51 protein-coding genes and 1 pseudogene (2 of these 52 cut by a window edge) are annotated in these 56872 nt (G+C 71.1%); 22 read left to right on the top strand and 30 right to left on the bottom strand.

Going from position 1 to position 56872, the window contains the following annotated elements; genetic code table 11:
- The 5 genes from Pme01_RS15280 to Pme01_RS15260 form a co-directional block, all read left to right on the top strand.
- Positions 1–303, top strand: partial view of a serine hydrolase gene (locus Pme01_RS15280; RefSeq protein WP_239088245.1) — the final stretch only. It extends 546 nt beyond the left edge of the window; only the last 303 of its 849 coding nucleotides appear in the window; its start codon lies off the left edge, out of view; it ends in the stop codon at positions 301–303.
- Between the two features lie 200 nt (positions 304–503).
- Entirely contained in the window at positions 504–1808 is a 1305-nt protein-coding gene (locus tag Pme01_RS15275; RefSeq protein ID WP_203935644.1) for an ABC transporter substrate-binding protein, read from the top strand.
- A 16-nt stretch (positions 1809–1824) separates the two neighbouring features.
- On the top strand, positions 1825–2826 hold the full coding sequence (locus Pme01_RS15270) for a carbohydrate ABC transporter permease (RefSeq protein WP_168115841.1): 1002 nt from the start codon (positions 1825–1827) through the stop codon (positions 2824–2826).
- Complete coding sequence (locus Pme01_RS15265; RefSeq protein WP_168115842.1) at positions 2819–3658, top strand: carbohydrate ABC transporter permease; 840 nt, start codon at positions 2819–2821, stop codon at positions 3656–3658. The genes Pme01_RS15270 and Pme01_RS15265 overlap by 8 nt, the downstream gene beginning before the upstream one ends.
- A 26-nt stretch (positions 3659–3684) precedes the next feature.
- A complete protein-coding gene (locus Pme01_RS15260; protein ID WP_168115843.1) occupies positions 3685–5025 on the top strand; it encodes a GH1 family beta-glucosidase in 1341 nt (446 codons plus the stop codon).
- Here the strand turns inward: Pme01_RS15260 and Pme01_RS15255 are convergent.
- From Pme01_RS15255 to Pme01_RS15210, 10 genes are all read right to left on the bottom strand, one after another.
- Entirely contained in the window at positions 5018–6514 is a 1497-nt protein-coding gene (locus Pme01_RS15255; RefSeq protein ID WP_168115844.1) for a carboxyl transferase domain-containing protein, read from the bottom strand. The two genes, Pme01_RS15260 and Pme01_RS15255, sit on opposite strands and share 8 nt — an antisense overlap.
- Before the next feature lie 133 nt (positions 6515–6647).
- A complete protein-coding gene (locus Pme01_RS15250) occupies positions 6648–6950 on the bottom strand; it encodes a hypothetical protein (protein WP_168115845.1) in 303 nt (100 codons plus the stop codon).
- A gap of 66 nt (positions 6951–7016) precedes the next feature.
- Positions 7017–13229 (bottom strand): DUF4011 domain-containing protein, encoded by a 6213-nt coding sequence (locus tag Pme01_RS15245; protein ID WP_168115846.1) that lies wholly within the window; start codon positions 13227–13229, stop codon positions 7017–7019.
- Between the two features lie 312 nt (positions 13230–13541).
- On the bottom strand, positions 13542–14282 hold the full coding sequence (locus tag Pme01_RS15240; RefSeq protein ID WP_168115847.1) for a SchA/CurD-like domain-containing protein: 741 nt from the start codon (positions 14280–14282) through the stop codon (positions 13542–13544).
- Positions 14283–14307: 25 nt separating this feature from the next.
- Entirely contained in the window at positions 14308–14940 is a 633-nt protein-coding gene (locus Pme01_RS31670) for a TcmI family type II polyketide cyclase (protein WP_168115848.1), read from the bottom strand.
- Positions 14941–14967: 27 nt separating this feature from the next.
- The gene (locus Pme01_RS15230) at positions 14968–15474 is read right to left on the bottom strand and encodes an SRPBCC family protein (protein ID WP_168115849.1); all 507 of its coding nucleotides are present in this window, start codon (positions 15472–15474) and stop codon (positions 14968–14970) included.
- A 1-nt stretch (position 15475) separates the two neighbouring features.
- Entirely contained in the window at positions 15476–15727 is a 252-nt protein-coding gene (locus Pme01_RS15225) for an acyl carrier protein (protein WP_168115850.1), read from the bottom strand.
- 11 nt (positions 15728–15738) lie between these two features.
- The gene (locus Pme01_RS15220) at positions 15739–17007 is read right to left on the bottom strand and encodes a beta-ketoacyl synthase N-terminal-like domain-containing protein (protein WP_168115851.1); all 1269 of its coding nucleotides are present in this window, start codon (positions 17005–17007) and stop codon (positions 15739–15741) included.
- A complete protein-coding gene (locus Pme01_RS15215; protein ID WP_168115852.1) occupies positions 17004–18272 on the bottom strand; it encodes a beta-ketoacyl-[acyl-carrier-protein] synthase family protein in 1269 nt (422 codons plus the stop codon). The genes Pme01_RS15220 and Pme01_RS15215 overlap by 4 nt, the downstream gene beginning before the upstream one ends.
- Positions 18269–18727, bottom strand: a complete 459-nt coding sequence (locus Pme01_RS15210; RefSeq protein WP_168115853.1) for a cupin domain-containing protein — start codon at positions 18725–18727, stop codon at positions 18269–18271. The genes Pme01_RS15215 and Pme01_RS15210 overlap by 4 nt, the downstream gene beginning before the upstream one ends.
- A gap of 467 nt (positions 18728–19194) precedes the next feature.
- On the opposite strand from Pme01_RS15210, the gene leuE reads away from it, so the two are divergent.
- From leuE to Pme01_RS15195, 3 genes are all read left to right on the top strand, one after another.
- Complete coding sequence (gene leuE / locus Pme01_RS15205; RefSeq protein WP_168115986.1) at positions 19195–19866, top strand: leucine efflux protein LeuE; 672 nt, start codon at positions 19195–19197, stop codon at positions 19864–19866.
- A 362-nt stretch (positions 19867–20228) separates the two neighbouring features.
- Positions 20229–20396, top strand: coding sequence for a hypothetical protein (locus Pme01_RS15200; RefSeq protein WP_168115854.1), 168 nt, complete (start codon positions 20229–20231; stop codon positions 20394–20396).
- Positions 20397–20502: 106 nt separating this feature from the next.
- A complete protein-coding gene (locus tag Pme01_RS15195) occupies positions 20503–20937 on the top strand; it encodes a low affinity iron permease family protein (RefSeq protein WP_239088244.1) in 435 nt (144 codons plus the stop codon).
- Between the two features lie 96 nt (positions 20938–21033).
- Here Pme01_RS15195 and Pme01_RS15190 read toward each other — a convergent pair whose 3' ends face one another.
- On the bottom strand, positions 21034–22215 hold the full coding sequence (locus tag Pme01_RS15190) for an ROK family transcriptional regulator (protein ID WP_168115855.1): 1182 nt from the start codon (positions 22213–22215) through the stop codon (positions 21034–21036).
- A gap of 394 nt (positions 22216–22609) precedes the next feature.
- On the opposite strand from Pme01_RS15190, the gene Pme01_RS15185 reads away from it, so the two are divergent.
- The 6 genes from Pme01_RS15185 to Pme01_RS15160 are packed head-to-tail and all read left to right on the top strand — an operon-like array spanning position 22610 to position 28576.
- Entirely contained in the window at positions 22610–24082 is a 1473-nt protein-coding gene (locus Pme01_RS15185; protein ID WP_168115856.1) for an ABC transporter substrate-binding protein, read from the top strand.
- A gap of 28 nt (positions 24083–24110) precedes the next feature.
- The gene (locus tag Pme01_RS15180) at positions 24111–25061 is read left to right on the top strand and encodes an ABC transporter permease (RefSeq protein WP_168115857.1); all 951 of its coding nucleotides are present in this window, start codon (positions 24111–24113) and stop codon (positions 25059–25061) included.
- Positions 25061–25936 carry an ABC transporter permease gene (locus Pme01_RS15175; RefSeq protein WP_168115858.1) on the top strand — a complete coding sequence of 292 codons (876 nt, stop codon included), beginning with the start codon at positions 25061–25063 and terminating at the stop codon, positions 25934–25936. Before Pme01_RS15180 ends, Pme01_RS15175 begins: the two co-directional genes overlap by 1 nt.
- On the top strand, positions 25933–26727 hold the full coding sequence (locus tag Pme01_RS15170; RefSeq protein ID WP_168115859.1) for an ABC transporter ATP-binding protein: 795 nt from the start codon (positions 25933–25935) through the stop codon (positions 26725–26727). The genes Pme01_RS15175 and Pme01_RS15170 overlap by 4 nt, the downstream gene beginning before the upstream one ends.
- A gap of 14 nt (positions 26728–26741) precedes the next feature.
- Positions 26742–27560: an ABC transporter ATP-binding protein gene (locus Pme01_RS15165; protein WP_203935643.1), complete on the top strand. Its 819-nt coding sequence runs from the start codon at positions 26742–26744 to the stop codon at positions 27558–27560.
- Between the two features lie 11 nt (positions 27561–27571).
- Positions 27572–28576: a phosphotriesterase family protein gene (locus Pme01_RS15160; protein ID WP_168115860.1), complete on the top strand. Its 1005-nt coding sequence runs from the start codon at positions 27572–27574 to the stop codon at positions 28574–28576.
- A gap of 60 nt (positions 28577–28636) precedes the next feature.
- On the opposite strand, the gene Pme01_RS15155 is transcribed toward Pme01_RS15160, so the two are convergent.
- From Pme01_RS15155 to Pme01_RS15130, 6 genes are all read right to left on the bottom strand, one after another.
- Positions 28637–29470, bottom strand: a complete 834-nt coding sequence (locus Pme01_RS15155) for a sugar phosphate isomerase/epimerase family protein (protein ID WP_168115861.1) — start codon at positions 29468–29470, stop codon at positions 28637–28639.
- Positions 29467–30630: a dihydrodipicolinate synthase family protein gene (locus Pme01_RS15150; protein ID WP_168115862.1), complete on the bottom strand. Its 1164-nt coding sequence runs from the start codon at positions 30628–30630 to the stop codon at positions 29467–29469. The genes Pme01_RS15155 and Pme01_RS15150 overlap by 4 nt, the downstream gene beginning before the upstream one ends.
- Entirely contained in the window at positions 30627–31778 is a 1152-nt protein-coding gene (locus Pme01_RS15145; RefSeq protein WP_168115863.1) for a Gfo/Idh/MocA family protein, read from the bottom strand. The genes Pme01_RS15150 and Pme01_RS15145 overlap by 4 nt, the downstream gene beginning before the upstream one ends.
- A gap of 61 nt (positions 31779–31839) precedes the next feature.
- The gene (locus Pme01_RS15140) at positions 31840–32658 is read right to left on the bottom strand and encodes an ABC transporter ATP-binding protein (RefSeq protein ID WP_168115989.1); all 819 of its coding nucleotides are present in this window, start codon (positions 32656–32658) and stop codon (positions 31840–31842) included.
- 8 nt (positions 32659–32666) lie between these two features.
- On the bottom strand, positions 32667–33695 hold the full coding sequence (locus Pme01_RS15135) for an ABC transporter substrate-binding protein (RefSeq protein ID WP_168115864.1): 1029 nt from the start codon (positions 33693–33695) through the stop codon (positions 32667–32669).
- Positions 33696–33708: 13 nt separating this feature from the next.
- Complete coding sequence (locus Pme01_RS15130; protein ID WP_168115865.1) at positions 33709–34581, bottom strand: ABC transporter permease; 873 nt, start codon at positions 34579–34581, stop codon at positions 33709–33711.
- A gap of 200 nt (positions 34582–34781) precedes the next feature.
- Here Pme01_RS15130 and Pme01_RS15125 point away from each other — a divergent pair, with 200 nt between their 5' ends.
- Both Pme01_RS15125 and Pme01_RS15120 read left to right on the top strand, forming a co-directional pair.
- On the top strand, positions 34782–35816 hold the full coding sequence (locus Pme01_RS15125) for a LacI family DNA-binding transcriptional regulator (protein ID WP_168115866.1): 1035 nt from the start codon (positions 34782–34784) through the stop codon (positions 35814–35816).
- Positions 35813–36988, top strand: a complete 1176-nt coding sequence (locus tag Pme01_RS15120) for a mandelate racemase/muconate lactonizing enzyme family protein (protein WP_168115867.1) — start codon at positions 35813–35815, stop codon at positions 36986–36988. Before Pme01_RS15125 ends, Pme01_RS15120 begins: the two co-directional genes overlap by 4 nt.
- A gap of 18 nt (positions 36989–37006) precedes the next feature.
- On the opposite strand, the gene Pme01_RS15115 is transcribed toward Pme01_RS15120, so the two are convergent.
- Positions 37007–38038: a LacI family DNA-binding transcriptional regulator gene (locus Pme01_RS15115; RefSeq protein WP_168115868.1), complete on the bottom strand. Its 1032-nt coding sequence runs from the start codon at positions 38036–38038 to the stop codon at positions 37007–37009.
- 173 nt (positions 38039–38211) lie between these two features.
- Positions 38212–39060 carry a L,D-transpeptidase family protein gene (locus tag Pme01_RS15110; protein ID WP_168115869.1) on the bottom strand — a complete coding sequence of 283 codons (849 nt, stop codon included), beginning with the start codon at positions 39058–39060 and terminating at the stop codon, positions 38212–38214.
- Between the two features lie 200 nt (positions 39061–39260).
- On the opposite strand from Pme01_RS15110, the gene Pme01_RS15105 reads away from it, so the two are divergent.
- On the top strand, positions 39261–39836 hold the full coding sequence (locus Pme01_RS15105; protein ID WP_239088241.1) for an NUDIX domain-containing protein: 576 nt from the start codon (positions 39261–39263) through the stop codon (positions 39834–39836).
- A gap of 63 nt (positions 39837–39899) precedes the next feature.
- Here Pme01_RS15105 and Pme01_RS15100 read toward each other — a convergent pair whose 3' ends face one another.
- From Pme01_RS15100 to Pme01_RS15090, 3 genes are all read right to left on the bottom strand, one after another.
- Complete coding sequence (locus Pme01_RS15100) at positions 39900–40949, bottom strand: S1 family peptidase (RefSeq protein WP_168115871.1); 1050 nt, start codon at positions 40947–40949, stop codon at positions 39900–39902.
- A gap of 187 nt (positions 40950–41136) precedes the next feature.
- Positions 41137–42507: a pyridoxal phosphate-dependent decarboxylase family protein gene (locus tag Pme01_RS15095; protein WP_168115872.1), complete on the bottom strand. Its 1371-nt coding sequence runs from the start codon at positions 42505–42507 to the stop codon at positions 41137–41139.
- Between the two features lie 9 nt (positions 42508–42516).
- On the bottom strand, positions 42517–43095 hold the full coding sequence (locus Pme01_RS15090; RefSeq protein WP_168115873.1) for a TetR/AcrR family transcriptional regulator: 579 nt from the start codon (positions 43093–43095) through the stop codon (positions 42517–42519).
- A 113-nt stretch (positions 43096–43208) separates the two neighbouring features.
- On the opposite strand from Pme01_RS15090, the gene Pme01_RS15085 reads away from it, so the two are divergent.
- The 3 genes and pseudogenes from Pme01_RS15085 to Pme01_RS31015 all read left to right on the top strand — a co-directional run bounded on the left by Pme01_RS15085 (position 43209) and on the right by Pme01_RS31015 (position 46237).
- Positions 43209–43748: a MarR family winged helix-turn-helix transcriptional regulator gene (locus tag Pme01_RS15085; RefSeq protein ID WP_203935640.1), complete on the top strand. Its 540-nt coding sequence runs from the start codon at positions 43209–43211 to the stop codon at positions 43746–43748.
- Positions 43749–43804: 56 nt separating this feature from the next.
- Positions 43805–45364: pseudogene (locus tag Pme01_RS31020) on the top strand (MDR family MFS transporter); the annotation flags it as partial.
- Between the two features lie 81 nt (positions 45365–45445).
- Complete coding sequence (locus Pme01_RS31015; RefSeq protein WP_239088251.1) at positions 45446–46237, top strand: MSCRAMM family protein; 792 nt, start codon at positions 45446–45448, stop codon at positions 46235–46237.
- A 210-nt stretch (positions 46238–46447) separates the two neighbouring features.
- On the opposite strand, the gene Pme01_RS15075 is transcribed toward Pme01_RS31015, so the two are convergent.
- From Pme01_RS15075 to Pme01_RS15050, 6 genes are all read right to left on the bottom strand, one after another.
- Entirely contained in the window at positions 46448–47335 is an 888-nt protein-coding gene (locus Pme01_RS15075) for a MurR/RpiR family transcriptional regulator (protein WP_168115874.1), read from the bottom strand.
- A gap of 11 nt (positions 47336–47346) precedes the next feature.
- Positions 47347–48483: an amidohydrolase family protein gene (locus Pme01_RS15070; protein WP_239088240.1), complete on the bottom strand. Its 1137-nt coding sequence runs from the start codon at positions 48481–48483 to the stop codon at positions 47347–47349.
- A 2-nt stretch (positions 48484–48485) separates the two neighbouring features.
- Positions 48486–49802, bottom strand: a complete 1317-nt coding sequence (locus tag Pme01_RS15065) for an aspartate aminotransferase family protein (RefSeq protein WP_168115876.1) — start codon at positions 49800–49802, stop codon at positions 48486–48488.
- Entirely contained in the window at positions 49802–51274 is a 1473-nt protein-coding gene (locus tag Pme01_RS15060) for an APC family permease (protein WP_168115877.1), read from the bottom strand. The genes Pme01_RS15065 and Pme01_RS15060 overlap by 1 nt, the downstream gene beginning before the upstream one ends.
- Positions 51275–51316: 42 nt before the next feature.
- Complete coding sequence (locus Pme01_RS15055) at positions 51317–52690, bottom strand: type I glutamate--ammonia ligase (protein WP_203935638.1); 1374 nt, start codon at positions 52688–52690, stop codon at positions 51317–51319.
- Positions 52691–52820: 130 nt separating this feature from the next.
- Positions 52821–54059 carry a M20 metallopeptidase family protein gene (locus Pme01_RS15050; RefSeq protein WP_239088239.1) on the bottom strand — a complete coding sequence of 413 codons (1239 nt, stop codon included), beginning with the start codon at positions 54057–54059 and terminating at the stop codon, positions 52821–52823.
- Between the two features lie 530 nt (positions 54060–54589).
- Here Pme01_RS15050 and Pme01_RS15045 point away from each other — a divergent pair.
- Positions 54590–54934 carry a DUF1232 domain-containing protein gene (locus tag Pme01_RS15045; RefSeq protein WP_168115879.1) on the top strand — a complete coding sequence of 115 codons (345 nt, stop codon included), beginning with the start codon at positions 54590–54592 and terminating at the stop codon, positions 54932–54934.
- A gap of 70 nt (positions 54935–55004) precedes the next feature.
- The gene (locus Pme01_RS15040) at positions 55005–55778 is read left to right on the top strand and encodes a hypothetical protein (protein ID WP_168115880.1); all 774 of its coding nucleotides are present in this window, start codon (positions 55005–55007) and stop codon (positions 55776–55778) included.
- Between the two features lie 78 nt (positions 55779–55856).
- Here Pme01_RS15040 and Pme01_RS15035 read toward each other — a convergent pair whose 3' ends face one another.
- Both Pme01_RS15035 and Pme01_RS15030 read right to left on the bottom strand, forming a co-directional pair.
- On the bottom strand, positions 55857–55997 hold the full coding sequence (locus Pme01_RS15035; RefSeq protein WP_203935637.1) for a hypothetical protein: 141 nt from the start codon (positions 55995–55997) through the stop codon (positions 55857–55859).
- Between the two features lie 138 nt (positions 55998–56135).
- Positions 56136–56872, bottom strand: partial view of a 6-phospho-beta-glucosidase gene (locus Pme01_RS15030; protein ID WP_168115881.1) — the 3' portion only. Its footprint extends 634 nt past the window's final position; only the last 737 of its 1371 coding nucleotides appear in the window; its start codon lies off the right edge, out of view; its stop codon occupies positions 56136–56138.

The following is a 56872-nucleotide window of genomic DNA, read 5'->3' as shown; positions in this document are numbered from 1 at the left end:
GTCGCGGACGGGCGGGCGGCCGGCCACGCCTGGACCCCCTGGATCCTGACCCAGATGCGCAAGGTCCGTGGCGAGGGCCGGTTCGGCATCATCGACGCTCTCCCGTCCCGCGTCGCCGACACCACCGCGATCAAGAACGGTTGGACGGTAGTCGACGCCGACGGCGAGTGGCACGTCGCCTGCCTAGGCGTGCAGGACCGGTGGATCCTCGCCGTGCTGACCCGGTACGACGCATCACGCAGCCTGGGCTACGGCGCCGGGGTCTGCGCCGACGTGACGCGGCAACTTCTGGGTGAGTCCTGAGCACCGTCGACTGAACGCCGCCGACCGAACCCGGCGTTCGCCCCATCCATCGATTGCGGTCTTGACGTTGCCCGTTCGCGAGGGGTTGAATGCCCTCAATACTTCAGTGCTTAAAAAAAGTATCGCGGGCGCCACGTTCCTCACCGATCGCCCATCGCCCAGCCTGCCCATCACCCCCACCCCGCCAGAGAGGGGAGACCGTGACCCTTCGCAGACTCGGCCTCGTCGCCGTGGTCGCCGCGCTGCTCGCCCCGACGCTCGTGGCCTGCGGTGGCGGTAGCGGCTCATCGTCCGACAACACGCTCACGTACTGGGCCAGCAACCAGGGCACCAGCCTCGACCACGACAGGCAGGTGCTCCAGCCGCAGCTGGACAAGTTCACCAAGCAGACCGGCATCAAGGTCAAGCTCGAGGTCATCGGCTGGCCGGACCTGCTCAACCGGATCCTCGCCGCGGCCGCCTCGGGCAAGGGCCCGGACGTCCTGAACATCGGCAACACCTGGTCGCCGTCGCTGCAGGCGACCGGGGCGCTGCTGCCCTTCGACGACGCCACCCTGGCCACGGTCGGCGGCAAGAGCCGGTTCCTGCCGGGCAGCATGGCGGCCACCGGCGCGCCGGGCAAGCCGCCGACGGCCGTCCCGCTGTACTCGCTGGCCTACGGCCTGTACTACAACAAGAAGCTCTTCGCCGCCGCCGGCATCACCGAGCCGCCCAAGACCTGGGCCGAGCTGGTCGACGTCGGCAAGAAGCTCACCAGGAGCGGGCAGTGGGGCCTCGTCGTCGAGGGCGGCAACCCGACGGAGAACGCGCACCACGCGTTCACCTTCGGACAGCAGTACGGGGCGGACGCGTTCGACGCCTCCGGCAAGCCGCGCTTCGACTCGCCAGGGATGGTCGCCGGCGTCAAGCGGTACGTCGGCTTCATGGCCAACGACAAGATCGTCAACCCGAGCGCAGCGGAGTACGCCAAGAACGAGTCGCTCGCCGACTTCGCCTCCGGCAAGGCGGCCATGCTGCTCTGGCAGGCGGCCGACACCTCGCTCCAGTCGCACGGCATGAGCCCGGACGACTACGCGGTGGCGCCGGTGCCGTTCGAGCAGCCGACCCCACCCGGCGGCAAGAAGGTCAACAGCATGGTGGCCGGGATCAACCTCGCCGTCTTCGCCAACACCAAGCACAAGGACGCGGCGCTGTCGTTCGTGAAGTTCATGACCAGCGACGAGGAGCAGCTGGCCCTCAACAAGACGTACCGGTCGATGCCGACGGTCGAGAGCGCGTACAGCGACCCGGCGTTCCAGACCCCCCAGGTGAAGGTGTTCCGGGAGACGCTCGCGACCAGCGCCGCCCCGCTGCCGGCCGTGCCGGAGGAGGCCCAGTTCGAGACGCTCGTCGGCGCCGTGGTCAAGGACCTGTTCGCCGACGCGGCGAGCGGCAAGCCGATCACCGACGACGCGATCAAGAGCAAGCTCACCGCCGCCAACCAGCAGGTCCACGCGGGCGGCTGAGGGACGCGGCTAGAAGATGGCACAGTTGACCACGACCGCGACGAGCGGGGTACGAGGGCCGCGCCGGCCGGATACGCCGGCGCGTGCCGGGCGGCCCCGCTCGCGCCGGCGCACCCTCACCCCGTACCTGATGCTCCTGCCGGCGCTGCTGCTGGAGCTGCTCGTCCACCTGGTTCCGATGCTCGGTGGCGTCTGGATGAGCCTGCTCGGACTGACCCAGTTCTTCATCCGGAACTGGACGGCGGCGCCCTTCGTCGGCCTGCGCAACTACCGCCTGGTGGTGAACGTCAACAACGCGGCCGGCGCCGACCTGCTGCACTCGTTCGCCGTCACACTGGCGTTCACCGTCGCGTCGGTGGGGCTGGCCTGGCTGCTCGGGGTCACGGCGGCGGTGCTCACCCAGAACCGGTTCCGCGGTCGGGGCCTGCTGCGTACCCTGTTCCTGACGCCGTACGCCCTGCCCACCTACGCCGCGGTGATCACCTGGAGCTTCCTGCTCCAGCGCGACGCCGGCATGGTCAACCACGTCCTGGTCGACCAGCTCGGCCTCGCGCAGGACCGACCGTTCTGGTTGATCGGCAACAACAGCTTCGTCGCCCTGCTGGTCGTGTCGGTCTGGCGGACGTGGCCGTTCGCGTTCCTCTGCCTCACCGCCGGGCTGCAGAACGTGCCGCAGGAGCTGTACGAGGCGGCGGCCATGGACGGCGGCGGCTTCTGGCGGCAGCTGCGCCACATCACGCTGCCCATGCTGCGCCCGGTCAACCAGGTCCTCGTGCTGGTGCTGTTCCTCTGGACGTTCAACGACTTCAACACGCCCTTCGTCCTGTTCGGACGGGCCGCGCCGCGCGCCGCCGACCTGATCTCCATCCACATCTACCAGAGCTCGTTCGTCACCTGGAACTTCGGCCTCGGCTCGGCGATGAGCGTGCTGCTGCTGTTGTTCCTGCTGGTCGTCACCGCCGTCTACCTGGCGGCACCGTCCTACTGGGCAAGGTCGCGGAGGAGGAGCGATGCGTGAGCCGGCGTGGCTGCCCTGGGTCCGCCGGGTGGTGCTGTCCCTGCTGGCCGTCTTCACCCTCGCGCCGATCTACGTGATGATCACGTCGGCGCTCAAGCCGCTGCGCGACGTGCAGGGGCCGTTCCGGTGGTGGCCGTCCACCTTCACGGTGCGCCCGTTCGTCGACATCTGGCACACGGTGCCGCTGGGCCGGTACTTCGTCAACAGCGTGATCGTTTCCGGTGCGGCCACGATCTGCTCGGTCACCGTCGCGATCTTCGCGGCGTACGCGGTGAGCCGCTACCGCTTCCCCGGCCGGCGGCTGTTCTCGGTCGCGGTGCTGTCCACCCAGATGTTCCCCGGCATCCTGTTCCTGCTGCCGCTGTTCCTGATCTTCGTCAACGTCGGCAACCTGACCGGACTGGAGCTGTACGGCAGCCGTACCGGCCTGGTCATCACGTACCTGACGTTCTCGCTGCCGTTTTCGATCTGGATGCTCGTCGGGTACTTCGACGGCATCCCGCGCGGGCTGGACGAGTCGGCCCAGGTCGACGGCGCCGGACCGGTACGCACGCTGTTCCGGGTGATCCTGCCGACCGCGCTGCCCGGAGTCATCGCGGTGGCGGTGTACGCCTTCATGACCGCCTGGGGCGAGGTGCTCTTCGCGTCGGTGATGACCGACGACACCAGCCGCACGTTGCCGATCGGGCTTCAGGGGTACTCGACCGAGCACGACGTGTACTGGAACCAGGTGATGGCGGCGTCCCTCGTGGTGAGCGTCCCGGTCGTGGCGGGCTTCCTGGCCCTGCAACGGCACTTCGTCTCCGGTCTGACGGCGGGTGCCGTGAAGTGATCGGCACCGTGAAGTAAGGAGAGTGAATGGAAGCCGACTTCGTATGGGGGGTCGCCACCTCGGCGTACCAGATCGAGGGTGCGGTGGCCGAAGACGGCCGGGCAGCGTCCATCTGGGACACCTTCTGCCGGGTACCGGGCGCGATCGCCGGCGGTGACACCGGCGACGTGGCCTGCGACCACTACCACCGCTGGCCGGAGGAGATCGAGCTGATGCGCCGGCTCGGGGTCGACGGGTACCGGTTCTCGATCGCGTGGCCTCGGGTGATCCCGGACGGCACCGGTCAGGTCAACCCCGCCGGCCTGGACTTCTACGACCGACTGGTCGACGCGCTGGGCGAGGCCGGCATCCGTCCGTTCGTCACGCTGTACCACTGGGACCTGCCGCAGGCGCTCCAGGACCGGGGCGGCTGGCCGGCCCGGGACACGGCGAACGCGTTCGCGGAGTACGCGGCCGTGGTGGCCGCCCGGCTGGGGGACCGGGTCGAGGACTGGTTCACCGTCAACGAGCCGCTCTGCTCGGCCTGGATCGGGCACCTCGAGGGCACCATGGCGCCGGGCGAGCGCGACCTCGGCCGGGCCGTACCGGCGGCCCACCACCTGCTCCTCGGCCACGGCCTCGCGGTACAGGCGCTGCGGGCCTCCTCTCCGGGCCCGGTCCGGGTCGGCGCGGTGGTCAACCTCAGCCCGTGCCTGCCCGCCAGCGACGACCCGTCTGACGTAGCGGCGGCGCGGCGGGCCGACGGGCACACCAACCGGTGGTGGCTCGACCCGCTGCACGGCCGGGGCTACCCGGCCGACATGGTGGCCGAGTACGGCTTCGCGCCGCCGGTACACGACGGCGACCTCGACGTCATCGCCACGCCCACCGACCACATCGGACTGAACTTCTACTTCCGGCAGCTCATCACCGACGACCCGGACGGCCCCGCGCCCCGGACCCGGATGGTGCCGGTACCCGGGGCGCACCAGACCGCGATGGGCTGGGAGGTGTACCCGGACGGCCTGGCCGAGCTGCTGGTACGGCTGCACCGCGAGTACGCCGCGCCGAAGATCTACGTCACCGAGAACGGAGCCGCCTTCGCCGACACCGTCACGCCGGACGGCACCGTCGAGGACAAGGAGCGGCTGGCGTACCTCGAGGACCACGTGGCGGCGACCGGTCGGGCCGCCCGGGAGGGCGTGCCGGTGGCCGGGTACTTCGCCTGGTCGCTGCTGGACAACTTCGAGTGGGCGTACGGGTACGACAAGCGGTTCGGGCTGGTGTACGTCGACTATGCCACCCAGGCGCGCACGATCAAGGCCAGCGGCCACCGGTACGCGGAGATGATCCGAGAGCACCGCGCGGTGAATGCTCGTCCTAGCTGACCCCGAGGCCCCGGTACCTGGCCCGCCGCCCGGCCAGCCGGGCGGCGGGATCCTGTTGCCGTAGCCGGAGGAGTTCGTCTTCGATGACCGCGCCGATCCGGTCGAGGAAAGCGGCCGGTTCGTCCGCGGCGTCCGGGTGCTCGGCGACGACGCGGTCCACGGCGCCCCGGGCGTACAGGGCCGTGGACTGCACCCGCTGCCGGTCGGCGATCTCACCCATGCGGTCGGTCGTGCGGTACAGGATCTCCGAGGCGCCCTCGGGCGGCAGCGGTGACAGCCAGCCGTGCTCGGCGGCGACGACCCGGTCGGCGGGGAAGAAGGCCAGCGCGGCCCCGCCGGCGCCCTCGCCCAGCAGCAGGGACAGCGTCGGGGTCGGCAAGGTGATCAGGTCGGCCAGGCAGCGGGCGATCTCCCCGGCGAGTCCGTGCTCCTCGGCCTCGGGTGACAGCTCGGCGCCGGCGGTGTCGATGACCGACAGCAGCGGTAGGCCCAGTTCGGCGGCGAGCCGCATGCCGCGGCGGGCGATGCGCAGCCCGGCCGGCCCGATCGCGCGGGGACGCCGGTCCGCGTCGTGGTCGTGGCCGATGACGACGCAGGGGACCGCGCCGATGCGGGCGAGCGCGAGCAGCAGCCCCGGATCCGCCTCGCCCTCACCGCTGCCGCTGAGCGGTGTCACGTCTCGCCCGACCGCGCGCAGCAGGGCCCGTACCGTCGGCCGCTCGGGCCGACGGGACCGGCGGATGGTCTCGGCGGCGGGGGTGGGGCTCGGCGCTGTGTGCGCGGCGGCTGTCATGTCGGGGGTTGATCCGGCGGCGGACAGCACGTCGAGCACGCGGGTGACGGCGTCGGGCAGCTGCTCCCGGCTGAGTACCCCGTCGAGCAGGCCGTGGGCGTGCAGGTTCTCGGCGGTCTGGACGTCGGGCGGGAACGGCTTGCCGTACAGCGCCCGGTAGACCCGGGGGCCGAGGAAGCCGACGAGCGCCCCGGGCTCGGCCACGGTCAGGTGCCCGAGCGAACCCCACGAGGCCAGCACGCCCCCGGTGGTGGGGTGGCGCAGGTACACGAGGTACGGCAGCCCGGCGGCGCGGTGATCGGTGATCGCCGCGGTCACCTTGGCCATCTGGAGGAAGGCCAAGGTGCCCTCCTGCATCCGGGTGCCGGCGCTGGCGGGGGAGGCCAGCAGCGGCAGCCGCTCCCGGGTGGCGCGCTCGACGGCGCGGGTCAGGCGCTCGCCGGAGTGGACCCCGATGGAGCCGCCGAGGAAGGCGAACTCGCAGACGACGACCGCGACCCGGTGCCCGCCGATGCGGCCCTCACCGGTGCGGACCGACTCGTCGAGGCCGGTCTCGGCGCGGGCCCGTTCCAGGTCGGAGGCGTACGCGGCATCCAGCTCCGCCGGGTCCGGCAGGGGCTCGTCCCAGGACCGCCAGGTGCCGGGGTCGAGCACGGTCTCGATCAGCGCCGTCGTCGCGAGGGGGGTAGGGCTCATGGGGTCCCGATCGTACGTGGCCACTCCTCCCGCAGCCGACGACCCCGGCGCAGGCGGCCACCGCGGCCGTGCTGCTGCCGGTCGCCGCCGGGGCAGTCCACGTCGCGGCCCGGGTACTCGCGCCGCGGCGTAGCTAGTGCTCGTCGTAGTGGCCCTCGTGTGTGGCGTGGCGATGGTCGCCGTGTACGTAGTCGACGTGGTCGCCGTGCCGGACCTGCTCGTGCCCGCACCCCTCGCCGTGGGCGTGGGGATGGTCCTCGGTCTGTAGGTGCTGGTCGAGCGCGCACTCGTCGTAGTGGCCCTCGTGCGTGTGGTGGACGTGACCGTCGTGCAGGTAGTCGGTATGGTCGCCGTGCTGCACGCTGGCATGACCACAGGCCGGGCCGTGCTCGTGGTCGTGGCCCTCACACTGCTGGTGGTCGGTTGCGGCGGTCATCGGTACCCCTCCCAGGTCTTTAGCCGACGCCTACCCGGCCCGCCGCCGCCGACACCCACGGGCTCGTCAGCTCAAGCGGTACCGGCCGCGCCCGCCGTGGACCACCCGGCCGCTGGTCAGGGCGACCAGCAGCCCGTACCGGAGCAGCTTGGTGATCTTCTGCGTCCGGCGCTGGTAGCCCAGCAGCTCCAGGGCCGCCCGGAACAGCTCCTGCTCGGTCAGGTCCGGCGTGGCCGCCAGCGCGTGCCGTACCGCGTTCGCGACCTCCTCCGGGGCGATCTCCTCGAAGGCCCGGTCGGTCCTCGACCCGGTGGTGCGGAACCCGTTCCACCGCTTGGGGTCGAGGTTGGTCGGCCAGGCGAAGCTGCCCACGCCCTCGTGCCGGCGGATCACGCCCGGATCGGCCAGGGCCAGTACGGCGTTGCGGCGGTCCTCGCGGGGCCGGGCGAACCCGAAGCGGGCCAGCGTCAGCTTCGCGAGCCGGTGCGCCTCGATCGGCCCCTCGGCGGCGATGATCTCGCGCAGGCTGCTCTGGACGAGCGCCCGGACCCGCGGGTCACTGCCGATGACGTCGATGTCGGACTGGCTGCCGATCAGCGACGGCTCGTACGGCACGAAGGCGACCAGCCCGTCCTCTCTGTCCCCGCTCGCAGTGGCCCCGTTCGCAGTGGCGGTCTCGGTGTCGGGGGCCGGCGGCGCCGCCAGCGCCGCGACGAGGACGTACTCGGAGGTCGACCGCTGGGCCGGCGTGAGCCGTACCGGCGTCGGGCGACCGCCGGCGGTGGCGGTGCTGCTCGTGGCGGTGGCGGTTCGCGGCGCGGGGAGGTCGGTGAGCGCCGGCTCGGGGACCGGGATCGGCGCGGCTGCCGGCGGCTCGACGGCGACGACCTCGGCCTCCGCTGCCGCGGCGGCGGCGGTGACGTCTGCCTCCGCTGCCCGAGCCACCGCGGCGTCGATCCGGTCCAGCAGGGCCTTCCGGTCGTGGATCCACGACGGCAGCCAGAACCGGATCACGTCCGACCAGCCCATGACGGTACGCAGCAGCGTCGGCGCGCCGTCCCGGTCGGCCACGGTGGGGCGGCGGGCCCAGCGCGGGCCGTCGAGCATCACGGCCACCTGCCACCGCTTCGAGCCGGGAGTCCGTACCGCGATGTCCACAGTGAAGTCGGAGAGCCCGTACCCGACCCGTACCTCGTGCCCCCGAGCCCGGATGGCGTCCGCGACCTCCTGCCGGACCCGCTCGGCACCGCGGCCGCGCCCCGGCGTCGGTACGCCCAGCCGGTCCACCCCGGCGACGGCCAGCTCGCAGTACGCACGCAGGTGCCGGGTGCCCAGCGCGGAGGTACGGGACAGGTCGATGTCGCCGGGGTCGAACGAGGCGAACAGCAGGACCTGGCGCCGGGCCCGGGTGATGGCCACGTTCAGCCGGCGCTCTCCGCCGGTCTGGCTGAGAGGCCCGAAGTTCAACGGGAGCTGGCCGGTCTCCGGGTTGGTGGAGAAGGCCAGCGAGAACAGGATGACGTCGCGCTCGTCGCCCTGTACGTTCTCCAGGTTCTTGACGAAGATCGGCTCGCCCGCGTCCGGCGACATCCTCTTCTGGATCAACCGGTCGGAGCTGTCCTCCAGCAGGTTCAGGATCAGGTCGCGCTGCTGGAGGTTGAACGTGACCACGCCGATCGAGTCGTGCGCGGTCCGCGGGTCACGCAGCCGCCGGGCGATCTCCGCGACCACCGCCCTCGCCTCCACCTCGTTGGTACGCGACGCGCCCCGGTCGAAGTGGCCGTCGACCCGGCGCCAGCCGATGCCGGTGGCGGTACCGGTACCGGGCGAGGGCAGACTGGACAGCTTGCCCTCGTAGTAATGACGGTTGGAGAAGGCGATCAGCGACTCGTCGCGGCTGCGGTAGTGCCAGGTCAGCATGCGCTGGGGGAGTCCGGACTCGACGGCTTCGCTGAGGATGCTCTCCAGGTCGTCGCCGGTACCGTCGTCGTCGGTCGGGTCCTCGCCGGCCGAGACCTGCATGACCGGGCTCGGCGGCAGCTGGCGGGAGTCCCCGACCACGACCACCGCCTTGCCGCGGCCCATCGCGCCGATCGCCTCCGGGACCCGGATCTGCGAGGCCTCGTCGAAGACGACCAGGTCGAAGCGCGCGGCCCCGGGCGCGAGGAAGTTCGCCACCGACGCCGGGCTGACCAGGACGCACGGGGTCAGGGCCAGGATCACGTCGGGGTACGCCTGGAACAGCTCCCGGAACGACCTGCCGCCCCGGTTGCGCCGCAGCTCGGCGGCGAACTCGGCGACCCGCCCACCTGCTTCGAACCGGCGGTTCTGTACCAGTGTCGACGGGACGCGGTCCAGCAGGGCGGTGCGCAACCGCTCGGCCGCCGCGCCGAACTGTTCGATGTGGCTGTCGTGCAGGTCGGGGTCGAAGGAGTCCAGCGACCCGGCCCACAGCCGCTCCGACAGCGAGGAGGCGGCGACGCCCCGGTGGTACGCCTCCTCGGCGACGCGGGGGTCGACCGCGCCGCGCAGCAGCCGGTCGCGGTACTCGGTCAGGCCGGTGTCGGTCAGGGCGTCCGCGCAGTCCAGCACGGCGGCCCACCGCCGCACCGCCGACAGCTTGTCGACGCGCAGGTCGGTGAGCCAGCTCGCGCCGTCCCGCTGCCAGGCGTCGAACCAGTGCCCGCCGTCGGCCCACAGCCGCAGGCTGGACCGGTTCGCCTGGAGCAGGCCGCGCCAGGCGCGCCAGCCGGCGGCGAGCTTTTCGAGGGCGCGCACGTCGCCGTCGGAGATGCCTTCGGCGAGCAGCGGCCAGACCGTGGCGTGCCTGGCCATGAGCTGCCGGCTGATCGCATTGGCCTGTCTGGCCTGCGCCAGGTCGGTGTCGGCGGCCGGGCTCGTCGGCTGCCAGCCGGCCGGGAGCGGTAGGCCGCCGATGGCCCGGGTCCGCTGGTGCAGCGCGGTCGACTGCCGCTGGGCGGCGACCAGCCGGGCCAGGACCCGCTCGACGTTCCTCGCGTCGAGGACCGCGTCGGGCGGCAGGTACGGTTCGAGCCGGTTCGCCACGGCCCGTAGCCGCCTGCCCCGGCCGAACATCCGCTTGCCGGCCTCCTGCGACTCGGCGTGCCAGGCGGGCAGTTCGGCCAGCGTGAACACCATCGGCTGGAAGGTCGCCAGCTCGGCGGCGTACGCGTGGCGGAACCAGCTCAGCTCCTCCTGCAGGTTCGTGACGGCCGCCTCCCAGCGGGCGTCCATGGCCTGTCCGTCCCCGGCCTGCCGGACGGTCGTCTCGTCCGGCAGCGCGCCGCGGGCGGCGAGCCGGGCGACCGGAAGGATGCCACCGATCGCGGCGGGGCCGGGCAGCTCGCGGAGCAGCCGGACGAGGGCCGGACGCTCCACAACGGACAGCCGGATCTCCTCCAGCTCCTCGGCGATCTGCGTCACGGCGTCGGCGTGCAGGCCGTCCATCGTCCGGCGGCCCGACAGCGACCACGGGTGGGCCGGGCGCAGCCGCGCCGACCGGGCCGCCGCGGGAAACCCGCGCAGCGCCGCCTCCACGCGCCGGCGCTGGTCGGCCGGGACGGTGAGGTGGTCCGGCGGTACGGGGGCGCTGGGCCCCTCGCCGTACGCGAGCGCCTGCTCGTACGCCGACCAGGCGGACAGGCCCGCCGGGTTCGGGGTGTGGACGAGAGCCGGGTACGCGGCGAGCGGGGCGAGCCGGGCCCGGTAACCGGTCTCGACCGCCTTCCAGTTCGCGTCGTCGGTGTACTCGACCTGGTCCAGCGCCTCGCGCAACTGGTCCCGGATGGCGCGGGTCGACTGCCTGCGCCCGTGCAGGTCCAGCGCGAACGGCGCGAGCCCGACCTGGCCGAGTCGGCGCTTGACGACCTCGAGCGCGGCCTCCTTCTCGGCCACGAACAGCACCGAGCGCCCGGCGGCGACGGCCCGGGCGATGAGGTTGGTGATGGTCTGGGACTTGCCGGTGCCGGGCGGGCCCTCGAGGACGAACGACTGGCCCCGTTCGGCCATGACGATCGCCTGCATCTGCGACCCGTCGGCCGGGATCGGCAGGTGCAGGTCGGCCTCGTCGACCTCGGGCCGGTCGATGCCGGCCGGGTCGTCGAACCGGGCCCCGCCTGCCTCGACCAGGTGCCGTACGACCGGGTTCTCCAGGAACGTCGGCCAGTGGTCGGCCAGGTCGCGCCACATCTGGTACGTGGAGAACTGCAGCAGCCGCAGGCTCGCGGTCTCGTCGATGCGGTAGTTGAGGCGGCTGTCGACGATCCTCGCGTTGATCGCCGCGAGGGTCTTCGCGATGTCGATGCCGTAGTCGTCGCGTACCGGGTTCGTCAGCTCCGGGATCTGCACGCCGTGCTTGCGGCGCAGCCACTCGACCAGGCAGTAGTTGGGCGCGGCGGACTCCGAGCCGTCGACCACGAAGACGTACGGCCTCCGCCCGGTCCCGCCCTCGATGCGCACCGGCAGCAGGAACAGCGGGGCGCGCGCCTCGGCGCCGCTGCCCTTGCCGTGTACGAGCGTGCCGATCGTGAGGTACAGGTAGTTGCTGCCGGTCTCCTGCTCCATCGTGCGGGCGTCCCGCTGGAGCCGGCGCATGGTCGCGACGTACTTCTGCTCGGTGACCGCGCCGTAGATGCGGTGGTCGGTGCGCAGCTCCCGGGTCAGCATGTCCGGGTCGAGTTCCTGCGCCCGCCGCGCGCCGGTGAGCTCGTGCACCGGGCTGATCGCGTCCTGGGCGATGACCTGGATCCTGGTCCCCTCGTGGGCCAGGCCGTCCAGCAGCGCCAGCGCACCCTGCGGTACGTGCAGGTCGAGGCCGCGTCCACGCTGGGGCAGGTTGAGCAGGGGGTTGCGCAGGCTGAGGTCGAGCAGGGAGCGCTTCCACTGCCGCACCCGGATCGGGGACTCGTCGGTCTCGTCCTCGGCCGCCTCGTCGCGGCCGTTCTCGCCGGTCTCGGCGCGGTCCTTCCGGTTGGTCTCGGTGCGGCGGTCCTCGCCGGCCTCGCCGCGCGCGTTCCCCGCGGCCTGCTTCTCTTCGGCGCGCTCTTCGGCCTGTGCGCGCTCTTCGGCCTGTGCGCGCTCTTCGGTCTGCGGGCGCTCTTCGGCCTGTGCGCGCTCTTCGGTCTGCGGGCGCAGCCAGGTGCGTGCCACCCCGGCGGGCAGGTCGATGGAGCCCACCCCGTCCGCGCCGGCCGGTGCCCCCGGCGGTGGCGCTGCCTCCGCCGACGGCAGCGGTCGGACGCCGCTGCGGTGCGCGAGGTGGACGTCGACCATGCCCAGCGGTGCCTGGCCGCTGGCGCGGAAGTGGGCGAGTCCGGCCTGTACCGCGGCGGCGAAGTCGGCGCTGCCGGTACCGGGGCCGATCCGGGTCAGCTCCACCGGTACCGCCCGACCGGCCTGCACCATCGAGATGAGCAGGTTGGTCTCGGTGACCGTGGCGTCGCCGAGCCGGTCCGGGTCCAGCCGGAAGCCGGCGAACGCGTGGGTACCGGTCAGCCAGATCAACGGGTGCAGCCCGGCCGCCTCCAGGCAGGCCGCGTACGTGACCGACAGGTCGAGGCAGTTGCCCATCCGGCCGTCGAGGACGGCGGCCGTGGCGCGCACCTTCTGCCCGGTGTGCTCGAACGAGGCGGGCGGGTTCTGGTAGTGGATACCGAGCCGGCGCAACGCTTCGTACACCGCGCCGGCGATCTGCGACGCGCGCTCGGCGCCGGCCTGGTACCCCTGAAGGGAGCCGGATCCGGTCCGGTCGAGCAGGATCTGCGCCGCCGACCGCAGGACGGCGTCGACGGCACGGGTATTGGGCTGGACGAACGCCGCGAGCGTCTCGTACAGGGCCGGAGTGTTGAACCACTCGTTGTGCGCCAGTACCGACGACCGCGCGGTCAGGCGCAGGTCGGGTACCCCTGGCCGGGCGACCGTGAGCCGGTAGTCGACCGGGAACGCCTCGTCGTTGCCGCGCAGGCGGCCGGCCTCCGGTACGAACTCGGCGAAGTCCCCCCACTCCACCGCGGTGCCGGACGGGAGCTCGGCCGGGACGGTCCGCGACCACGGCGGCGTGAGCGGTCCCTCCGGCGCCAGCAGTTCGAGCGTGACCCGTACGTCGGTGAGCGGACGACCGGTCCGGCTGGTGATCGCCAGGTGCCGCACCACGGGTACCCGGTTGTGTACCAGGGCGTAATTGATCGCAGGCTGTACGAGCAACTCCGCCCGCAGGTCGCCGTCGTCTTCCGTGTACCGCTCGAACACGCCGCTGCGCATGGCCCTCCCGCCCTGTCAGCAAGAGAGCCAATCATGCACCTCTTTAGCGGTAAATTACCCGATCGACCATATGTGTCCGTTTTTTGGGTGAGTTGTTGATCTCCGTACGTGTGGTGGTTGGGCGTCGCGTGTCCCCGACCGGGTGACAGAGTCCGGTCCGCGGGCGGCGTGGTCGGACGGCACGATGTCGGGCGGGATGGGCGACCGCGCGGTCGGCTCCGCGTTCGGGGCGGTGCGGATGTAGGCGGCGCTCCGTGAAGCGCTCGCGGATGTCCCTGCCGGCCGCCGCCCCGAACGCCCGAAGCAACGCGGTCAGGCGGGCATCGGCGACGGTACCTCCGCCCGGCGGTCGGTCAGCATCCGCATCGTGCGCGTGGTCAGGAACCGCCGGAAGCCGGCCCGGCCCGTGATGTCGTGCGCCGCGTCGACGTACCGGCTCACCTCGCGCGCGCACCCCGACCCGACCGCGACCGCCGCGAGGCCGTCGAGCCCCTCCTCCGGCTCCCCGGCGACGTCGACGACCCACACCACGACGTCGCCCCGGGCGAAGATGGTGGTCCGCGCCAGGGTCGTCGGGGTCTCCGGCGTCAGGTCCCGGATCCGGGCCAGCAGTCGGGCGGCGTCCAGGCCACACCCCGGCCGTACCGGACACGACAGCACCACCCGCTGCGCCGACTTCCGCCCGCCGGTCGGCAGCAACTGTGCCGGCGTCGCCCGGTCGTGTACCCGGTCGAGGCGGGCGCGTTCCAGGAAGTCGCGCACCCCGTCCGGGTGCGACAGGTCGCGGGGCTGTTCCAGGTACGGGTCGAGCGCCGCCTCCAGGGCCCGGATCCGCGGCCGCCGGCCCAGTTCGACCAGTACCTCGGTCGGGTCGCCGTTGACCTCCATCACCCGTACGACCCGGTTGCCGGCGAGCAGCACCGAAACTCGCCGTACCAGCGGTATCCGGCCGGGCGGCCCGCCCGTCGCCGGGCGCGGGTACCAGGACAGGATCCGTGCGACGTCGGACTCGGTACCCGGCCGGACGGTGAAGGTGAGCGCACAGCGGTTCATCTGCCGCTCCTTTCCGAAAGAGGGATCAGATCCGCCGGCGTACGACGTAGCGCACCGGCGTGCGGGGGCTCGTGCCCACGAAGAGCGGTTCGACCAGGTCCAGGTGGCCCGGGCCGGACTTCCAGGCCAGGAAGTGCTCCAGCGATTCCCACTCGCTCGTGACGATCCACTCGCAGGGGTCCGTCACCGACTGGCACACCTCGTCCGCGATGTGCCCGGGGGTGGCGGCGATGTCGGCCGAGATGCGGTCGTACGTGGCCAGGAACCGCTCCTGTACGTGTTCGGGCACCCGCACACTGAAGACGACCCGCAGGCGCCCCACGCCGCCGGTCGGTTCCGGGCCCTCCCAGTGGTAGAACTCGGTCGCCATGGCGTCGGCCGGGCTCCGCCAGGTGGCCGGCTCGTACGGGTCGATGTGCTCGGTCAGTTCCTCGTTGACCCGGCGGAACAACGGGTCGTCGCGGACCCGGTCGACCTCGGGGCCGACCGGCGCGTCGGCCTCGATGAGGTGCATGTACAGGTCGTGGAAGCGGTACAGGGTGCGGGACCGGACGCCGACGAGGCGGGGTAGTTCGGTCTCGTCGGAGCGGCCGAAGATGTCGGCGACGGCGTCTTCGGAGTCGGGCTTCATCCGGGCGACGATCAGGGTTCGGTGCACGGTGACCTCCTCTCTCGCGCCCGGCGCTCAGGTAGGCGATGGCTCCGCGGGGCGGTCTGTCGACGGCGCCGGCGCGCGGTCCATGGACATGGCCTCCGCCTCGAGGGTTTCCTTGATCAGCGTGAGCTGCACCGGACTCGCCGCGTTGAGGTGCGCCGTCATCGCCGCGTCGTCCACCGGCGCGTCCGGCCGCATCGCGAAGTCCTGGACCCAGCGCAGCAGCACTCCCTCGTCGGTCTCGTGGTACGTCCAGAGCAGCCGCATGTACTCGAAGGGCCCGGGTTCGACGCGACGGGCCCGTACCGTCCGGGTCTTCGCGTCCGCGATCCGCTCGGATACCCACGACCACACCCGCTGCTGCTCGTCGGGGTGCATCGTGAGCCGGAAACGGACCCGTGGTCCGTCCTCCTCCAGGACCTCGACGGCGGCGTACTCGCTGAACAGGCTCGGCCAACCGCGGACGTCGTTGGTGCGCTGCCACACCAGCTCCATCGGAGCGCAGATCAGGATGCTGTTGTCGCTGTGCCCGGCCATCTCAGGCCACCGCCACGAGCTGGGTGTTGACGGAGCTGAGGAAGTCGGCGACCGCCATCGAACCGCCGGTCTCCGTCGACAGCTTCACCTGGTACCGGCGCTCGATCTCGGCGGTGAGGCCGAGCAGCGCGAGCGAGTCGATGCCCAGGCTCGCGAGTTGGGCGTCCGGCGTGAGATCCGTGACCGGGATCTTCAGCCCGGCACCTGCATCCAGCAGAACGGCGAGGTCCTGTGCGGTGATCTGTACCGTCATGTGTCAGCTCCTTATAGGTGAGAGGCGAGGTCGGGCACGCGGCTGAGCACCAGGGCGGAGGCGAACCCGCCGAAGCCGCGGGCGACGACGAGCACGTTCTCCAGGGCGAGCCGCCGCGCCGAGCCGGTGACCAGGTCGATGTCTTCGTCGAGGTCGGCCACGGTGACCGACGGGGTCGGCGGCAGGACGCCGTCGCGGATCGCCAGCGCGGCGGTGGCCGCGTCCAGCGCGGCGCCGCCGGAGTACAGCCGGCCCACCCCGGCCTTCGGCGCGGTCACCGGGATCCGGGTGGCCCGCTCGCCGAGCGCGGCCCGTAACGCCGCGACCTCGGCCCGGTCGGCGGCCTGGACCCCGACCGCGTCGGCGACCACGGCGTCGATGTCCGCTGGGGACAAACGGGCGTCGGCGAGCGCGCCGCGGATCGCGGCCGCCAGCGCCGGTGCCGTCGGGGCCCAGCCGCCGGCGTCCTGCCGGTCGAAGGACGGGGCGGTGAAGGCCGCCGCGTAGCCGGTCACCTCGGCCAGGGCCGGAACGCCCCGGTCGCGGGCGCTCTCCGCCTCCTCCAGCAGCATCATCGCCCCGCCCTCGCCCGGTACGTGCCCCGCGGCGTCGCGGGCGAAGGGCAGGTACGCGCGGGCCGGTTCGGCGCCGGTGAAGAGGGTGCCGGCGGGTACCTGGCAGGTCACGGCGTACGGGCTGACCGGCGCCTCGGTGCCGCCGGTGAGCACCGCCCGGGTACCCCGGCGGATGACCCGGCGGGCGTGCGCGAGCGCGTCCAGCCCGCCCGCGGCCTCGGTACAGATCACACCGCAGGGGCCGCGCAGCTGGTGCGCGATCGAGAGCTGACCGGTCGAGGCGGCGTAGAACCACGCGATCGACTGGTACGGGCCGACGAACGTCGAACCCTTGGACCACAGGGCCTGGATCTCGCGCTGCCCGAAGGCGTTTCCCCCGGACGAGGAGGACGTGGTGACGCCGATGCCGAAGTCGTTGCCGCCGACGGTGGTCAGGTTCGCGGCCGCGAGCGCCCGCTGCGCGGCGACCAGCGCGAAGTGCGTCCACAGGTCGGTCTGCGCGAGGATCCGTTGCTCCACGGTGCCGCTGGCGTCGAAGGCGCGGACCTCGCCGGCCAGCCGCACCGGGTGCCTGGACGCGTCGTACCGGGTGATCGGGCCGATCGCACTGCGCCCGGCCAGCGTCGTCTCCCAGTACTCGGCGGTGTCGCCCCCGGTGGGTGCCACCACGCCCAGTCCGGTGAGGACGGCGCGGCGGTGGATCATCGCGCCCTCCGGCCGGCGCCGTCGAGTACGACCGCGGACTGGAAGCCGCCGAACCCGCTGCCGACGCTGACCACCAGGTCCAGCCGGGCCGGCCGTGCCTCCCGCGGCACGTAGTCCAGGTCGCATTCGGGGTCGCGGGTCTCGTAGTTCGCGGTCGGCGGGATCACCCCGTTCTCCATCGCCAGCACGCACGCGACCAGTTCGATGCTGCCGATCCCCCCGAGCGAGTGACCGACCATCGACTTGATGGAGCTCATCGCGGTGCGGTACGCGTGGTCGCCAAGGCTGCGTTTCACGGCCGCGGTCTCGTGCCGGTCGTTCTGTCGGGTGCTCGAACCGTGCGCGTTGACGTAGTCGACCTCGTCCGGGTTGGCGTGCGCCTGGTCGAGGGCGGAGGTGATGGCGGCTGCCATCTCGACGCCCTCGGTGGTCAGGCCGGTCATGTGGTACGCGTTGCCGAACGTGGCGAAGCCGCCGAGTTCGCAGTACACCTGGGCCCCGCGCCGCCGGGCGTGCTGCAACTCCTCCAGGATGAGCACGGCCGCGCCCTCGCCGAGCACGAAACCGTCGCGGTCGGCGTCGAACGGCCGCGACGCGTGCGCCGGATCGTCGTTGCGGGTGCTCGTGGCGTGGATCGCGTCGAAGCAGGCCACGGTGATGGGGGAGATGGGCGCGTCGGCCGCACCGGCGATGACGACGTCGGCCTGGCCGTCCTCAATCAACTGGAACCCGTAGCCGACCGCGTCCAGCCCCGAGGTGCAGCCGTTGGAGACGGTCATCACCGGACCGTGCGCCGCGTTGTCCCCGGCCACCTCCGAGGCGAGCGTGCTCGGGACCAGCGCGTGGTACAGGTACGGGTGCGGGTTGTCGGCGTCGACCACCCACTCGCGTCCGGCGCCCGAGACCACGACGTACTCGTCCTCCAGCCGGGTGGTGGAGCCCACCGCCGTGCCCATGACGACGCCGGTACGCCACCCGTCGGTCGCGCCGGCGGCCAGTCCGGCGTCCTCGACCGCCTCCCGCGCGGCGACGATCCCGAGCTGGATGTGCCGGTCGAGCCGGTACACTTCGGCCTCGGTCAGCCCTTCGGCCACCGGGTCGAAGTCGCACTCGGCCGCGATCCGCGACCGGAACGGCGCCGCGTCGAACAGGGAGATCTGGCGGGTGGCCGTCCGCCCGTCGACCAGCAGTTCCCAGAAGTCCTTGATCCCGATCCCGCCCGGTGCGACCACGCCGATGCCCGTGACGGCGACCCGCCTGGTCATCGCGCACTTCCGTGGTTGCCGGCGGTCTCGGTATCGACATGCCCGAGCTCCGGTCGGGGCGCGAGCGGGCCGAGGTGGAAGACGCAACGGGTCGGTACCGTGCCGGGGTTGCGCAGCCGGTGCCGGGTTCCGGGCGGGATCAGCAGCGCGTCGCCGGGGCGCATCGGCTGTGGCATGCCGTCCAGGTCGACGACGAGCTCACCCTCGATCAGGTAGATGAACTCTTCGGAGTACGGGTGGTAGTGCTCGGCGATTCGCTGTCCGGGCGCGATGTCGGCCCGGCCGAGGAAGCCGGACGTCGAGCCGGCGGTCTTGGGGCTCAGCAGGGTACGGATCTCGCCGCCACGCCGTACGTCGGCGGGCACGTCGTCGGCCGACACCCGTCGGATCGGCCGGTCGGACTGCCGTGCGTGTACCGGGGACGCTCCTGGCGAGGCAAGGGTTGTTCGGTCCATCGTCAAACCTCCCGAGTATCAGCGATGACGAGCGGTGTCCCGTCGTTCACGACGACCAGCGGCGGTGGTTCTGCACAACCGAAGAGTCGAACGGCGTTGGCGCGTCGGATCTGCTGCTGCGGCGCTCAGATGACCTGGTGCTGAGAGCGACTCGGTGCTCAGGCGATGCGGTAGCGCGTGAAATGCCCGCGAAGCATGGCTTAATGCATCCACGTGTGGCGAAATCTTCCGCCGGACGTCGCGGGGCCGCACCGTTCGTCACGGCGTTCGCGGTAAGCGGCGCGGGGCTTGGCGACTCGGTACCTAAACCAGATGCTTGCCGGGTACTGCCCCGTAGCGTGGCAAAAGAAACCGCTCGAACCGCCGCGAACCGCACGGGGCCACGGGGCGAAGCTGGGAACCGGCCGGTAGGAGGGGTCGTTGCTGGCTGAAGGGTGGCTGGTGGGGCGGTGGGCGCACCGGCGAAGATGATCACCATGCTGGGCATCACCAACGTCTGGACCTACCTGCTGGGCACCGCCGCCATCATCCTGCTACCGGGACCGAACTCGATGTACGTGCTCTCCACGGCCGCCCGGCGGGGGGTACGGGCCGGATACGCCGGCGCGTGCGGGGTGTTCCTCGGAGACGCGGTCCTGATGACGCTGTCCGCGGCCGGGGTCGCCTCGCTGCTGCGGGCGCAGCCCGCCCTGTTCATGGTGGTGAAGTACGCCGGCGCCGGGTACCTCTGCTGGATCGGCTTCGGTCTGCTGCGGGCGGCGTGGCGTCGCTGGCGGAACCCGGCGGCGCGTGCGGCGGCCGAGTCGGCGGCGCGCGCGGCGGCTGAACCGAGCGACGAGCGCGGCCCGTTCCGCCGGGCGCTGCTGGTCAGCCTGCTCAACCCGAAGGCGATTCTGTTCTTCATCTCCTTCTTCATCCAGTTCGTCCAGCCCGGCTACGCCCATCCCTGGGTGCCGTTCCTGATCCTGGGCGCGATCGCGGAGCTGATCAGCGCCGCCTACCTGACCGCTTTGATCTTCACCGGCAGTTACCTGGCCGCCCAGTTCCGGCGCCGTCGCGCCCTGTCCAGCGCCCTGACGACCGGTGTCGGCGTGCTCTTCGTCGGCTTCGCGCTGAAGCTCGCGACCGCGTCGCTGTAGGGCTCGACCGCTGATCCCGTATGACCTGGGAACGCGCGGCGACCACTGAAAGACGGAGCGCGAAACGACGGCGAGGCCCTTGTCCAAGAGATCACGATCGTCGCGCCGACGACACGGTACGGCCGGTTTTTCCAGTGCCCTCGTCGAGCTGGCCCCGAAGGGCCGGCGACCGCCGCCGAAGTCAAGGCGGCCGTGCGAACGGTGCGGCCAGGGCTGCCGGACGGACAAGCCGATGTACGGCTGGTCTGGGTCTGCGCGAACTGCGCTCCGGAGCTCGACCGGTACCTGGTCATCCGCTCGCTGACTTTCTGACGACCGCTGACGGGTCGTGGCGGGGTGGCCGGTTCGGTACGCTGGCAGGTATGGAGCAGCGGGAGGAGCAGGCCGCGGTGAGGACCGCGACCGATGAAGAGCGCGCCGAGGCACGTGCCCGGTTCCGCCGCAAGCTCGCCGAGGCCGAGGAACGGATGACGCCGGAGAAGCGGGCCGAGGTGCGCGCCGCCTTCGGGCTGGACCGTTCCGCCGCGTGAGCCTCCTGGTCCTCGACACCTCCGCGATCAAGGCGTTCGCCGCCGGCTCGATCGATGTAGGCGAGCCGGAGTTTTTCTGATCGACCGCTTGGGTAGATCTGTGGATATGAGCACCAGTGAGGCCGCGAGGGGCGAGCGGTCGGATGGCGCGCATATGCCGACCGATGTGACGCCTCACCTGTCGCTCTTCGACAGGTTCGCCACCCAAGCGGCGAAGTTCGTATCCCGAGCGTGGTTTTTTACCGCCTGCGTGCTGCTGGTACTGCTGTGGGCTCCATCGATCCTGCTGTTCGGCAATGTCGACACCTGGCAGCTGATCATCAACACTGTCACCACGATCGTTACGTTCCTGCTCGTCGCGTTGCTGCAGAACACCCAGACCCGCAGCGACGCGGCCATTCAGGACAAGCTCAACGCGATGGCGGCGGCGATGTCCACGCTCATGAGTCACACTGCCGACATCCACGACCGCGCTGAACTGCACCAAGCCGTGAAGGAACTACGCGCCGCAGTGGGCCTCGAAGACGAGGAGAGCGCCTGACCTACGACCGGTGAAGCGTCGAACCGGAAATGGGGGTGGGGACCGGGTCGGTGCGCTCCTCGGGGCTGCGTCAGTCCAGAGTTCGGAATTGTTCGTCTAGGCTCGGGAACTGCCGCAGATGCGGCTCTTGGCCTCTTCCAGGGCCACGGCGATGGCGCCGACAAGAGCGGCCCGCGAACCGAGGGCGCTGATGTCGACCACCGGCGGCCGTCTCGCCAGACGGGCAAGGTGGGCTCGCAGGTGGTTCAGCAGTAACCGGTTGGAGCCGATGCCGCCGCCGAGGATCACACGTTCGGGGTCGAGCACCGCATGCACCGCGCCGACCACCAGGGCCAAGCACCGGGCGGTGCTGTCGACGCACTTGAGCGCCGCGGGTTCGCCGCGCTCCGCCGCCGCGAAGATGTCCGCGACCGTCTCGAGTTCCGGTTGCCCGTACTCGTGGCGGAGCCGGTCGTAGGTCGCCATGATTCCCCTGAGCGACACGACTTCCTCGACCGGGCCGGAACGCTGCACGGCGGGATCGAAGGGATCGGCGCCCAACGGCAGGTAGCCGATCTCGCCGGCCGCACCGGCGTGTCCGCGCTGCATGCCGCCACCGGCGAAGATCCCCATGCCGATCCCCGTGCCGATGGCGATGAACACCGAGTCACGCGACGTCTGGGCGAGGCCCCGCCACCGCTCGCCCATGATCGCCATGTTGACGTCGTTGTCGAGCATGATGTCGACGCCCAACGTCCGCCCGAGCTCCTGGCGGAGGTTGACTTCGGCGAGTTCGGGGATGTTGGCGGCGAGATCCATCAGGCCCGTGACAGGGTCGGGGACGCCTGGCGTCCCGATCGCGATCGCGGCGACCGACTCCCAGCCCAGGTCTGCCTCCTGGACGATGCGACGACACAGGTCGGCGAGTCTGGGAACCAGGGTGCCGACCGGGCCTGCCGTTTCGATCTGGCGCTCGGCTCGGATGCTTCCCAGAAGGTCCGCGACGCCGGCACGAACGTTCGTTCCGCCGAGGTCGACGCCGATCACGACGCGGGCTGTCGGCTCGATGCGGTACAGGGCGGCGGACCGGCCTGGCGTGCCGCTGACGCTTCCGAGTTCGGTGACCAGCCCGCTGGCCCGGAGGTCCGCAACGATCGAGTTCACGGTCGGCTTGGACAGTCCGGTCCGTTGAGCAACGTGGACCCTTGTCACGCTGTCCCCCCGAAGGAGCTCTTCGATGACAGCGCGACTGTTCGTCAACCTCTGGAGTGGTCGAGTGCGCTCGCCGGCTGCCGCCATCGATGCCACCTCCCTTTAGTTAAACGACTTTTCTAGGTGACAGTAGGCCGCATGATCGAGGGGCGTCAACGGGCGTCTTCGTAGTCCGTTTCTCCGCGTCTGTCGACAGAGTTCTCCGGACGTCGCATCTGCTTTCCTAACGGGGCCTACCGGCCTGAATCGTTCCCTCCTTTACCTGGTAGGGGCTCCGGTGAACCGGGGGAGGGACACGGCTGGGTGATGGTCGGCGTCGGTCCTGACAAGACCATTGACGGCCGTTGGGGGTGGTTGTAGATTCCCCGGCACTTGATCAGTTAAAGGCCGTTACTAAGTGGTCTGCTGTTTCAAGTAGGCGACGTTGATAGGAGAGGCCATGCCCATCTCTAGACGCTCCCGGTTAGCGGCGGTTGCCGTCATGACCGCCGCAGCCCTGTCCCTCGTCGCCTGCGGCAGCGGCCAACCGGCTGCCACCGGCGACGCCAGCCTGCTGAAGATCCGACTCCAGTCCGATCCCGCCACACTGGATGTCACCCAGACGACGGCGAACATCGTCTCCCACGTCTTCACCTACAACGTCATGGAAGGGCTCGTCGAGCTCGACAAGAGTGGCAAGCCGCAGCCGCTGCTCGCCACGAAGTGGCAGATGTCCACCGATGGCCTGACCTACACCTTCACCCTCCGCGAGGGTGTCAAGTTCCACGACGGCACCCCGTTCAACGCCGACGCCGTGGCGTTCAACCTCAACCGTGACAAGGGGATCGCCGGGTTCGGCTACCGCAACATCGGCAACGTCCAGTCGGTGACCGCGGTGGACCCGAAGACGGTCGAGATCAAGCTCGGGCGTCCCAGCTCGGAGTTCATGACGTTCCTCGGCCTCCGCCAGGGCGTGATGGTCAGCCCGGCGGCCGCCGCCAAGCAGGCCGAGTCCCCGGTCGGCACCGGCCCGTACAAGTTCGTGAAGTGGACCAAGGGCGAGGTCATCGCGCTGGACCGCAACGAGGAGTACTGGGGCGAGAAGCCGGCCTACAAGAAGGTCGAGTTCAAGGAGATCACCGACGAGAACGCGGCTCTGAGCGCCGTTCAGGCCGGCGACGTCGACGGGATCATCGTGCAGAACGGCGCGCTGGACCGTACCAAGCAGCTGAGCAAGGACCCCAACCTCAAGGTTGTGCCGGTACCGAGCCAGCTGATCTGGCGGCTGTCGATGAACACCCGGCAGGGCCCGCTGGCCAACCCGAAGGTACGCCAGGCCATCTCGATGGCGCTGGACCGCAAGGCCTTCGTCGACGCCACCTTCTCCGGGTATGCGGTCCCGACGTGCAACTTCTTCTCCTCGGTCAGCCCGCTTCAGGACAACTACTGCCCGTACGAGTACAACCCGGCGAAGGCGAAGCAGCTGCTAGCCGAGGCCGGCTACCCGAACGGCTTCGAGATGGAGATGATCGGCGGCATCGTCGTGCAGCCCGTGTCCGAGCTCGTCATCGCGCAGCTGGCCGAGGTCGGCATCACCGTCAAGAACAGCGTCAGCGACGACGCGCAGGTGATCGCCAGGGTCTTCGGTAGCCAGACCCCCGATTACCAGACGACGGTGGTCGGGCGGCGGGAGATGAAGCCGTCAGACGCGCTCAGCGTGTGCCCACCGCCGAACGCGGAGGGCTACTGCGACCCACAGGTGAAGGCGCACCTCCTGGCGGCCGACGCGACGACCGACCCGAACGTCGCGTCCAGCGAGATGGTCAAGGCGGTCCACCTGATGACCGACGCGGCGTTCAACGTGCCGCTGTTCACCTCCGCGGCACCGTCGATCTTCAGCTCGAAGGTCACCGGCTTCAAGGGCTTCACGGCGGACTTCGAGTTCGACCTGCGCTCCCTCAAGCCGGCCAACTGACGGACCGAGCAGGAAAGGACCCAGTGCGATGGCCGCCTACGTACTCAGGAAGCTGAGTCTCTTCGGCCTGACGCTCCTCCTGGCATCAGCGCTGATCTTCGGGGCGCTGCGGCTTCTGGGTGGCAACCCGGCGGCCATCGCCCTGGGCAGCGATGCGACCCCCGAGGACCTGAGGGCGCTCGAGGTGCAGATGGGCCTCAACCGCCCACTGTGGAACCAGTACGTGGACTGGCTCGGCGACCTGGTCACCGGCTCGCTCGGGGTCAGCGCGGTCAGCAAGGCACCGGTCGGGCCGCCGCTGAGCGCGGGTCTGGGTGTCACGCTCTCCGTGGCGATCGTCGCGATCATCCTGGCGCTGGTTGTGGCCATCCCTCTCGGGTTCCTGGCCAGCATCCGCAACACCAGGTCAACCGGCGCGGTCATCTCGGGCGCGGCCCACACCGGGCTGGCCATCCCGTCCTTCTGGCTCGGCCTGGTCCTGGCGCTGGTGTTCGCGGTGACGCTCAGGATGTTCCCCTCCGGCGGTTACGCCCGGCTAGCCGAAGGGGTGGGGCCCTGGTTGCGCTCGATCGCACTTCCGGTGATCGCCCTCGCGGCGGGCCAGGCGGCGATCTTCGTCCGGTACACCCGCGCGGCGCTGCTGGACATCGCGCACGAGGACTTCATCCGGACCGCCCGGATGAAGGGGCTGAACTTCACCCAGGCGATGATCCGGCACGGGCTGCGCAACGGGATGCTGCCGGTCCTCACCGTCGTGGGCATCCAGTTCGGCTTCCTCGTCGGCGGGACGCTCGTCATCGAGAACGTCTTCTTCCTGCCCGGCCTCGGGCGGATCATGATGAACGCGCTCGGCGTCCGGGACCTGGTGCTGGTGCAGTCCGGGGCCATGGTCATCACCTTCATCATCCTGCTGGTCAACCTGCTGGTCGACCTCCTCTACGGAGTCATCGACCCGCGGGTGAAGGCGAGGCGTGTCTAGTGGCAAACGTCGAACTGGTCGCCCGCGGAGTCGGAGCCTGGCGGCAACGGCGCCGCACCCGGCGCAGCGTGAACATGTGGATCGGGCTGGCGCTGCTCGCCCCGGTCGCGGTCATGACACTGGTGTCGGCGTTCTGGACCCCGGCGTCGCCGACCCGCACCGCGGCCCGCGAACGGCTGCTGGGCGCCGGCAGCCCCGGGCATCTGCTCGGAACCGACCACCTCGGCCGCGACGAGCTGTCCATGTTGATGGCCGGGGCCATGACCTCCTTCCAGATCGCCATCCTCGGTACGGCGTTCGGACTGCTCGTCGGCGTGGCCATCGGCGGCCTGTCCGCGATGATCGGTACGTTCTTCGACGACGCGCTGATGCGCGTCTGCGACGTCCTGTTCGCCTTCCCCAGCGTGATCCTGGCGATGGTGCTCGCGGCCGGCATGGGCGCGGGCAAGGACACCGTGGTCATCGCGATCGCGCTCACGGTCGGACCGGCGATCGCCAGGCTGGTCAGAAGCGTCACCACCCAGGTGCTGCACCGCGACTTCATCGCCGCGGCCCGCGGCTACGGTCGAGGCAAGGCCTACATCTTCGTGCGGCACGTGCTGCCGAACATCTCGTCGGCCCTCATCGTGACGGCCGCGACCGTGTTCTCCAGCTCGATCCTCACCGATGCGAGCCTGTCGTACCTCGGCGTCGGGACACAGCCGCCGGGAGTCTCCTGGGGTCGGATGCTCAACGACGCGCAGGCCAACGTCGCGGTCCAGCCGATGCTCGCGATCTGGCCCGGACTCGCGATCGTGATCTGCGTACTGGGGCTGAGCCTCATCGGGGACGGCTTGCGAGACCGCTTCGACGTCAAAGGTAGGGCCCGGCTGTGAACGCGACCCCGATGCTCTCCGTACGCGACCTCGTCGTGTCCACCCACAAGCAGGACCTGGTCAAGGGATTCAGCCTCGACATCCACAAAGGACAGCGCATCGGCGTCGTGGGGGAGTCGGGAGCCGGCAAGACGATGGCGTCGATGGCCATCGCCGGTCTCCTGCCGCCGGGCGTGACCGCCCGCGGCAGCATCACGTTCGGCGGAGAGGAGGAGCGCTTCGAAGACGCCCGCCCCGGTGTGTCACCGGCACGGCGAGGAGTCGCCGTGGTCTTCCAGGACACCGGCGCGCTGAACCCCCTCATGCGGGTGGGCCGGCAGCTGGACGAGGCGCTCCGGCTGGCCGGCGTGAAAGACGCCCGCGAACGCCGGCGTGCGGCGGTGTCGCTCCTGGAGCGGGTGCGGATCGACCGTCCCGAGCAGCGACTGCGGGCATATCCGCATGAGCTGTCCGGCGGGCAGCGGCAGCGGGTGCTGATCGCGTTGGCGCTGGCGTGCCGGCCGACGTTGCTGCTCGCGGACGAGCCGACGAGCGCTCTGGACGTCTCCGTACAGGTCGAGGTCGTCTCCCTGCTGAACGAGGTGGCCGACGCCGAAGGCGTGGCGATGATCGTGATCTCACACGACATGGGCGTCATCGCCCGGCTCTGCGAGGAGGTGGTCGTGATGTACGACGGCGAGATCGTGGAGCGGGGGACCACCGGCCAGATCGTCAACGCGCCGGAACACCCCTACACCAGCAAGCTGATCGCGGCGGTGCCGAAGCTGGCCACCGTCGCCGGCGACGAGTGAAGGTGGGAGCAGCCGTGCCCGAAGCCCGCAGCAGCGTCTACCGCCTCGAGTCGGTGGACAAGGTGTACAAGGCTCGCCGCAGTTCGCTCTTCCAGCCGGCGACCCAGATCCAGGCCCTGCGGGACGTCTCATTCGAGATCTTCGAGGGCGAGTCCGTCGGGATCGTCGGCGAGTCGGGCTCGGGCAAGAGCACTCTCTCGCGGATCCTGCTCGGCATGGACCAGCCGACCCGGGGCGAGGTCCGGTTCCGTGGACGGTCACTGCGCGGTGCGAACAGGGAAGTGCGCGGTCGGCTGATCCGCGATGTACAGATGGTCTTCCAGGATCCGTCCGCGTCGCTGGACCCGAAGATGCCGGTCGGGGTCGCGATCGCCGAGCCGCTGCGTGCGCTGGGCATCGAGGGGGACCGGGCCGCCCGCGTGAGGGAACTGCTCGAGCTGGTCGGCCTGCCGGCGGACGTCGTGCGCCGCTACCCCCACGAGTTCTCCGGGGGGCAGCGGCAGCGGATCGCCATCGCCCGAGCGCTCGCGCCGCGACCCCGGGTCCTCGTCGCCGACGAGCCGGTCAGCGCCCTGGACGTCTCGGTGCAGGACCAGATCATCACGCTCCTCAACCACCTGCGGCAGACGCTCGGCCTCACCCTGCTGATGGTCGCCCACGATCTCGCGGTCGTTCAGCTGTTGTGCGAGCGGACCATCGTCATGAATCAGGGCCGCATCGAAGAGGAAGGCCCCACGTCCACGATCCTCACAGCTCCACGCAGTGGGTACGCGCAGAAGCTCCTTCACGACGCCAAGTTCTTCGACCTCCGATCGGATCACGCGACCAGTTAGGGCGGTGTGGCATGGGCTACGTACAGACGGTGCTCGGACCAGTTGACCCCTCCGAGATCACGCGGGTCATGCAGCACGAGCATCTCAACCGGTACCTTCCGGGCCCGTTCCCGACCGGCGGGGCCGGCGATGTCCGGGACCAGAACATCGCGATGTCCGTCAGCGCGGTCGGCGAGCTGCCGCGCCTGGGGTTCAACACGGTCGTGGAGCTCTCGGCGTACCAGGGTGAGGAGCGTGGCGGCGCCGCACTCGCGGAGGTGTCGAAGAAATCCGGCATGCACATCGTCATGGGGGTCTCGATCTACCTGGAGACCATGTCTCCGCAGTGGGCACGCAACGCGTCGGTGCAGCAGATGACCGAACGCTTCGTGAACGACGCGACGGTGGGCGTGGACGGCACCGACATCAAGGCCGGCGTCTTCGGCGAGCAGGCCACCGGCCTGGGCAGCATCTCGGCACACGAGGAGAAGTGCCTGCGGGCCGCGGCCCGGGCGGCGAAGGCGACCGGACGGACCCTGAACACCCACACGACCCACAGCACGATGGCACTGGAGCAGGTCGAGATCCTGCTGAAGGAGGAGGGTCTCGACCCCGAGCGCGTGATCATCGGCCACATGGACATCACCGACGACGTCGACTATGTGCGCGCGGTGCTGCGTACCGGCGTCACCGTCGCCTTCGACACCATCGGCAAGCAGTTCTGGGACTTCGTCCTCGCCCCGCTCCCCGAGACCGCACCTGAAGGCGAGTTCACCAAGCGGGCCTACTACCGCCCGGACAGCGGCCGGCTGGAGAACCTCGTGACGCTCGTGCGGGAGGGCTGGACCGAGAAGATCGTGCTGTCGGAGGACATGACGGGCCGCGAGTCCTACCTGAACGCGCGTACCCACGGCACGCTCGGACTCTCCTACCTGGGCCAGGAGTTCGTGCCGATGATGGTGGCTGCCGGGATCAGCGAGGAGCAGGTCGACCAGATGCTGGTGACCAACCCGGTGCGGCACCTCACGATCGACTGAGGCCGGAAAGCTGACGCCGCCCGGGCCCGCCATCGCTGGCGAGGACCCGGGCGGCGGCCGTCAGCCTTCGAGGACCAGGTCGACGTACCGCTGCTTCATGGTGGCCAGCACCTCGTCGGGGTCGGTCGCCCACACGTCGGCGTTGAAGATCTCGACCTCGGTGTCCCCGGTGTACCCGGCCTCGGTGACGGCCCGGTGGAACGGCGGGAACTCGATGTGGCCGTCGCCCATCATGCCGCGACCGAGCAGGACGTCGGCGGGCAGCGGGGTGAGGAAGTCACACACCTGGAAGCTCGCGATGCGCGCCCCGGCCCGAGCGATCTGGTTCCACACGTCCGGGTCCCACCAGATGTGGAACGTGTCGACGACGACGCCGACCTGCTCGACCGGGTGCTGCTCGGCGAGGTCGATCGCCTGGCCCAGGGTGGACAGGACGGCCCGGTCGGCGCAGTACATCGGGTGCAGCGGCTCGAGCGCGAGCCGCACCCCGCGCTCCCCGGCGTACGGTGCCAGCTCGGCGATCGCGTCGGCCACCCGCTGCCGGGCGCCGCGCAGGTCCTTCGAGCCGTCCGGCAGGCCACCGACGACCATCACCAGGCAATCGGTACCGAGGGTCGCCGCCTCGTCGATGGCGCGCCGGTTGTCCTCGAGCGCGGCCCGGCCGGCGTCACCGGACGCGGTGAGGAACCCGCCGCGGCACAGCGACGACACCCGCAGCCCGGCGTCGGCGACGGCCTTCGCCGCCGCGGCGACGCCGATCTCGGCCACCGGCTCGCGCCACAGCCCGATCGCGGGGATACCGGCCCGGACGCAGCCCTCGACGGCCTCCCGTACCGACCACGACTTCGTCGTCTGCTGGTTGAGCGACAGCTTGGAAATACGAGGATCGGTCATGCGGTCACCCCCGAGACGGCGAGGTACTGGGTCATACGCTGGGCCGCCAGCTCCGGGTCGAGCAGCAGTCCGGCGGCGTCCGCCAGCCGGAACGTCTGCACCAGGTGCGGTACGCTGCGGCCGCTCTGCAGGCCACCGACCATCGTGAAGCCCGGCTGGAACCCGTTGAGCCAGGACAGGAACGCGATGCCGGTCTTGTAGTACTGCGTCGGCGCGGCGAAGATGTGCCGCGACAGCGGCACGGTCGGCTCCAGGATCGAAAGGAAGCCGGCCTCGTCGCCGGCGTCGAGCCGCTGGAGCGCGGTGGAGGCCGCCGGGGCGATCGCCGCGAACGCGCCGAGCAGCGCGTGGCTGGACCGCTGGCCGTCGCCGGCGATCAGCTCGGGGTAGTTGAAGTCGTCACCGGTGTAGACCCGTACCGCCGGCGGCAGCAGCTCGCGCAGCCGTACCTCCCGCTCGGCGTCCAGGAGGGACACCTTCACGCCGTCGATGGCTGCGGCGTGGGTCTGTACCAGCGACACGAACGTCTTGGTCGCCTCGTCGAGGTCGCGTGAGCCCCAGTAGCCGGCGAGCGCCGGGTCGAACATGTCGCCCAGCCAGTGCAGCAGGACCGGCGTCGTGACCTGGGACAGGATCCGCTCGTACACGGACAGGTAGTCGTCCGGGCCTCCTGCCAGCGCGGCCAGCTGGCGGCTGGCCATCACGACCGCCGTCGCGCCGGTGCCCTGGACGAACTCGACCTGCTCGGTGTACGCGGCGGCCACCTCGTCCAGACTGTTGAGGACCGGCGCCGCCTGGTCGGTCGCGGCGCCCGCCACGATCCGCCCGCCGCACGCGGCCGCCTCGGCGGCGCTGCGCCGGATCAGCTCCTGCGTCGCCGTCCAGTCCAGCCCCATGCCGCGCTGCGCGGTGTCCATCGCCTCGGCCACGCCGAGCCCCCAGGACCACAGGTTGCGTCGTACCGACAGGGTGGCGTCCCAGTCCAGGGCCGCCGGTAGCCCCGGTGCGTTGTCGGCGAAGGGATCGGCCACGACGTGGGCGGCGGCGTACGCGATCCGGCTGGTCGCCGGGGCGGCCGGCCGTTGCCAGTTCCCCGGCTCGCGCAGCGTGACCCGCTCGGTCGTACCGTCGCCGTACGGCAGCGAGACGGTGACGCTCACAGGCTGAGCTCCTCGATCTCGATGCGGCGCCCCTCGCGCGCGGACCGCAGGCCGGCCTCGGCGAGCTGCACGCCGCGCGCCCCGGCGAGGAAGTCCCATCCGAACGGCTCGTCGTCGACGACGTGGCGCAGGAACGCCTCCCACTGCACCTTGAAGCCGTTGTCGAACTCCTCGTTGTCGGGGACGGTCTGCCACTGCGACCGGAAGGGCTCGGTGACCGGCAGGTCCGGGTTCCACACCGGCATCGGGGTCGCACCGCGGTGCTGGATGCGGCAGTTGCGCAGCCCGGCGACGGCGCTGCCGTGCGTACCGTCGACCTGGAACTCGACCAGCTCGTCGCGGTACACCCGCACCGCCCAGGAGGAGTTGATCTGGGCGACGATGCCGCCGGCCAGCTCGAAGATGCCGTACGCGGCATCGTCGGCGGTGGCCGGGTAGGTCTCGCCGTTCTCGTCGACGCGCTCGGGGATGTGGGTGGCGATGTGCGCGGTCACCGCCTTCACCGGTGCGAAGATCTGCTCGAGCACGTAGTGCCAGTGCGGGAACATGTCCACGACGATGCCGCCGCCGTCCTCGGCGCGGTAGTTCCAGCTCGGCCGCTGGGCGGTCTGCCAGTCGCCCTCGAACACCCAGTAGCCGAACTCACCGCGTACCGACAGGATGCGGCCGAAGAAGCCGCCGTCGACCAGGCGCTTGAGCTTGCGCAGGCCCGGCAGGAACAGCTTGTCCTGCACGACGCCGTTCTTGACGCCCTTCGCGGCGGCGAGCCGGGCGAGCTCCAGCGACCCGGCGACGTCCTCGGCGAGCGGCTTCTCGGTGTAGATGTGCTTGCCGGCCTCGATCGCGGCCCGGATCGCCTTCTCGCGCTGGGCGGTGACCTGGGCGTCGAAGTAGATCTGGTTGTTCTCGTCGGCGAGCGCGGCGTCGAGGTCGGTGGTGTACTTCGTCAGGCCGTGGCGGGCGGCGATGTCCGCGAGCTTGGCCTCGTTGCGGCCGACGAGCGTCAGCTCCGGCCAGATCCGGCTGCCGTCGCGGGCGGGCAGGCCGCCCTGCTCACGGATGGCCAGCAGCGACCGGACGAGGTGCTGCCGGTACCCCATCCGCCCGGTCACGCCGTTGAGGACGATACCGATTGACGTGCGCTCCACAGTGGTCCTTCCAGGTCTGGTGCTTTGTTCGGCGGTGGCCGCCGCTCGGTCCGAGGCCGCCTCAGTCCGAGGCCGACGCCGCGCCGAGCAGGTCACGGATGCGCCCGGTGCCCCGGGCGAACTCCGGCTCGGACATGGTCTTGCCGTAGTCGCGCTCCACCGGGAGGTCGACGTCGATGAGTTCGGCGATGGTGCCGGGCCGGGGGGTCATGACGACCACCCGGTTGGCGAGGTAGACGGCCTCCGCGATGGAGTGGGTGACGAGCATGACCGTCGTGCCGGTCTCCTGCCAGATCCGACGCAGCTCGACGTTCATCTGCTCACGGGTGAGCGCGTCGAGCGCGCCGAACGGCTCGTCCATGAGCAGGACCGGGGGGCGGTGCAGCAGCGCGCGGCACAGGGCCACCCGCTGCTGCATCCCGCCGGACAGTTCGTTCGGGTACGCGTCCTCGAAGCCGGTCAGCCCGGTCATCGCCATCAGCTCGTCGGCGCGCTCGCGCGCCTGCGCCCGGGGCATGCCGCGCATCTCGGCCTGGAGCAGGATGTTGCGGCGCGCGCTGCGCCACTCCAGCAGGGCGGCCCGCTGGAAGACGTACCCGATGTCGCGCCGCGGCCCGCGTACGTCCTCGCCGTGCAGCCGGACCTGGCCCGACGACGGTCGAAGAAGGCCGGACACCAGCTTCAGCAGGGTCGACTTGCCACAGCCGGAGGCGCCGACGATCGACACGAACTCGCCCGGTTCGATCCGCAGCGAGACGTCGGTGAGCGCCGTGACGTCCTTCTTCTTGGTACGGAAGCGGACCGCGACGTCGTCGATCTCGACCGCGGCGCCGGTCGCGGTGGCGGTCGAGGACCGCTGCGTGCTGGTGTTGCCGGCCATCATCGAGGTCATCCCTTCGGCGCGAAGCTCGCGTCCCAGTAGGTCGACGGCGACTCGACCTTGGTGATCACGCCGGCCTCGGCGAAGACCGTGATCGTCTTGGTCCAGTCGGCCTCGGTGTTCACGCCCGGCGCCTGACCCTTGCTGGCGTCGGTGTGCAGCAGCTTGAGCGTGGCGTTGAACTGGTCGGTGAGGACCTTCTTCGACGGAAGCTGCTGGGAGGCGCCCTCCATCGCGTCCACCGCGCCGGTCGGGTTGCCCTCGGCCGCGGTCCAGGCCTCGCTGCTGGCCGCGACCATGCGCTTGACCAGGTCCTTCTTGTCCTTGATGGTGTCGGTCGAGGCGAGCAGGCCGTTGCTGTAGAAGTTGAGGCCGTGCTCGGCGAACTTCAGGTACGAGACCGGCTTGCCGGCCTTCTCCTGCATCGTGGGGCCCTGGTCGGTGGCGAAGCCCAGCAGCGCGTCGGTCTTGCCCGACATGACGGCGGCCATCTTGCCGGCGGCGTCGGTGTTCTGCAGCGTCACGTCGCTGGCAGCCAGGCCGTTGGCCTTCAGGAACGCGGGGAACGTCTTGCTGAGGGCGTCACCGGCGGTGGAGGCGATCGTCTTGCCCTTGAGGTCGGCCGGCGTGTTGATGTTCTTGTCGCTGAAGAACTGCACCGACGACGGGGTGGTCTGCAGGAAGACGCCGACGCTCTTGACCTGGAGGCCCTGACCGACGGCGGCCAGCAGCGCGGGGGTGTCGGCCCAGCCGAACGTGGTCTGCCCGGCCGCGGTCGCCTGGATCGTCTTCTGCGAGCCCTGGCCGGCCTGGATCGTCAGGTCGATGCCGTGCTTGGCGAAGATGCCCTGCTTCTTGCCGAAGTAGAACGGCGCGTGCTCGCCGTAGGGGTACCAGTTGAGCGTCAGCGTGACCTTGTCGGCGGCCTTGGAGCCCTGGGATCCCTGGCTCGACTGGTCGGAGTTGGAGCCGCAGCCGGCGGCGGCGAACAGCAACGCGGCCGGGAGCAAGGCGGCGGCGAGGGTACGTAACCTCATGGGGTCTCTCCTTTTACAGCGACGTCGTAGCGGCGTCGGTACGGCGGCTGGCGTGCCAGGGAAGGACGAAGTACTCGAGTAGTTCGACGACGACGAACAGCACCACGCCCAGCAGCGACATGATGAGCAGTCCGGCGAAGAGCATGGGCGTGTCGAGGTTGCCGTTGGCCTGCAGGATCACGTAGCCGAGCCCCTCGTTGGCGCCGACGAACTCGCCGACCACCGCGCCGGTGACGGCCATGGTCGCGGCGACCTTGAGGCCGGCGAACAGGTGCGGCAGCGAGGCCGGGAACCGGATCTTCCAGAACGTCTTGCCGGCGCCCGCGCCCATGGTCGCCGACAGTTGCAGCATCTCGGGGTCGATGGACTTCAGGCCGGTGACCGTCGAGATGACGATGGGGAAGAAGGCCATCAGAACCGCCACGACAATCTTCGGCGACAGGCCGAAGCCCAGCCACACGACGAACAGCGGCGCGATGGCGATCTTCGGGATGACCTGGGCGAAGAGCAGGAGCGGGTACAGGCTCTTCTCGACCGTCGGCGAGTACACCATGACGACTGCGGACAGCACGCCGACCGCGATCGCGATGACGAAGCCGAGGATCGTCTCGTACGAGGTGATCCAGGTGTTGTGCGCGAAGTAGCCGGTCTGGGCGAGGATGACGTCGAACGTCTTACCGGGCGAGGGCACCAGGTACGGCTTGATCAGGTTGGCGGCGGTCACCGCCCACCAGATCACCACGAGCGCCGCGAGTACGGCGACCGGGCGCCAGGTCTGCTGGGCGAACCGGGCCAGGCTGGCGCCGGCCCCCCGGCGGGGGCGTGCCGTCACCGCACCGGCGGAACCCGTCCGCTCCAGTTCATCGGTTGCGCTCTGCGCGGCCATGACCCTCCGTTCTCCCTCTGCCTGGGCTGACCGGGCGGTCCGGCCCACAGCCGGTTGGCGTGTGCGTGCCATCGTGCGGGGCCCAGGCGTTCCGCCGCGTCGGCGGAACAGTCATTCTGAATGCGCTTTCAGTAAGCGCTTTCAGGCTGTTACGGTAGTCACACCGGGTGGGCCGGTCAAGAACTTCTCCAGGGAGGGTCATGCAGGCACGGACCCATGTGACGCTGGAGGACGTGGCCCGGGCCGCCGAGGTCTCGCTCGCCACGGCGTCGAGGGCGCTCAACGGCACCGCACCGGTACGGCAGCACCTGCGCGAGCGGGTGCTGCGGGCCGCGGAGGAGCTCGCGTACACCCCGAACGCGCACGCCCGGGCGCTCGCCGGGGCGACCCACCGGACCGTCGGCGTCATCTGCCACGACGTCAGCGACCCGTACTTCGCCGCGGTCGCCGGCGGCATCATGCGCGTCGCCGGCGACAACGGAATGCTGGTCATGCTCGCGAGCACGTTCCGCGAGCCCGAGCGCGAGATCGCGTACGTGTCGATGCTGCGCGCCGAGCGCGCCGCGGCCATCCTGCTGATCGGCTCGGGGTTCGAGGACCCGGACTGGGAGCGGGCGCTGGACGCCGAGCTGGACCCGTACCTGGCCGGTGGCGGCCGGGTGGCCGTGGTGAGCCGCCACCGCAGCCTGAAGGTGGACAGCGTTCTGCCGGAGAACAGGGCGGGCGCCGCCGCCATGGCCCGGTCGCTGCTGGACCTGGGACACCGCCGGTTCGCCGTGCTCACCGGGTCGCAGGCGCTGACCACCGTGTCCGACCGGTTCGGCGGCTTCCGGGACGAACTGAAGAAGGCCGGCGTACGGCTGCGCCCCGCCGACGTCGTCGAGGCACCCTTCACCCGGGACGGCGGCTACGCGGCGATGTCCGAACTGCTGGCCAGAGGGCTGGACGCGACCTGCGTGTTCGCGGTGACCGACGTGATGGCGATCGGGGCGCTCTCCGCCCTGCGCGAGCATGGGCTGTCGGTGCCCGACGATGTATCGGTCGCCGGCTTCGACGACATCCCGATCGTGCGGGACCTGACGCCACCGCTGACCACCGTCGCGCTGCCGCTGCCGCAGCTGGGGGAGCGGGCGATGGAGCTGGCGCTCACCGAGAACCCCGGGCGCCGCCGCCGGATCCACCGCATGGCCGGCGAAGTCGTCATCAGATCGAGCACTCGAAAGGTGTCCCCGTGACCGTCTCCACCGCCGCTCTCGCCGGGCTCACGATCGACCGGGTCGAGACGTTCGCCGTCGCGCTGCCGACCCTGCGGTCCTTCGGCGTGTCCGGCGGGTCGGTCGCCGTCGCGGGCCGGCCGAGCATCCGCGTCCTCGTCAAGGTCAGCGCGGACGGCGTCACCGGCTGGGGGGAGGCGACCCCGATCCCGGCATGGACGTACGAGACCGCCGAGTCCATCGTCACCACCATCGACCGGTACCTCGCGCCGGCCGTACTCGGCCGCCCCTGCTGGGATCTCGACGGCGTGACGACCGCGTTCGACCGGGCCATCAACCGGGGCTTGAGCATCGGCGCCCCGCTGGCCAAGTCCGCCGTCGACGTCGCGCTGCACGACCTGCTCGGCCGGGCGCTCGGGGTACCCGTCGGGGTGCTGTGGGGGCAGCGCCGCACCGAGCAGATCGAGCTGGGCTGGATCGTGTCCGGCCAGACCGCGGCGGAGGTCGCCGACTGCGTGGCCGAGGGGCTGGACCTCGGGTACCGGGCCTTCAAGGTCAAGATTGGGTTGCACACCGAGCGGGAGGACACCGCGGTGGTCCGCGCCGTCCGCGACGCCGCCCCGGACGCTCCACTGTGGGTGGACGCCAACCAGGGGTACACGGTGGACGCGGCGCTGCGGATGGCGCGGAGCATGGCCGAGCTCGGGGTGACCGCGTTCGAGCAGCCGCTGCCCGCCAACGACGTCGCCGGGCTGCGCCGGCTGCGCGACGCGTCACCGGTACCGGTCGCCCTCGACGAGAGCCTGCGCCACCCCAGCGACCTGGCCACCTTCGTCAAACTGGGCGCGGTGGACGTGGCGATCGCGAAGGTGCAGCGCAGCGGCGGGCTGACCCTGTCTCGCCGGCTGTGCTCCCTGGCCGAGGACAGCGGGGTGCGGCTGATGGGCTCCGGGCTCACCGACTCCGACCTCGGTCTGGCGGCCTCGCTGCACCTGTTCGCCGCGTACGGCATCGACACCCCGGTCGACCTCAACGGGCGCCAGTTCGTGGACTCCGCATACGCCACCGGGGCGACCGTCGAGGTCAACGGCGGGGTCGCGCGGGTACCGACCGGCCCGGGCCTCGGGGTGGACGTGGACGAGTCGGTCGTGCGGAAGCGGGCGGTCGACGTGCTGACCGCGACGGCGCCGTAGCCGGCGAACCCGGCGCTGTCAGCTCGGCACCGGGCCGGTCGAGTCGCGTACGACCAGCTCGTGGCCGGTGCCCTTGCGACGCGGCCGGGCCACCGGCGGCTTGAGGGCGAGCTCCAGCGCCAGCTCGCCCATCTGCGTCATCGGCAGCCGGACCGTGGTCAGGCCGGGGTTGAGGTCCGCCGCGACGGAGACGTCGTCGAACCCGGCGACGGAGATCCGCTCGGGTACGGCCACCCGGTGCGCCCGCAGGGTGGAGAGCACGCCGATCGCCATCGCGTCGTTGAGCGCGATGATCGCGGTCGTCCGGGGGTACTCGCGCAGGATCTCCGCCGCGGCCAGCCGACCGCCGCTACCGGTGAAGTCGGTCTGCACCACCGGCAGGTCCGCCAGGCGCAGCCCGTGGCGCTCCAGCGCGGCGGCGATCCCGGCCAGCCGGTCGGTCACCGTGGTCAGGACGCCCGGTCCCGAGACGATCGCGATCCGGCGGTGCCCCAGCGACAGCAGGTGCTCGGCGACCGCGCGGCCGCCCGCCTCGTTGTCGGGCAGCACGGCGTCCGCGCTGACGTGGTGCCGGCCGATCACCGCGACCCGCCCACCGGCCTCCTGGAACGCCGCCAGCTCGGCCTTGGACTCCGCCTGCAGCGCCGGGTCGGTGTAGCCCGAGCCGGCGACGATGATGACGCCGACGCGGTGGGCGATCAGCATCCGGATCTGCCGCAGCTCGACCTCCGGGTCGCGGCCGGAGTGGCAGATCTGGACCATCCGGTCCTCCGTGCCGGCCAGCCGGAGCACGCCGCTGGCGATCTCCGAGAAGTACGGGTCGCCGATCTCGTGCACGATCAGGCCCACCGTCGAGGTCGAGCCGCCGGCGAGCGAGCGGGCGTGCATGTTCGCCACGTAGCCGAGCTCGCCGGCGACGCGCCGGACGTGCGCGGCCAGCCGTTCACTGACGCCGTCCCGGCCCGCCAGGGCGCGGGACGCGGTGGCCAGCGACACGCCGGCCTCGGCGGCCACGTCGACGAGCCTCAGCGCGGAGTGGGGCCTCGGCATCGGTCACGACCTTTCCGTACGGCGAGGGCGCGCGCACCGTCACAAGTCTAGGGCGCGGCGGTGGTGGCCAAGATCGCCGCACGGGACCTGGTCAAGCACATCCTGCGCAGCAGCGCCGGGCGCTGGTACGCGAACGCGACGCCGGCCGCCTCGTACGACGTGCCCAACCGGCTCTAGTTCAGGACGAGGATCTCGGTACCCGGTACGAGCTCCTGGAGCAGCAGCTGCTGGCCCGTCCTGGTCAGGCGGATGCACCCGTCGGTGGTGTCCGCGCCGAGCGTCTGGTCGTTGTACCAGGTGTGCAGGCCGATGTGGGCGCCGCGCAGGCCGGCGGGGACGGCGTCCGGCTCGTCCGGCACGGCGCCCAGGGCGAAGACGTCGGTACCGGCGTACACCGCGCCGGGCAGGGTCGAGCGCCCCAGGATGAAGGTCCGGCCGAGAGGGGTCGGGGTCTTCGGCGTCCCCAGGGTCACCGGCCACGACCGCACCAGCGCGCCGTCGCGGTGCCACCTCAGTTCGTGGCTGCTCCGGTACACGACGATCTGGTCCCGTAGCGGCACGGTGGTCCAGCCGTCGCCGGGCGGTATCCAGGCGATCGTCCGGTTGGCCGACGGAAGCAGCACCGCCGTCCAGCCGGAGCGGCGCTGCACGACCGGCATCGTCACCTCGACACCGCTGATCGTCGGGGCCAGGAAGGCGCGGGGCTGTCCGCCGGGCGCGTCGTACGCGGCGATCGTACGGGTCGGGTGCACGCCCTCGCGCAGTGCCGCGGTCGACAGCGGCTCGGGGTCGGCCGGGAAGCCCGCGGGTGCCCGGTCGTAGGTGATGACGGGCAGGTCGGCGGCGGGTTCGACGGCCGGCGGGACGGCCTCCGCCGACGGCGAAGCCACCGGGGCGGGTCGGGCGGCCGGGTCCGCCGCCGCCCATTTCGCGGGGGGCCGCGCGCAGCCGGCGCAGACGGCCAGCGCCACGAGCGCCAGCCAGGCGGCGTGCCGGGGTGACGGAGTCCGGGGGCGACGCATCACCGTAGGTTACTGCGATCGGTGCGGTTATGCCGCGCAATAACCCTTTTGGACGAGAAGGTCGGGCGGTCCAGTCGTACCTGTCGTACCTGGCCAGCGGTGAATTCATCGAGGCCACGGTCGAGAACGCGCCGATCCGGAGCTGAAGACGATCAAGGTACATGCGGGATAGGCGGGCGACGATCGGGTACCCAGCGGTCATGGCCGCGCCCGAACTCGTCGACCGCGAGGTCGTCTATCGAGGAAAGCTGATCACCGTGCACCGCGACACGCTGCGGCAGCCCGACGGTCGCACAGTCGTACGCGAGGTCGTCGACCACCCCGACTCCGTCGCCGTGGTCACGCTCGACGGACAGGGCCGGGTGCTGCTGCTGCGCCAGTACCGCCACCCGGTCGGCGCCGAACTGTGGGAGCTGCCCGCCGGCCTGCTCGACCGGCCCGACGAGCCGATGCTGGCGGCCGCCCGGCGGGAACTGGCAGAGGAGACCGGCTGCGCGGCACGGGACTGGCACACCCTGGTCGACCTGCACACCACCCCGGGCATGACCGGCGAGCGGGTACGGGTCTTCCTGGCCAGGGACGTGCGCCCGGCCGAGGGCGAGCACGAGCGCGACGCCGACGAGGGCGAGCTCGAAACCCGCTGGACGCCGCTGGACGAGGCCGTACGCGAGGTGCGCACCGGCCGGATCACCAACGCCCTGGCCGTCGCCGGACTGCTCGCCGCCGTCGTGTCGCGCTCCACCGGCTTCACCGACCTGCGCCCGGCCGAGGAGTGACGCGCGAAGGGTGCCCTCCGGTGGGGAAGGCACCCTTCACGGTGGGAACTGCCGGAATGGGGTCTAGTAGACGCTCACGCCGTACACGCCGAGCGGTTCGGTGACGGGCTGGAAGAACGTGGTGCCGCCGGAGGAGCAGTTGCCGCTGCCGCCGGAGGTGAGCCCGTACGCGGTCGTGCCGGCGTAGAGCGAGCCGCCGCTGTCGCCGGGCTCGGCACAGACCGTGGTGCGGATCAGGCCGTACACGGAGCCCTCGGCGTAGTTGACGGTCGCGTTCAGCGCCGTCACCCGGCCGCTGTGAATGCCGGTGGTGCTGCCGCGGCGGTACACGGTCTGGTTGACGGCCGGGGTGCCGGCGCTGGTGATGTCCTGCGAGCCGACGGCGCCAGGGTGCGAGATCGACGTGTTGGTGTACTGGACGATCCCGTAGTCGTTACCGGGGAAGCTGGTGCCGGCGCGGGTGCCGATCGTCGTGCTGCCGTTGGTCCAGGTCGAGCCGATGTTGGTGCAGTGGCCGGCGGTCAGGAAGTAGTAGACGCCGGAACTGCTGCGTACGTTGAAGCCGAGCGAGCAGCGGGCGCCGCCGGTGTAGATGGCGTCGCCGCCGGAGATCGTCGTGCTCAGGGTGCCGGCCATGGGCGCGACGCGGACGATGCCGCCGAGGCGGGCCACGGCCGCGTCGAGCTGGGCGCGCTTGGCGCCGGTGACGGTGCTGTCGGCCTCGACCACGACCTGATTGGTCTGGGGGTCGACCGACCAGGCGGTGCCCGGGATCCTGGCGGTGCGGTCGAGTTCGGCGGTGGCGCTGTTCAGCTGCGCGGAGCCGTACTTGACGATCTTGGGGGTGGCGCCGGCGGCGCGGACGGTCGTGGCGGTGGCCGCGTCCGTGACGGTGACGACCATGGTGCCGGTGGCCGTGTCGAGGTAGCTGCCGGCCGACTTGGCGCCGAGGGAGTCCGCGAGCTTCTGGGCGGCGTCGGCGTCGGCCGCGGTGAACACCTTGGCGGGTGGGGATGCCTGGGCCATGGACGGGGCGGCCAGCACGCCGGAGATGAGCCCGGCGGCCGCGACGGCGACCGCGGCGCGGCGGAGGGGGGACCTTGTGAGTCTCACGTGAACCTCCGGGGAGGGAATTCACGCGGGGCGTTCGGGATTGAACGCTTGCCGGTAGGCAGATGCTGCCATTGGCTCGATAGATAGAAAATGGTGGATGCAAACGGCGCGGGTAGGTTAAAGGGGACTCCCTAGGTGCGCCGGTCAGGCCCGGCGGGCCCCGTCGTCAGGCGCGTCGGCTCCGCCGTCAAGCGCCGGCTATGCGCAGGATCGCCGCCACCGAGCGGTCCACGTCCGCGTCGGTGGTGGCGACGTTCGACACCGAGATGCGCATCAGTCGACGGCCGCGCCAGGTCGTACCGCCCATCCAGCAGGTGCCGTCGCGCTGGATCGCGTCGATGACCTCGTCGGTGCGCGCGTCGTCGCCGAAGCTGACCAGTACCTGGTTGAGTACGACGTCGTTGACCACCTCGATGCCGGCTTCCGCCAGTCCGTCGGCGAAGCGGCGCGCGAGTCGACAGTTCCGCTCCACCAGGTCGGCCATGCCGTCGCGGCCCAGTTCCCGCAGCGCCGCCCAGACGGCGAAGCCGCGGGCCCGCCGTGAGGACTCCGCGGTGTAGTCGGAGACGCCCGGCACCGTTCCGGAGCCCGTCAGGTACGAGGCGGTGTACGACATCGCGGCCACGTGCACGTCGGGCCGGGAGCAGAAGGCGAACGCCGAGTCGTACGGCACGTTCAGCCATTTGTGGCCGTCGCAGCCCCACGAGTCGGCCAGTTCCACGCCGTCGACCAGAGGCCGGGTGCTCGGGCTCACGGCCGCCCACAGCCCGAAGGCCCCGTCGACATGGGCCCATCCGCCGTGGCGGTGGATGAGGTCGCAGGCGGCGTGCAGGTCGTCACAGGCGCCCGTGTTCACGTTGCCGGCCTGCAGGCACACGATCGTCGGGCCGCTCGGGCCGGCCGCCAGGACCCTGGCCAGGTCGTCGACGTCGATGGCCCCGTTGGCGTCGGCGCGTACCGGCTCCACGACGTCGGAGCCGAACCCCAGCAGCCGCAGGGACCGGTCGACGGTCGCGTGCCGCTCCTCGCCCGCGATGACGCGTACCCGCGGCGCCCCGTGCAGTCCCTTCCGCTCGACGTCCCAACCGGCCTCGGCCAGGACGTGGTGGCGCGCCGCCGCCAGCCCGACGGTGTTGGCCGCCTGGGCGCCGGTGACGAACCCGACGGACGCCGACGCCGGGATGCCGAGCAGTTCCTTGAGCCACCCGCCGGCGGTCTCCTCGGCCGCGGAGGCCGCCGGTGCCAGGACGGCGTTGAAGGCGCACTGGTCCCAGCCGGCGGCGAGGACGTCGGCGGCCGTGGCCGAGGCGAGCGCACCGCCGATGACGAAGCCGAAGAACCGGGGCCCGGCGGTGGCGACCAGGCCGCCCTCCGCCGCGGCGAGCAGCTCGTCGAGCACCTTCTCCGGTGCCGTGGGGCCCGCCGGCATCCGGCCGCCGAAGGCGGCGCGGACCGCGGCCGGGTCGGCCGTTGCGGCCACCTGGCGGTCGGCCAGCGAGGCCCGGTAGGCGGCCGCCTGCTCGGCGGCCCTGACGAGAAGGTCAGTCAGTTGATCCACAACCGTACGTTAGCGGAACTGCGCGCTCATCTCGTCCAGCACGTCGTCGACGACGTCGGTCAGCGGCCGGGTCCGCGGTTCGTCGAGCCAGAGCTGGGTACCAAGGCGAATGCCGGTGAGGAACGTGGCGGCCATGACCCGGGCGCGCATCGGGTCGGCCTGACGTTCCGCGATGGTCTGGGCGAGGTCGCGTTCGAAGTGGGCGATCGCCGCGAGTTGGCGGGCCAGCAGCGAGGGGTGCTGGCGGATGAGCCGAATCTCGGTCAGCCACTCCGGCCCGCGCTCGCCGTACTGCGGGCCGAGGTCGTGGAAGGCGTTCCGGAGCGCCGTCCACGTGGGCTCCTCGGCCGGCCGGACCCGTACCAGCTCGAGCAGCGTCCCCAGCCCCTGCTCGAAGCCGTAGAGCACGGCGTCTTCCTTGCCGGCGAAGTAGTTGGAGAAGGTGCGCCGGGAGAGGTCGACGGAGTCGGCGATCGCCTCGACGGTGACGTTGTCCAGGCCACGCTCCACCGCCAGCCGCAAGGCGGCCTCGTGCAGGGCCCGCCGCGTGGCGGCCTTCTTGCGCTCGCGCAGACCTGGGCTGTTCATCACGGCTCACAGTAGCTCAGTGAGAAAAGATACTCAAAGAGAAAAGTTTCTCGCTAAGCATGTATGGTTAGTTGCGTGAGACAAGCAGTCAATACGCCCGGGCGGCGACCCGCATGACCGAGGCGGCATCGGAGTCCGACCTGGGGGAGCAGCTACGCGCCCTGATCAGGGTGGCCCGGATCGCTCGCCAGCGGCTGGCCGTACCCGCGACCCAGACCCAGGTGCAGCCGGGGATGACCGGGGTGCTGTCGGCGCTCCGGCGAGCCGGTACCCGCGAGGTCTGCCACGCCAAGGAACTGGCGACACGGTGCGGGCTGGACGCGTCCACGATCAGCCGGGTGGTGACGGCCCTGGTGAGCCGGGGGCTCGTGGAGCGTACCGCCGACCCGGCCGACGGCCGGGCCAGCATCCTCACCCTCACCGCCGAAGGGGCGGCGGCCCTCGCCGACATCGAGCGCCAGCAGGCCGACCTGCTGGCGGGCGCGCTGCGGGGCTGGACCGGCCCGGAGATCGAGGCCTTCACCGCCGCGCTCACCCGCTTCGTCGACGGCGCGACGACCTATCTCGACCGGAACGCCGGGCGGCCCGCGCCGCACGCCCGTACCGGTGATCCATCCGACCACAACACACCGACCTTGGAGGCAGCGCTGTGACAGCAGCGACCACCGCACCAGCCGAGGCGAGGACCGCGCCACCCGATACCGAGGCGATGAGTCACCGCGAGATCATGGAGGCACTCAGCGGTCTGCTGCTGGTCCTGTTCGTCTCGATGATCAGCATCACGGTGGTGGCCACCGCGCTGCCCCAGATCATCGGGGCGCTGCACGGCACGCAGAGCCAGTACACCTGGGTGGTGACCGCGGCGCTGCTGTCGTCGACGGCCTCGACCCCGATCTGGGGGAAGCTCGCCGACCTGTTCAGCAAGAAGGCGCTGGTACAGATCGCCATCGTCATGTTCATCCTGGGCTCGGTGCTCTGCGGGATCGTGCAGAACACGCCGCAGCTCATCGCCGCCCGCGCGTTCCAGGGCCTGGGCATGGGCGGCCTGCAGGCGCTGGTCCAGGTCGTCATCGCGGCGATGATCCCGCCGCGCGAGCGCGGCCGCTACAACGGCTACCTCGGTGGCGTCATGGCCCTGGCCACGGTCGGCGGCCCACTGCTCGGCGGCGTCATCGTCGACACCTCGTGGCTGGGCTGGCGGTGGTGCTTCTACGTCGGCGTGCCGTTCGCCCTCGTCGCCCTGGTCCTGCTGCAGAAGACCCTGCACCTCAAGACCGTCCGCCGGCCGGACGCGCGGATCGACTACCTCGGCGCCACGCTGATCGCGGCCGGCGTCAGCGTGCTGCTGATCTGGGTCACCTTCGTGCACCACAACTTCGCCTGGCTGTCGTGGCAGACCGCGGCGATGGTCGGCGGCGGCGTGGTGCTGCTCGCCCTGGCCGTGCTGGTGGAGGCGCGGGTCTCCGAGCCGATCGTGCCACTGCGCATCGTGGTGCAGCGCACCCCCGCCCTGGCGATCGTGGCCAGCGTGGCGATCGGCATGGCGATGTTCGGCGGCTCGGTCTTCCTGGGCCAGTACTTCCAGATCGCCCGCGGCTACAGCCCGACCAAGGCCGGCCTGATGACCATCCCGATGATGGCCGGCATCCTGGTCGCGTCGACGATCGCCGGACTTCTGATCACCAAGAGCGGCAAGATCAAGCCGTTCATCGTCACCGGCGCCATCGTTCTCGTCGTCGGCTTCGCGGGGCTGGCCACCATCGACCACGCCACCAAGCTGGTCTACATCGGCGTCGCGATGGCGCTGGTCGGCATCGGGGTCGGCATGACCATGCAGAACCTGGTGCTGGCGGTGCAGAACACCGTGGCATTGCGCGACATCGGATCGGCCAGTGGCACGGTCACGTTCTTCCGCTCGCTCGGCGGCACCATCGGCGTGTCGGTGCTCGGCGCCGTGCTGGCCGACCGGGTCGCCACGGACATCCCGAAGCGCATGGCGGAGGCCGGCATCCGGGTCCCCGCCGGCGGTGGCGGCGCACAGACCGGCACCCTGGACCTGCACGCCCTGCCGAAGCCGATCGTGGCCATCATCCGCGCCACCTACGGCGACGGCATCGGCCACGTCTTCCTGATCTCGGCCGTGGTCGCCGTCCTCAGCGTCCTCGCCGCCCTGGCGCTGCCCCGCATCACCCTGCGCTCCAGCGTCGACCTCGCCACCCCGGCCCCGGCCGAGGGTGCCGGGCCGAAGCCGGCGCCGGGCGCGGCCGCCAACGGCGCGCCGTACCAGGCCGCCCACGCCGCCATCGGCCTGGACCCCGTCGCGGTCGCACCGCCGAGCGACGGTCCCGCAGTGACCGGCCGCGTCGAGGGCCCGGACCGGCGCGCGATCGCCGCGGCGGTCCTGACGGTCACCGACTTCGCCGGCCGCCAGGTCGCGCGGGGCGTCACCGAGCCCGACGGCCAGTACCGGCTCGGGCTGCCGACGGGTGGCACGTACCTGTTGATCTGCGCGGCCGACAACCACGAACCCGTGGCGTCGATGGTCGTGGTGGGCACCGGCGACGTCCGGCGGGACATCGTGCTGGCCGGTGCGAGCCTGATCGAGGGGCGGGTGCTCCGCCACGGCGGCGAGCCGATCGGCGGCGCGACGGTGACCCTCACCGATGCCCGCGGCGAGGTCGTCGGCGCGGCGGTGACCGGCCCGGACGGCGAGTATGTCCTCGCCGACCTGTACCCCGGCGAGTACGTGCTCACGGCGACGGCCGACGGCGCCCGCCCGCTCGCGCGCGGCGTCACCGTCGAGGGCGTCGGGTCGCACCGCGTCGACGTGGTGCTGCACGCGGGTGCCACGGTCACCGGTACGGTCCGGGCGGCGCGCACCGGCCAGCCGGTCGCGGAGGCGTCGGTGGTCCTGATGGACGGCTACGGCAACGTGGCCGGATCGATCACGACCGGTGCGGACGGCCGGTACGAGTTCGGCGACCTGCTGCCCGGCCGGTATACCCTCACGGCCAGCGGCTACGCGCCGGTGGCCACCCGGATCGACCTGGCGGGGGAGCGGATCGACCGCGACATCGCGCTCGGCGACACGGGTACGCCCGGCTCAGTGCCGGTGCCCGGCTCCGCCGCCAACTCCCGCTAGTCCAACTCCTACGAAACCAGGGCCCGGAGGCACCGCCTCCCGGGCGCTCACCTCCGCGACCTCGGCGTCTTCGGCGCCGAGGTCGCGGAGGTCGCGGCGCAGGAGCTTGCCGAGCGAGGGGTACCACGAACGGCATGACGGCCACCGAGGTGGGGTCGTCGGCGTCCGATCCGACCGTAACAGCCGACTCGGGTCGATAACCGTCACAGTTCAGGGCAGGTACTGCCAGCTGTCGTAGCTGTCCCAGTCGCGCATGCGCTGCGTCGCGGCGTCCCCGCGGACTGCGAGCACCCCGGAGGCGATGATCTCCACGAGGACGAACCCCGCCGCCAGGCTGTCGAAGGGGGACGGGGAGTCGACGCCGGTGGGGAGGACCACGTCGGCGTGGGCGGCGGCGGGCGACAGCCACGGATCGGTGAACAGGACGACCGAGGCGCCCCGGCCCCGGACCTGTTCGGCCAGGCTGACGATGTCGCGCTGGTACCGCCGGTAGTCGAACAGGACGAACACGTCGTTGCGCCCGACATCCAGGAGCTGGGCGACGCGCCGCGGCGGCGAGCTGTCCAGCAGCCGCGTCTTGGGTCTCAACTGTTGCAGGTACAGCTCCAGGTACTCCGCCAGGACATGGCTGAAGCGGCCACCCGCCAGCGTGACCCGCCGGGATCTGTCCGCGGTGAGGGCTACCGCAGCGTCGATCTCGTACGGCGTGATGGCCTCCAAGGAGGCGGCCACCGCCCGGCCGCGTGCGTCCGCCTCCTGACGCACCAGTTCGGACGCCGAGCCCGCGGGGCGGCGAGCGTCGAACCGCGCCAACGGCCCGGACGAGCGGCGCGCCAACTCGGCCCGCAACGCCGCCTGCAACTCGGGAAACCCCTGATAGCCCAGGCGCCGACCGAAGCGCAGCACCGTGGGCGCGCTGACACCCGCCCGCCCCGCCAGATTCGCCACGGTGTCGAGGCCTGCGCCCGGATACTCCGCGAGCAGGGCGCGCGCGACCTTGCGTTCGGCGGCGCTGAACTCCTGCATGCTGCTGCGCGTCTGCTGCGCCACGGTCGGCCGCTGCTCGTCGGCGGGAGCGCCGTTGCGACTGCCGGCCACTGATCCTCTTCTCAGCTCTCGGGCAGACCGTAGACCCGGCGGGCATTGGTACTGCCGATCATGGTTGCGACCCGTACGGCGTCGTCGAGCGACCATTCGCCGTCGTCGACCCACTGTCCCAGGATGCGCGTCATGGCGCGCCGCCAGTTCAGCGCCCCCAGGTAGTGCAGCTCGGCCGGCCCCCACGCGTCCGAGGAGTACAGCTGCTTCGCGAACGGCGCGAGTTCGAGGGACTCCGCGACCACGGCCGTACTGCGCGCCCCGACGTAGTTCAGCGCCAGTCCCACGTCGAAGTACACGTGCGGGAAGACCTGAGCGAGGTACCCCGCCTCGCGGTGGAACGGGTAGCAGTGCAGCAGCAGGACGTCGAGACGCCCCTGCACCTGACGCAGCCACTCGGTCAGCAGCAGCGGGTTGCTGCGGTGCAGATCGAGGTCGGCGTCGCCGTACCCGACGTGCAACTGCAACGGCCTGCCCAGGTCGACGGCCTGCCACAGCAGGAACCGCAGCAGGACCGGGTCGGCGACCCGCGCGGTGCCCGTCGTGCCCACCTCGCGCAGCCACCGGTCGGCCGCCCGCGCGACCTCCACGTCGGCGGGGCGGGACGGGTCGACGTCGAACCCGTGACGGTAGGCGACGATGCTCTTGAACCCGACCGCCGTCGTGGCGGAGTCGGCCAGCCGCTCGCGCACGGTCGCGGCGAACCCTGCCGCGTCGGCACCGGAACGTGCCACCTCCTCCGCGACCGCCTCGAGGCGTACCACCTCGTGCACCGGTCGCCGGCCGGCGGTAGCCATCTGCTGGAGCCCGAGGGTGGCGTCGCCCTGGTACCCGGTCTCGATGAGGTACCGGTCGACGCCTGTGGCGGCGAGCAGTCGCCGGTTGACCTCGTCGTTTCCCAGCTCGTCGCGGCGGGCCAGGTACTCCTCCGGGGAGCAGTGCGGCGCGAGGTCGAGCAGCGGCGCGCACCAGCGGCGGATCGAGAAGCCGACCTGGGAGTCGAAGTGCGTCGTCCCCGCCGGGGCGGGCACGCTCGACTCGGTGATCATCACTTCGAAGGTGGCCCGGTCGACGGCTCCGGCGAGCGCACCGTGTACGTGATGGTCGACCAGCGGGAGCTTCTCGATGGCGTCGGTCAGCTTTTCCACTGTCACCATCCTGCGAACGGGGCTACGAGCTCGTCGGGCACCTTACCGGCCGCGACGTCGGCGATCGCCGTACCGAGAATCTCCACGGCGAGGTCGACCTCCTCGTCGGTGATGACGAGCGGAGGGGTGATCTCCAGGACGTTGCCACCGACGTAGAAGACCACCGCACCGAGCTGCCAGGCCCGGTAGACGACCTTCTGGGCGGCGCGGCGGTCCGCGGTGTTGGTCTCGCGGTCGGTGACCAGTTCGAGCCCGATGGCCAACCCGTGACCGCGCACGTCGCCGATGGTCGGCAGCTCCTGCTGGAGCTTGCGCAGGCCGGCCAGGAACCGCTCGCCGCGCGCCGCGGCCCGCCCGGGCAGGTCCTCGGCGATGAGTGTGCGGAGCACGGCCCGCCCGGCCGCGGTGCAGATCGGGTTGCCGGCGGTGGTCAGCAGCGCGGAGGCCTCCGGACCGTCCAGGATCGCGGCGGGGCCGACGGCCGCGGACAGCGGCAGCCCGCCGCCGATCGCCTTACCGAAGGTGATGATGTCCGGTACGACGTCGTCGAGCTGGAACGCGTGCAGCACGCCGGGGCGGCCGAGGCCCATCTTGACCTCGTCGCACGCGAGCGGCACGTCATGGCGACGGCAGACCTCGTGCAGGCGCCGCAGGAAACCGCGGGGCGGCACGACCAGCCCGCCGTCGGACAGGATCGGCTCGACCATCACGCAGGCGACGTCGCCCCTGCTCAGCTCGCGCTCGATCTCGGCCAGGGACGCCGCCACGCTGGCTTCGACCGGGTCCGGCCCGTCCGCGTGCGGGCGGAACGGGTTCGGGTACGCCGCGAGGTACAGCCCGGGCTCGGCGTCGGCGCCGGCGTCGATGTGCACGCCGGAGACGCCCATCGCCACGCCGACCCCGCCGTGGTAGCTGTGCTCGAACGTGACGATCCGCCGCCGTCCGGTGGCGTGCCGGCACGCCCGCAGCACGACGTCGTTGGCGTCGCTGCCGGCGTGTCCGAAGTAGACCCGACGGTCACCGGTACCCGGGGTGAGGGCGAGCAGCTCCTCGGCGAAGCCGACCGAGTCGGGATGGACGGCCGAAAGCCCGCCGGCACCCGGCGGCTTGCGCAGCGCCCGGGTCACCGCCTCGGTGACGGCCGGGTGGCCGTGCCCGAGACCGCAGGCGGTCCAGGTGGCGCTCAGGTCGAGCAGCCGGCGGCCGCCCTCCTCGACCAGCCACGAGCCCTCGCCTTCGGTGACGGCGAGCGGGAAGAAGCGGAGCTTCTCGATGCCTGCGACGACGGCGGCGTCGCGCTCGTAGAGCGAACTGGTCATCAGGCCTCCTGGCTCGCGGCGGGGGCGGGCTGGCCGTTGGCGTGGGTGCCGAGCTCCGCGGTGAGCGTGGTGCCGATGCGCCGGGCCAGACCGGGCGCGGCGAGCACGATGATCAGACCGACGGCGCACCAGGCGAACGCGATGTACGGCGAGTTGAGCAGGCTGTCCTGGCCCTTGACGTTGAAGTAGAAGGCGGCGGCGATCACGCCGACGCCCAGGATCGGCACCACGATCTCGTAGCGCGGGATGGCGACCCGGCCGGTGGCGATGAAGCGGATGACGCCGACCTCGACCATCAGGTACGTGAACATCAGGCAGACGGTGCCGATGATGGCGAAGTAGAAGTACGAGTCGAGCGCGGCGTCTCCGGTGCCCAGTTGCGGGCGGTCGGAGGCCCAGGAGATGAAGTCCACGACGGCCGTGACGGCCAGCACCACCCAGAGCGCGTTGCGCGGGCTGCCGTGCTTGGGGTCCAGTTCGGCCAGCGACTTCGGGCCGAAGCCGTCGCGGGCGAGGGCGTAGACCATCCGGCTTGCGGTGGCGGCCGAGGACAGGTGCGAGGCGAACGCCGACATCACCGCGGTGAACAGGATGACCAGTCCGAACCACAGACCGATGTAGCTCTGGCCGAGCGCGCCGAGGGTGTTGCCTGAGCCCTTGAACGCCTCGAGGCCCTTGCTGTCGGTGCCGAAGCCGATGATCTGGGCGAACATGACGAACACGAACAGTACGGAGGTCAGCAGTACCGCACCGCTGAGCGCCCGGGGGATGTTGCGGCGCGGGTTGTCGGTCTCCTCACCGAGCGAGGCGCAGGCCTCGAACCCGGCCCAGGACAGGAACGCCGCGACGACGGCGCCCATGACGGCCTGGACGCTGACCCCGGACAGCGTGAACGTCGAGACGTCCAGCCCCGTCGAGTCCGCGCCGCCCTTGCCGATGATGACGAACGCGAGCACGATCATGAAGACGATGCCGATGCCCTCGATCACGAGCAGGGCGCGCGCCACCGTCTTCGTGTCGCGGGTGTTCAGGAACGCCGACAGCGCGAGGCCGATCAGGGCGGTCACCACCCAGGGCAGCTGGAACGGGTCCTTGCTGTCCGGCTGGGCGGCGGCGAGCAGGGCGTTGGTGAAGGCGCCGAGCGCCGCGAGCGTACAGATCGAGAAGAACAGGTACGTGCCGAGCTGGGCGAAGCCGGCGAAGAATCCGGCGCGCGGACCGATCGTCGCGCCGACGAGGGCGTACGCGTTGCCGGAGTGGTTGTAGTAGCGGGTGAGCCGGACGAAGCCGTAGGCCACCAGCCCGACTCCGATGCAGCCGAGTACGAAGACCAGCGGGACGGCCTTACCCACCGAGTCGATCAGACCCTGACCGTTGCCGCCCATCGCCAGCGTCGGGCCCATCAGACCCAGGGAGAGCGCGAGCGCCTCCCACAGTTTCAGCTTGCGGCGACTCGTGGAACCTGTGCTCATGGCCTCGCTCCTTACCGGGGTTGTGGGGGTGGACGGGTTTCGTCAGACGGACCAGGCAAAGCGCAAACGGTCCACGGTGGTCTCGATGGCGGCGTCGCCGTACTCGGCCTGCTCGTGGCGGCGGACGGCCACCAGGGCTTCGAGGAGCTCCTCGCCGAGGTGGCGTTTGGCCGCCGCGGACCGCTCCAGCGCGTCGAGGGCTTCGGCGTGCGTACCCGGTAGCTGCACCACGCCGAGCCGCTTGGCCTCTTCGTCGGTGAGGTCTGCGGGCGCGACGGTGACCTCCGGCGGCAGCGGCTTACCCTCGCGCAGGCCGTCCAGCGCCGCGGCGAGGATCGCACCGGCGGCGATGTACGGGTTCGCGGCCGGGTCGACGCACTTGACCTCGATGTTCGCGCCGTACGGGTTGCCCTGGGTCGCCGCGCACAGCCGGACGGCGGCTTCCCGGTTCTCCAGCCCCCAGCAGGCGTACGCGCCCGACCACATCCCCGGCTGCAGTCGCAGGCTGGACAGGACGGACGGCGCGAGCAGGCCGGTGAGCTCGGGCAACTGCTCGACGATGCCCGCGATCAGCGAGCCGCCCTCCGGCGTGATGCCGTGCGGGCCGTCCCCGGCCGACAGCAGCGGCTCGCCGTCGCGAAGGAACGACATGTGCAGGTGGGCGCCGTTACCGACCCCGTCGACGAACGGCTTGGGCGACAGCGACACGGCCAGCCCGTGGCGGCGCGCGGTACGGCCCAGCAGGAACCTGGCGAGCGCGAGCTTGTCGACGGCGTGCAGCGGGTCGGCCGGGGTCAGCGAGAACTCGAACTGGCGGCCGCCGTACTCGGCGTGCAACTGCTCGAGGCCGAGCTGCGCCCGGTCGAACTCGGCTTCGAGGTCGAGCAGGAACTGCTCGTGGTCGAGCGCCGGCCCCAGCCCGTACGCCGCCCAGGGGCCGGTGACGGCGCTGTCCGGTCGCGCGGGCAGCAGCGAGAACTCCATCTCCCCGGCCGCCAGCACCTCGAGGCCCAGCGCCTCAGCCGCCGCCTGCTGCCGGCGCAGGAAGCCGCGCCAGCAGACCGGCGACGGCTCACCGTCCTGGGTGAAGACCTCTGCGGGGGCCCACGCGAGCCCGCCGCCGACATCAACCGCCGCTGAGAGGTCGGCCCGCAGTCGCAGGTCGCCGACGGCCCCGATCCTCGGGGTCATCGCGATCCCGTTGTCCGCGCAGAACACCGCCCAGGTACTCGAGGCGCCCACGCCGGACCGGTGCAGCGAACCCGCCCGGCCCACCGGCACCTGCTTGCCCCGCGATACCCCGGCGGAATCGACGACCGCGCCGACGACGAGACGGACCCCGGCAGCGCGCAGCGCCTCGGTGACAGCCTCCGCCTCGCTCGCAGGCATCACGGGAAGGGACTTCGGGGTGGCCATCGGAACTCCAGGTCAGACGGGGTCTTAGGGCTGTTTCAGTTGTTACAGTTCTGCCGTACGGACGACGTAGTTATATCTGTTAGAGGCTTTCCTGAGAAGGCCCGGTTGATCAGATTTCCGGGCCGATCCGTCATCGGGCGCCCGGTGTCGCACCCGGGATCGCAGCCCCGCCCTCCGTCAGGTCCTGGAAGGCGGCGAGCGCTGCGGTGATCATCGCCTGAGCCACGTGGTGCACGGCCAGGTCCGACGGCAGGAACCGCGGGTGGTGCAGGCCCGGGCTGTCGTCCGCGCCGCTTCCGGTACCGACGAACAGCATGAGCGTCGGGCCGGCCTCGCCGTAGTACGCGAAGTCGTCCGCGCCGCAGGACCGGAACGCCTCACCGGGCACGAACCCCGACTTCGCCAGCCACGGCTCACACGCCTCGGCCAGCCGGCGGTCGTTGACCAACGCCGGCTCCCCGCTGGTCAGGCGCACCTCCGCGTGGCAGCCGTGCGCCGCCGCGACCTGCTCGCTGACCTCCACCAGTCGGCGGTGGAGGAACGCGCGGTCGTCGGGGTGCAGAGCCCGCAGCGAACCCCGCGCCTCGGCGCGACCCGGCACCACGTTGGGCGCCGACCCGGCCGACAGGGTGCCGACGGTGAGGACCGCCGCCCGGGTCGGGTCCACGTTGCGGGCGACGATCTGCTGGAGCGCGACCACGACGTTCGCGAGCGCGACGACCGGGTCCCGGGTGAGGTGCGGGTAGCCGGCGTGGCCCCCGCGCCCCTCGACGACAATCTCGAATTCGTCGCTGGACGCGTTCACCGGCCCCGCCGTGGCCGCCACGATGCCTTCGGCGAGGCGCGGCTGCAGGTGAACGCCGAGAAAGGCGCGGACGTCGTGGCCCTCGAACGCCCCGGCCTCGAGCAGTTCGTACGCGCCCGAGGGGAAGGTCTCCTCGGAGTGCTGCAGGACGGCGAGTAGCGCGCCGGGCAACGACAGTGAGTGGGCCGCGCGGGCGACCGCGACCAGGGCCGCCAGGTGCACGTCGTGCCCGCAGGCGTGCATCGCGCCGTTGGCCGAACTCCACGGGGCGTTGGTCTCCTCGCGGATCGGCAGCGCGTCGAGCTCACCGCGGAGCGCGATCGACGGCCCGGTGCTCGGCCCGATCCGCACGATCCGGCTGGCCCCGGCGATCTCCGGCGCGCCTGAGCTCGCCGGGGCGTCGGACCCGCCGAGGGCGTCAGCGACGAGCCGTGCGGTGTCCCACTCGTCATGGGAGAGCCGGGGCTCGGCGTGAATACGGTGGCGCAGCTCGATCGCTGCCGGCAGCTCTTCCGCGAGTCGTTGCTGCCACTGGCCGTAAAGCTGCAGGAGATCCGTACTCACGCAGAGCCTTTCGATGATCGAGGGCGGGATTGTGAAACGCATGCTACGGATCAGCTAGTCGATGATCAAGTGAAACGCAGGTTTCATCCCGGTGTATGGGCTGCGACTCCACGGAGTGGGTGGTGGAGGTCGGTTCCCAGCCGGCGACCGCCGCGTAGTGCCGGGCCCGGGCGGCGCTCATCGCCGCTCCGTCGCGGGTCGCGCATATGGGTGCTGCGCGACGCTTTGCTCTGCTCCCGGATAGGCAGCACCTGTCGCCCCGCTACAGGTGTTGCCCGCCCGGGAGCAGAGCAAAGCGCGCGGAGGTGCACATCCCTCCCGACCCGTCACAACGCCTTCACGTGTCAGACGGCACCACGTCGTTGCTGCGCTGCTACGAGCCTGTACCCGCAGGTTGAGCAGCTCCACGACGATCGGGCAGTGGGAAGGGCAGCGCGAGTATCGTCACGGTCGGGTGCTGGTTGACGTGATTGCACGATTCGTCGATCCGTGGTCGACGCCGACAGCCGGGACTCCGTTACCGTGGCGGTATGTCCCGGGAAGCATGGATCGCGGTCATCGTGCTCGGCGGCGTGGTGGCCGTCGCGGCGCTCGTCGGAGCCATCCTGTTGGCGATCAAGGTGTGGCGTTACCGCAAGATGCTGGACGCGCTCGGCGCGTCGGGCAAGGTCGCGTTCTACGGCGCGCTGGTGTACGCGATCCTTCCGGTCGACCTGCTTCCGGACCCGATCTACCTCGACGACATGGGCGTCCTGGCCGGCGCGCTGATCTTCCTCACCCGGCTGGCCCAGAAGCGCCGGGCAGCCCGTGGCGCAGGGTCGACCGGTACGCCGCCGGGGGTGCCGCCGCCGCAACGCTTTCGTTCGCTGAGGTAAACCGGCCTGCGCGGAACAGGCCTCGTTCGATATCCTCACCCCGCCGTCGGGGGAAAACGAGGGGTCTTTCGTGCGGTCGCTCACCATCGGTACGCTCGCGCTCGCTCTGACCGGCGCGCTGCTCCTGACCAGCGGCTGCACCGGCCGCGGTGCGGACGGAGTGAACGTCGCGGCGTCCAACCCGACCTCGACGGTCGCGCCGTCACCGACCGGTACGCCGGCCAAGGACGATCTCGTCGCCGCGCTGAAGCGGACCCAGGCCGCGCCGTACCGGTACACGGTGGAGAGCAACCTCCCCGAGAACAGCAGCGTGTCGGCGACCGGCGCCTTCGACCCTGTCGGGAAGGTCCTCGATGTGACGACCACGACGACCGGCGGCACAGCCGCGGGCACGACCCAGCGAATAGTCGTCGGCGCCGACACCTACCTGCGCCCGGGCGGCGCGAAGACGTGGGTGCACATGGACCTGTCCCGAGTGAAGAAGGACAACCTCCTGGCGTACTTCGACATGACCGATCCGACCGGTCTGGCGACGTTCACGTCCGCACTCGGCTTCGTGGAACGCGGCGGCCCGCACGCGTACTCGGGGAACTTCGACCCCGTCTCGAGCGACGAGTTCCTGCCGCTCGGCTCGCACGCCCTGTTCGTGTTCGCGGGCATGGCGCCGTTCACGGCCACGACCGACGACCAGGGCCGGGTGGTCTCGATCCACATCGAGCTGCCGCAGCGCGACGGTCCGAAGCTGGTCATGACCACGACGCTGAGTGAGCACGGGAAGCCACTGCCGATCACGGCGCCGGCGAGGGCGAACGTCCAGGAGGCCGGCGACTTCGTGTACCGCTAGAGCGCGCGTAGCTCCATGGTGAGTTCGGTACCCACACATCGAACCCTGTGTTGTCGTCGCGTCGGGAAGCCTGGCGTCCTACGTCCGTCGGCGCACGAATCCCATCACGGCGGTCCCGACGAACAGGATCGCGCCGATCACGGTCAGCCAGAACAGGCCCTTGAGCACGAGGCCGAGGACGGCGAGGATCAGCCAGATCACGAGAAGTGTAACGATCAATCCACCCATGTCACTGGCGTACCCCACTACGTCATGTAGGAAACGTAGGGAGGCGGACCAGCCGCCGGTGCATCGACTCCGCTCTTCGCCCGCCGGTCGGGCGGCCGCGTCGGCCTGGCCGCCGCAAGAGAAACCGCGTCAGCGGAAGAGCGCGTCCACCTCGGGGATGCGCCGCCGGTACCCGTCGAGGAGCACGCGGGCGGTGGATACCGAATCCACCAGCGGATGCAGCGCGAACGCCTCCAGCGCGAGCCGCGTCGACCGCGTCCGTGCGGCCCGGATCGTGACCTGTTCGACCGCCTTGACCTGCTGAACGAGCCCGAGCGGGTGGCCGGTGAGCGGGCGTGCCGTCAACGGGTGGGGGCCGCCGGCGTCCACCAGGCACGGTACCTCGACGACCGCCTCCGGGGGCAGTCCGTCCACCGTCGACCCGTTACGGACGTTGAGGATCATCGTGCTCCGCTCGTTGCGGGCGATGGCCGCCATGATGGCCAGCGCGACGCCCTCGTAGCCACCGCCGTCGACGTCGGCCGCATCGCGTTCCCCGGCCACATCGCGCGCGTCGCCGGAGTTCCGGCTCTCCTTCATGTACGTCGCGTCGCGTTCCCGGCGTACGCGCTGCCACGTCTCGTACGCCGATCGCGGGTCGGCGGCGACGGCGTCGTAGAAGCCGCGCTGCTGGTCGAGCAGGAACTCACCGCGGGTCGCCGCGCCGCCCTTGATCGACGCCACCGCGTCCCGCGTGAAGTAGTAGTAGTACAGGTACTCGTTCGGGATGGCCCCGAGCGACCGGATCCACCCCGCGCCGAAGAGTCGGCCCTCCTCGAAGCTACCCAGCAGGGCGTCGTGGGCGATCAGGTCCGGCAGGACGTCGG

The organism is Planosporangium mesophilum (assembly GCF_016863255.1).
GTDB lineage: Bacteria > Actinomycetota > Actinomycetes > Mycobacteriales > Micromonosporaceae > Planosporangium > Planosporangium mesophilum.
The sequence above is the reverse complement of the archived record's forward strand: the minus strand, read 5'-3'. Positions and strand labels throughout refer to the sequence as shown.

What these genes read in the sequence shown, in the direction of transcription:
- Pme01_RS15220 (WP_168115851.1), bottom strand. Translation starts at nt 17,007, where the DNA reads ATGATCCACCGCCGCGCCGTCCTCACCGGACTGGGCGTGGTGGCACCC.
- Pme01_RS15060 (WP_168115877.1), bottom strand. Translation starts at nt 51,274, where the DNA reads ATGAGCACAGGTTCCACGAGTCGCCGCAAGCTGAAACTGTGGGAGGCG.
- Pme01_RS15250 (WP_168115845.1), bottom strand. Translation starts at nt 6,950, where the DNA reads ATGACCGCCGCAACCGACCACCAGCAGTGTGAGGGCCACGACCACGAG.
- Pme01_RS15225 (WP_168115850.1), bottom strand. Translation starts at nt 15,727, where the DNA reads ATGACGGTACAGATCACCGCACAGGACCTCGCCGTTCTGCTGGATGCA.
- Pme01_RS15230 (WP_168115849.1), bottom strand. Translation starts at nt 15,474, where the DNA reads ATGGCCGGGCACAGCGACAACAGCATCCTGATCTGCGCTCCGATGGAG.
- leuE (WP_168115986.1), top strand. Translation starts at nt 19,195, where the DNA reads ATGATCACCATGCTGGGCATCACCAACGTCTGGACCTACCTGCTGGGC.
- Pme01_RS15110 (WP_168115869.1), bottom strand. Translation starts at nt 39,060, where the DNA reads ATGCGTCGCCCCCGGACTCCGTCACCCCGGCACGCCGCCTGGCTGGCG.
- Pme01_RS15155 (WP_168115861.1), bottom strand. Translation starts at nt 29,470, where the DNA reads ATGACCGATCCTCGTATTTCCAAGCTGTCGCTCAACCAGCAGACGACG.
- Pme01_RS15180 (WP_168115857.1), top strand. Translation starts at nt 24,111, where the DNA reads ATGGCCGCCTACGTACTCAGGAAGCTGAGTCTCTTCGGCCTGACGCTC.
- Pme01_RS15260 (WP_168115843.1), top strand. Translation starts at nt 3,685, where the DNA reads ATGGAAGCCGACTTCGTATGGGGGGTCGCCACCTCGGCGTACCAGATC.
- Pme01_RS15270 (WP_168115841.1), top strand. Translation starts at nt 1,825, where the DNA reads ATGGCACAGTTGACCACGACCGCGACGAGCGGGGTACGAGGGCCGCGC.
- Pme01_RS15085 (WP_203935640.1), top strand. Translation starts at nt 43,209, where the DNA reads ATGACCGAGGCGGCATCGGAGTCCGACCTGGGGGAGCAGCTACGCGCC.
- Pme01_RS15190 (WP_168115855.1), bottom strand. Translation starts at nt 22,215, where the DNA reads ATGGCGGCAGCCGGCGAGCGCACTCGACCACTCCAGAGGTTGACGAAC.
- Pme01_RS15185 (WP_168115856.1), top strand. Translation starts at nt 22,610, where the DNA reads ATGACCGCCGCAGCCCTGTCCCTCGTCGCCTGCGGCAGCGGCCAACCG.
- Pme01_RS15045 (WP_168115879.1), top strand. Translation starts at nt 54,590, where the DNA reads ATGTCCCGGGAAGCATGGATCGCGGTCATCGTGCTCGGCGGCGTGGTG.
- Pme01_RS15210 (WP_168115853.1), bottom strand. Translation starts at nt 18,727, where the DNA reads ATGGACCGAACAACCCTTGCCTCGCCAGGAGCGTCCCCGGTACACGCA.
- Pme01_RS15140 (WP_168115989.1), bottom strand. Translation starts at nt 32,658, where the DNA reads ATGGCCGGCAACACCAGCACGCAGCGGTCCTCGACCGCCACCGCGACC.
- Pme01_RS15090 (WP_168115873.1), bottom strand. Translation starts at nt 43,095, where the DNA reads ATGAACAGCCCAGGTCTGCGCGAGCGCAAGAAGGCCGCCACGCGGCGG.
- Pme01_RS15065 (WP_168115876.1), bottom strand. Translation starts at nt 49,802, where the DNA reads ATGACCAGTTCGCTCTACGAGCGCGACGCCGCCGTCGTCGCAGGCATC.
- Pme01_RS15265 (WP_168115842.1), top strand. Translation starts at nt 2,819, where the DNA reads ATGCGTGAGCCGGCGTGGCTGCCCTGGGTCCGCCGGGTGGTGCTGTCC.
- Pme01_RS15125 (WP_168115866.1), top strand. Translation starts at nt 34,782, where the DNA reads ATGCAGGCACGGACCCATGTGACGCTGGAGGACGTGGCCCGGGCCGCC.
- Pme01_RS15105 (WP_239088241.1), top strand. Translation starts at nt 39,261, where the DNA reads ATGGCCGCGCCCGAACTCGTCGACCGCGAGGTCGTCTATCGAGGAAAG.
- Pme01_RS15200 (WP_168115854.1), top strand. Translation starts at nt 20,229, where the DNA reads ATGGAGCAGCGGGAGGAGCAGGCCGCGGTGAGGACCGCGACCGATGAA.
- Pme01_RS15055 (WP_203935638.1), bottom strand. Translation starts at nt 52,690, where the DNA reads ATGGCCACCCCGAAGTCCCTTCCCGTGATGCCTGCGAGCGAGGCGGAG.
- Pme01_RS15255 (WP_168115844.1), bottom strand. Translation starts at nt 6,514, where the DNA reads ATGAGCCCTACCCCCCTCGCGACGACGGCGCTGATCGAGACCGTGCTC.
- Pme01_RS15135 (WP_168115864.1), bottom strand. Translation starts at nt 33,695, where the DNA reads ATGAGGTTACGTACCCTCGCCGCCGCCTTGCTCCCGGCCGCGTTGCTG.
- Pme01_RS15215 (WP_168115852.1), bottom strand. Translation starts at nt 18,272, where the DNA reads ATGACCAGGCGGGTCGCCGTCACGGGCATCGGCGTGGTCGCACCGGGC.
- Pme01_RS15240 (WP_168115847.1), bottom strand. Translation starts at nt 14,282, where the DNA reads ATGAACCGCTGTGCGCTCACCTTCACCGTCCGGCCGGGTACCGAGTCC.
- Pme01_RS15115 (WP_168115868.1), bottom strand. Translation starts at nt 38,038, where the DNA reads ATGCCGAGGCCCCACTCCGCGCTGAGGCTCGTCGACGTGGCCGCCGAG.
- Pme01_RS15160 (WP_168115860.1), top strand. Translation starts at nt 27,572, where the DNA reads ATGGGCTACGTACAGACGGTGCTCGGACCAGTTGACCCCTCCGAGATC.
- Pme01_RS15245 (WP_168115846.1), bottom strand. Translation starts at nt 13,229, where the DNA reads ATGCGCAGCGGCGTGTTCGAGCGGTACACGGAAGACGACGGCGACCTG.
- Pme01_RS15195 (WP_239088244.1), top strand. Translation starts at nt 20,503, where the DNA reads ATGAGCACCAGTGAGGCCGCGAGGGGCGAGCGGTCGGATGGCGCGCAT.
- Pme01_RS15130 (WP_168115865.1), bottom strand. Translation starts at nt 34,581, where the DNA reads ATGGCCGCGCAGAGCGCAACCGATGAACTGGAGCGGACGGGTTCCGCC.